At 64.4% G+C, this 56,898-nt stretch carries 51 protein-coding genes (1 of these 51 only partly in view); 32 read left to right on the top strand and 19 right to left on the bottom strand.

The features are described 5' to 3' along the window. Positions 1–30, bottom strand: the start of a protein-coding gene (locus tag AC0L2O_RS00255) for a LysR family transcriptional regulator (RefSeq protein WP_473368276.1). The gene continues 888 nt to the left of window position 1, outside the view; 30 of the gene's 918 nt are visible here — the first part of the coding sequence; the start codon lies at positions 28–30; its stop codon lies off the left edge, out of view. 120 nt (positions 31–150) lie between these two features. Between AC0L2O_RS00255 and AC0L2O_RS00250 the strand changes: the two genes are divergently transcribed. The 6 genes from AC0L2O_RS00250 to AC0L2O_RS00225 all read left to right on the top strand — a co-directional run bounded on the left by AC0L2O_RS00250 (position 151) and on the right by AC0L2O_RS00225 (position 5,734). Next, positions 151–966, top strand: coding sequence for a putative hydro-lyase (locus AC0L2O_RS00250; RefSeq protein WP_473368275.1), 816 nt, complete (start codon positions 151–153; stop codon positions 964–966). 91 nt (positions 967–1,057) lie between these two features. Then, positions 1,058–2,302: an ABC transporter substrate-binding protein gene (locus AC0L2O_RS00245; RefSeq protein WP_369725352.1), complete on the top strand. Its 1,245-nt coding sequence runs from the start codon at positions 1,058–1,060 to the stop codon at positions 2,300–2,302. 199 nt (positions 2,303–2,501) lie between these two features. Then, positions 2,502–3,335: a branched-chain amino acid ABC transporter permease gene (locus AC0L2O_RS00240; protein WP_369726478.1), complete on the top strand. Its 834-nt coding sequence runs from the start codon at positions 2,502–2,504 to the stop codon at positions 3,333–3,335. Next, positions 3,335–4,318, top strand: a complete 984-nt coding sequence (locus tag AC0L2O_RS00235; protein ID WP_473368274.1) for a branched-chain amino acid ABC transporter permease — start codon at positions 3,335–3,337, stop codon at positions 4,316–4,318. The genes AC0L2O_RS00240 and AC0L2O_RS00235 overlap by 1 nt, the downstream gene beginning before the upstream one ends. Next, the gene (locus AC0L2O_RS00230; protein ID WP_473368273.1) at positions 4,315–5,046 is read left to right on the top strand and encodes an ABC transporter ATP-binding protein; all 732 of its coding nucleotides are present in this window, start codon (positions 4,315–4,317) and stop codon (positions 5,044–5,046) included. Before AC0L2O_RS00235 ends, AC0L2O_RS00230 begins: the two co-directional genes overlap by 4 nt. Further along, positions 5,030–5,734 carry an ABC transporter ATP-binding protein gene (locus AC0L2O_RS00225; RefSeq protein WP_473368272.1) on the top strand — a complete coding sequence of 235 codons (705 nt, stop codon included), beginning with the start codon at positions 5,030–5,032 and terminating at the stop codon, positions 5,732–5,734. The genes AC0L2O_RS00230 and AC0L2O_RS00225 overlap by 17 nt, the downstream gene beginning before the upstream one ends. A gap of 177 nt (positions 5,735–5,911) precedes the next feature. On the opposite strand, the gene otnC is transcribed toward AC0L2O_RS00225, so the two are convergent. Next, complete coding sequence (gene otnC, locus AC0L2O_RS00220; protein ID WP_473368652.1) at positions 5,912–6,574, bottom strand: 3-oxo-tetronate 4-phosphate decarboxylase; 663 nt, start codon at positions 6,572–6,574, stop codon at positions 5,912–5,914. Between otnC and ltnD the strand changes: the two genes are divergently transcribed. The 6 genes from ltnD to AC0L2O_RS00190 all read left to right on the top strand — a co-directional run bounded on the left by ltnD (position 6,493) and on the right by AC0L2O_RS00190 (position 16,145). After that, positions 6,493–7,605: an L-threonate dehydrogenase gene (ltnD, locus tag AC0L2O_RS00215; protein WP_473368651.1), complete on the top strand. Its 1,113-nt coding sequence runs from the start codon at positions 6,493–6,495 to the stop codon at positions 7,603–7,605. The genes otnC and ltnD overlap by 82 nt on opposite strands. 15 nt (positions 7,606–7,620) lie before the next feature. Further along, positions 7,621–8,403, top strand: coding sequence for a 2-oxo-tetronate isomerase (gene otnI / locus AC0L2O_RS00210; RefSeq protein ID WP_473368271.1), 783 nt, complete (start codon positions 7,621–7,623; stop codon positions 8,401–8,403). Continuing rightward, positions 8,400–9,677, top strand: coding sequence for a 3-oxo-tetronate kinase (gene otnK / locus AC0L2O_RS00205; RefSeq protein WP_473368270.1), 1,278 nt, complete (start codon positions 8,400–8,402; stop codon positions 9,675–9,677). Before otnI ends, otnK begins: the two co-directional genes overlap by 4 nt. Positions 9,678–9,843: 166 nt before the next feature. After that, complete coding sequence (locus AC0L2O_RS00200; RefSeq protein ID WP_473368269.1) at positions 9,844–11,535, top strand: methyl-accepting chemotaxis protein; 1,692 nt, start codon at positions 9,844–9,846, stop codon at positions 11,533–11,535. 247 nt (positions 11,536–11,782) lie between these two features. Continuing rightward, on the top strand, positions 11,783–14,962 hold the full coding sequence (locus AC0L2O_RS00195) for an efflux RND transporter permease subunit (RefSeq protein ID WP_473368268.1): 3,180 nt from the start codon (positions 11,783–11,785) through the stop codon (positions 14,960–14,962). Further along, positions 14,949–16,145 (top strand): efflux RND transporter periplasmic adaptor subunit, encoded by a 1,197-nt coding sequence (locus AC0L2O_RS00190; RefSeq protein WP_473368267.1) that lies wholly within the window; start codon positions 14,949–14,951, stop codon positions 16,143–16,145. Before AC0L2O_RS00195 ends, AC0L2O_RS00190 begins: the two co-directional genes overlap by 14 nt. 146 nt (positions 16,146–16,291) lie before the next feature. On the opposite strand, the gene AC0L2O_RS00185 is transcribed toward AC0L2O_RS00190, so the two are convergent. Together AC0L2O_RS00185 and AC0L2O_RS00180 are read right to left on the bottom strand one after the other, a co-directional pair. Then, entirely contained in the window at positions 16,292–17,809 is a 1,518-nt protein-coding gene (locus tag AC0L2O_RS00185) for an acetyl-CoA acetyltransferase (protein WP_473368266.1), read from the bottom strand. 110 nt (positions 17,810–17,919) lie between these two features. Continuing rightward, complete coding sequence (locus AC0L2O_RS00180; protein ID WP_473368265.1) at positions 17,920–19,053, bottom strand: nitronate monooxygenase; 1,134 nt, start codon at positions 19,051–19,053, stop codon at positions 17,920–17,922. 274 nt (positions 19,054–19,327) lie between these two features. On the opposite strand from AC0L2O_RS00180, the gene yghU reads away from it, so the two are divergent. Beyond that, entirely contained in the window at positions 19,328–20,209 is an 882-nt protein-coding gene (yghU, locus tag AC0L2O_RS00175) for a glutathione-dependent disulfide-bond oxidoreductase (protein ID WP_473368264.1), read from the top strand. A 139-nt stretch (positions 20,210–20,348) separates the two neighbouring features. Here yghU and AC0L2O_RS00170 read toward each other — a convergent pair whose 3' ends face one another. From AC0L2O_RS00170 to AC0L2O_RS00160, 3 genes are all read right to left on the bottom strand, one after another. Further along, complete coding sequence (locus AC0L2O_RS00170) at positions 20,349–21,623, bottom strand: acyl-CoA dehydrogenase family protein (RefSeq protein ID WP_369725329.1); 1,275 nt, start codon at positions 21,621–21,623, stop codon at positions 20,349–20,351. A 275-nt stretch (positions 21,624–21,898) separates the two neighbouring features. Next, positions 21,899–22,279, bottom strand: coding sequence for a VOC family protein (locus AC0L2O_RS00165; protein WP_473368263.1), 381 nt, complete (start codon positions 22,277–22,279; stop codon positions 21,899–21,901). 107 nt (positions 22,280–22,386) lie between these two features. After that, positions 22,387–23,166, bottom strand: a complete 780-nt coding sequence (locus tag AC0L2O_RS00160; protein WP_473368262.1) for an SDR family NAD(P)-dependent oxidoreductase — start codon at positions 23,164–23,166, stop codon at positions 22,387–22,389. Between AC0L2O_RS00160 and AC0L2O_RS00155 the strand changes: the two genes are divergently transcribed. Genes AC0L2O_RS00155 through AC0L2O_RS00140 form a run of 4 tightly spaced genes read left to right on the top strand, consistent with a single transcriptional unit; the run spans position 23,165 to position 25,478 of the window. Further along, positions 23,165–23,305, top strand: coding sequence for a hypothetical protein (locus tag AC0L2O_RS00155; protein ID WP_473368261.1), 141 nt, complete (start codon positions 23,165–23,167; stop codon positions 23,303–23,305). The two genes, AC0L2O_RS00160 and AC0L2O_RS00155, sit on opposite strands and share 2 nt — an antisense overlap. A gap of 26 nt (positions 23,306–23,331) precedes the next feature. Further along, positions 23,332–24,120, top strand: coding sequence for an enoyl-CoA hydratase/isomerase (locus AC0L2O_RS00150; RefSeq protein ID WP_369725322.1), 789 nt, complete (start codon positions 23,332–23,334; stop codon positions 24,118–24,120). Further along, on the top strand, positions 24,117–25,103 hold the full coding sequence (locus AC0L2O_RS00145; protein WP_409189556.1) for a phosphotransferase family protein: 987 nt from the start codon (positions 24,117–24,119) through the stop codon (positions 25,101–25,103). The genes AC0L2O_RS00150 and AC0L2O_RS00145 overlap by 4 nt, the downstream gene beginning before the upstream one ends. Positions 25,104–25,106: 3 nt before the next feature. Then, entirely contained in the window at positions 25,107–25,478 is a 372-nt protein-coding gene (locus AC0L2O_RS00140; protein ID WP_473368260.1) for a DUF6285 domain-containing protein, read from the top strand. 215 nt (positions 25,479–25,693) lie between these two features. On the opposite strand, the gene AC0L2O_RS00135 is transcribed toward AC0L2O_RS00140, so the two are convergent. Then, positions 25,694–26,473 carry an enoyl-CoA hydratase-related protein gene (locus AC0L2O_RS00135; RefSeq protein ID WP_369725317.1) on the bottom strand — a complete coding sequence of 260 codons (780 nt, stop codon included), beginning with the start codon at positions 26,471–26,473 and terminating at the stop codon, positions 25,694–25,696. Positions 26,474–26,682: 209 nt separating this feature from the next. Here AC0L2O_RS00135 and AC0L2O_RS00130 point away from each other — a divergent pair, with 209 nt between their 5' ends. After that, on the top strand, positions 26,683–27,957 hold the full coding sequence (locus tag AC0L2O_RS00130; protein WP_473368259.1) for an acyl-CoA dehydrogenase family protein: 1,275 nt from the start codon (positions 26,683–26,685) through the stop codon (positions 27,955–27,957). 165 nt (positions 27,958–28,122) lie between these two features. Here the strand turns inward: AC0L2O_RS00130 and AC0L2O_RS00125 are convergent, their stop codons facing one another. Together AC0L2O_RS00125 and AC0L2O_RS00120 are read right to left on the bottom strand one after the other, a co-directional pair. Then, on the bottom strand, positions 28,123–29,703 hold the full coding sequence (locus AC0L2O_RS00125) for a fatty acid--CoA ligase (RefSeq protein ID WP_473368258.1): 1,581 nt from the start codon (positions 29,701–29,703) through the stop codon (positions 28,123–28,125). 294 nt (positions 29,704–29,997) lie between these two features. Then, positions 29,998–30,870 carry an SDR family oxidoreductase gene (locus tag AC0L2O_RS00120; RefSeq protein WP_473368257.1) on the bottom strand — a complete coding sequence of 291 codons (873 nt, stop codon included), beginning with the start codon at positions 30,868–30,870 and terminating at the stop codon, positions 29,998–30,000. A 105-nt stretch (positions 30,871–30,975) separates the two neighbouring features. Between AC0L2O_RS00120 and AC0L2O_RS00115 the strand changes: the two genes are divergently transcribed. From AC0L2O_RS00115 to ppc, 5 genes are all read left to right on the top strand, one after another. Further along, entirely contained in the window at positions 30,976–31,785 is an 810-nt protein-coding gene (locus AC0L2O_RS00115; RefSeq protein WP_473368256.1) for a crotonase/enoyl-CoA hydratase family protein, read from the top strand. Between the two features lie 120 nt (positions 31,786–31,905). Further along, positions 31,906–33,450 carry an acyl-CoA synthetase gene (locus tag AC0L2O_RS00110; protein WP_473368255.1) on the top strand — a complete coding sequence of 515 codons (1,545 nt, stop codon included), beginning with the start codon at positions 31,906–31,908 and terminating at the stop codon, positions 33,448–33,450. Between the two features lie 115 nt (positions 33,451–33,565). Next, positions 33,566–34,657, top strand: coding sequence for a rhomboid family intramembrane serine protease (locus AC0L2O_RS00105; RefSeq protein ID WP_473368254.1), 1,092 nt, complete (start codon positions 33,566–33,568; stop codon positions 34,655–34,657). 49 nt (positions 34,658–34,706) lie between these two features. Continuing rightward, on the top strand, positions 34,707–35,111 hold the full coding sequence (locus AC0L2O_RS00100) for a YccF domain-containing protein (RefSeq protein ID WP_409189550.1): 405 nt from the start codon (positions 34,707–34,709) through the stop codon (positions 35,109–35,111). A gap of 169 nt (positions 35,112–35,280) precedes the next feature. Further along, on the top strand, positions 35,281–38,079 hold the full coding sequence (gene ppc / locus AC0L2O_RS00095) for a phosphoenolpyruvate carboxylase (RefSeq protein WP_473368253.1): 2,799 nt from the start codon (positions 35,281–35,283) through the stop codon (positions 38,077–38,079). Between the two features lie 396 nt (positions 38,080–38,475). Here ppc and AC0L2O_RS00090 read toward each other — a convergent pair whose 3' ends face one another. From AC0L2O_RS00090 to AC0L2O_RS00080, 3 genes are all read right to left on the bottom strand, one after another. Beyond that, positions 38,476–39,390 (bottom strand): SDR family oxidoreductase, encoded by a 915-nt coding sequence (locus AC0L2O_RS00090; RefSeq protein ID WP_027516818.1) that lies wholly within the window; start codon positions 39,388–39,390, stop codon positions 38,476–38,478. Positions 39,391–39,495: 105 nt separating this feature from the next. Further along, complete coding sequence (locus AC0L2O_RS00085; protein ID WP_473368252.1) at positions 39,496–40,635, bottom strand: thiolase C-terminal domain-containing protein; 1,140 nt, start codon at positions 40,633–40,635, stop codon at positions 39,496–39,498. Between the two features lie 3 nt (positions 40,636–40,638). Further along, on the bottom strand, positions 40,639–41,052 hold the full coding sequence (locus AC0L2O_RS00080) for a Zn-ribbon domain-containing OB-fold protein (protein ID WP_334536548.1): 414 nt from the start codon (positions 41,050–41,052) through the stop codon (positions 40,639–40,641). Between the two features lie 173 nt (positions 41,053–41,225). Between AC0L2O_RS00080 and AC0L2O_RS00075 the strand changes: the two genes are divergently transcribed. The 4 genes from AC0L2O_RS00075 (at position 41,226) to alkB (ending at position 44,842) form a co-directional block, all read left to right on the top strand. Then, positions 41,226–42,575, top strand: coding sequence for an amidase (locus tag AC0L2O_RS00075; protein ID WP_473368251.1), 1,350 nt, complete (start codon positions 41,226–41,228; stop codon positions 42,573–42,575). Further along, the gene (locus tag AC0L2O_RS00070; protein WP_473368250.1) at positions 42,568–43,254 is read left to right on the top strand and encodes a DUF2848 domain-containing protein; all 687 of its coding nucleotides are present in this window, start codon (positions 42,568–42,570) and stop codon (positions 43,252–43,254) included. Before AC0L2O_RS00075 ends, AC0L2O_RS00070 begins: the two co-directional genes overlap by 8 nt. 178 nt (positions 43,255–43,432) lie before the next feature. Beyond that, entirely contained in the window at positions 43,433–44,179 is a 747-nt protein-coding gene (locus AC0L2O_RS00065; RefSeq protein WP_473368249.1) for a 2OG-Fe(II) oxygenase, read from the top strand. 9 nt (positions 44,180–44,188) lie between these two features. Beyond that, a complete protein-coding gene (alkB, locus tag AC0L2O_RS00060) occupies positions 44,189–44,842 on the top strand; it encodes a DNA oxidative demethylase AlkB (RefSeq protein ID WP_369725295.1) in 654 nt (217 codons plus the stop codon). 91 nt (positions 44,843–44,933) lie between these two features. Here the strand turns inward: alkB and AC0L2O_RS00055 are convergent, their stop codons facing one another. The 6 genes from AC0L2O_RS00055 to hpaH form a co-directional block, all read right to left on the bottom strand. Continuing rightward, positions 44,934–46,562: a thiamine pyrophosphate-dependent enzyme gene (locus AC0L2O_RS00055; RefSeq protein WP_473368248.1), complete on the bottom strand. Its 1,629-nt coding sequence runs from the start codon at positions 46,560–46,562 to the stop codon at positions 44,934–44,936. Between the two features lie 25 nt (positions 46,563–46,587). After that, entirely contained in the window at positions 46,588–47,457 is an 870-nt protein-coding gene (locus AC0L2O_RS00050) for a fumarylacetoacetate hydrolase family protein (RefSeq protein WP_473368247.1), read from the bottom strand. Between the two features lie 177 nt (positions 47,458–47,634). Further along, entirely contained in the window at positions 47,635–48,618 is a 984-nt protein-coding gene (gene hpaD, locus AC0L2O_RS00045) for a 3,4-dihydroxyphenylacetate 2,3-dioxygenase (RefSeq protein WP_369725290.1), read from the bottom strand. A gap of 108 nt (positions 48,619–48,726) precedes the next feature. Then, on the bottom strand, positions 48,727–50,265 hold the full coding sequence (gene hpaE, locus AC0L2O_RS00040; protein WP_473368246.1) for a 5-carboxymethyl-2-hydroxymuconate semialdehyde dehydrogenase: 1,539 nt from the start codon (positions 50,263–50,265) through the stop codon (positions 48,727–48,729). Next, complete coding sequence (locus AC0L2O_RS00035) at positions 50,258–50,656, bottom strand: 5-carboxymethyl-2-hydroxymuconate isomerase (protein ID WP_473368245.1); 399 nt, start codon at positions 50,654–50,656, stop codon at positions 50,258–50,260. The genes hpaE and AC0L2O_RS00035 overlap by 8 nt, the downstream gene beginning before the upstream one ends. A gap of 45 nt (positions 50,657–50,701) precedes the next feature. Next, entirely contained in the window at positions 50,702–51,508 is an 807-nt protein-coding gene (gene hpaH, locus AC0L2O_RS00030) for a 2-oxo-hept-4-ene-1,7-dioate hydratase (protein WP_473368244.1), read from the bottom strand. A gap of 111 nt (positions 51,509–51,619) precedes the next feature. Here hpaH and hpaR point away from each other — a divergent pair, with 111 nt between their 5' ends. The 5 genes from hpaR to AC0L2O_RS00005 all read left to right on the top strand — a co-directional run bounded on the left by hpaR (position 51,620) and on the right by AC0L2O_RS00005 (position 56,795). Beyond that, on the top strand, positions 51,620–52,135 hold the full coding sequence (gene hpaR, locus AC0L2O_RS00025; protein WP_473368243.1) for a homoprotocatechuate degradation operon regulator HpaR: 516 nt from the start codon (positions 51,620–51,622) through the stop codon (positions 52,133–52,135). Positions 52,136–52,328: 193 nt separating this feature from the next. Next, the gene (locus AC0L2O_RS00020) at positions 52,329–53,105 is read left to right on the top strand and encodes an HpcH/HpaI aldolase family protein (RefSeq protein ID WP_473368242.1); all 777 of its coding nucleotides are present in this window, start codon (positions 52,329–52,331) and stop codon (positions 53,103–53,105) included. A 176-nt stretch (positions 53,106–53,281) separates the two neighbouring features. Beyond that, positions 53,282–54,805 (top strand): UxaA family hydrolase, encoded by a 1,524-nt coding sequence (locus tag AC0L2O_RS00015; RefSeq protein WP_473368241.1) that lies wholly within the window; start codon positions 53,282–53,284, stop codon positions 54,803–54,805. A 186-nt stretch (positions 54,806–54,991) separates the two neighbouring features. Then, entirely contained in the window at positions 54,992–55,513 is a 522-nt protein-coding gene (locus AC0L2O_RS00010; protein WP_369725279.1) for a PAS domain-containing protein, read from the top strand. Beyond that, a complete protein-coding gene (locus AC0L2O_RS00005) occupies positions 55,491–56,795 on the top strand; it encodes a methyl-accepting chemotaxis protein (protein ID WP_473368240.1) in 1,305 nt (434 codons plus the stop codon). Before AC0L2O_RS00010 ends, AC0L2O_RS00005 begins: the two co-directional genes overlap by 23 nt. The last annotated feature ends 103 nt before the right edge of the window (positions 56,796–56,898 follow it).

The following is a 56,898-nucleotide window of genomic DNA, read 5'->3' as shown; positions in this document are numbered from 1 at the left end:
GAACGTCTCGATCGATCTAAAGTCCAACATCGGAAGGATTTTCCTAAGCGATAAACAATATTTATCGATCTTGATTAGAAAGGAAGATTAGACTTTATACCACGCTTGGTGTTGGCTTGTCTTTGTCGAGTTTATAGGCAGGTCGATCACATGACTGTTTTGGTGGCAGCGCAGCAAACTGAAACATCCGACACCCTCCCCAGCCTTCAGGCGCGGCTCGCCTATCGTGGCGGCCAGGTCGGCTCGACCGCGGGTGTCGCCCCCGGCTTCGTCCAGGGCAATCTGGCAATCCTGCCCGCGGACTACGCCAGCGCCTTTCACCGCTTCTGTCAGCTCAATCCGAAACCGTGCCCGATCATCGGCATGTCCGACGTCGGCAGCCCGCACATCCCGGCACTTGGCGCCGATCTCGATATCCGCACCGACGTGCCGCGCTACCGCGTCTGGCGCGACGGTGAAGTCGTGGATGAGCCGACCGACGTGACCAAATACTGGCGCGACGATCTCGTGACCTTCGTGCTCGGCTGCTCGTTCTCGTTCGAAGAGGCCTTGCTCGACGAGGGCATGCCGATCCGCCACATCGAGCAGAACGTGCGCGTGCCGATGTACCGCACCAACATCGCCTGCGGCGAGGCCGGCCCGTTCGCCGGACCGATGGTGGTGTCGATGCGTCCGTTCAAGCCGGCGGATGCGATCCGCGCGGTGCAGATCACCTCGCGCTATCCCGCCGTCCACGGCGCGCCCGTGCATCTCGGCCATCCGCATCTGATCGGCATCAAGGACATCGCCAAGCCCGACTATGGCGATCCCGTGCCTGTCGCTGATGACGAGATCCCGGTGTTCTGGGCCTGCGGGGTGACGCCGCAGTCGGTGATCAACGCCGCCAAGGTGCCGTTCGCGATCACGCATTCGCCCGGCCTGATGCTGGTGACGGATCTGAAGAACAGGACCATGGCCGTGATTTAGTGGGCAAGGTTTGCTGCTTCTTCAGGCTTTACGCTATCCACCAATCGCTTCATTCGATACGCGCAATATTCAGGAACAGGGGATTTTACCGATGACGATCACCCGCCGCGACGTTCTGCTCGGAGCCACCGCCACCGCCGCGCTGATGCCGCTTGCCGCGCGCGCACAGACCTCGGAGGTCGTGATCGGCGTCATCTATCCGTTCTCCGGCGCCAGCGCCCAGCAGGGCGTCGACGCGCAGAAAGCTTACGAGACCGCGCTCGAAGTCATCAACAAGGACATGGATTTCGACCTGCCGCTCGCCAAGGGCGAGGGCCTGCCGGGGCTCGGTGGCGCCAAGGTCCGCCTCGTCTTTGCCGATCACCAGTCAGATCCGCAGAAGGGCCGCGCCGAAGCCGAGCGCTTGATCACGCAGGAAAAGGTCTCCGCCGTCATCGGCACCTATCAGAGCGCGGTCGCCGTCACGGTCAGCCAGATCTGCGAACGCTACCAGATCCCGTTCGTCTCCGCCGACAACTCTTCGCCGAGCCTGCATCGCCGTGGCCTCAAATATTACTTCCGCGCCTCCCCGCACGATGAAATGTATTCGGCCGCGATGTTCGACTTCTTCGATGCCTTGAAGAAGAAGGGCACCAAGATCGAAACGCTGTCGCTGTTCCACGAAGACACCATCTTCGGCACCGATTCCGGCAACGCCCAGGCCAAGATCGCCGGCGAGCGCGGCTACAAGATCCTCGCCGACATCAAGTACCGCGCCAACTCGCCATCGCTGTCGGCCGAAGTGCAGCAACTCAAGAGCGCCAATGCCGACGTGCTGATGCCCTCGAGCTACACCACCGACGGCATCCTGCTGGTCAAGACCATGGCCGAGCTCGGCTACAAGCCGAACGCGATCGTGGCGCAGGACGCCGGCTTCTCCGAAAAGGCGCTCTATGACGCCGTCGGCGACAAGCTCGAAGGCGTGATCTCGCGCGGCACCTTCTCGCTCGACCTCGCGCAGAAGCGCCCGATGGTCGGCAAGATCAACGACATGTTCAAGGCGAAGTCGGGCAAGGATCTCAACGACCTCACCTCGCGCCAATTCATGGGTCTGATCGTGCTGGCTGACGCCATCAGCCGCGCCAAGTCGGCCGATGGCGAGAAGATCCGCGACGCGCTCGCCGCCACCGACATCCCGGGCGAGCAGACCATCATGCCCTGGAAGCGCATCAAGTTCGACGAGGCCGGCCAGAACAACGATGCCGACCCGGTGTTGCTGCAATATGTCGGCGGCAAGTTCGTCACCATCTTCCCGCCGCAGGCCGCGATTGCCGAAGCGATCTGGCCGATGAAATAAAGGTGCGAAGAGCGGGAGCACGGACGGCAGCTCCCGCCCTCATCCTGAGGAGCGGGCGTAGCCCGCGTCTCGAAGGACGAGGGTGGGGCCATCCTTCGAGACGCGCGCTGGGGCGCGCTCCTCAGGATGAGGACGTATTTTGGGGGACGCACTTTTGACAGCTCAAGCCATTATCCAGAGCCTCGCGAGCGGTCTCCTGATGGGGCTGCTCTACGGATTGATCGCCGTCGGGCTCGCGCTGATCTTCGGCTTGATGGACGTCGTGAACTTCGCCCATGGCGAGTTCCTGATGCTCGCGATGTATGTGAGCTTCTTCCTGTTCGCGTTCTTCGCCATCGATCCCCTGCTGTCGGCGCCGCTGGTCGCAGCCGCGCTGTTCGTGCTTGGAGCGGTGGTCTATCTCTTGATTGTCCGCTTCGCGATGCGTGCCAAGGCCAACGCCGGCATGGTGCAGATCTTCTCGACCTTTGGTCTGGCGATCGTGATGCGGGGGCTCGCGCAGTTCTTCTTCACGCCGGACTACCGCAGCATTCCGCAGTCGTGGCTCGGCGGCAAAACCATCTCGGTGGCCGGCATCTTCCTGCCGGAGCCGCAGCTTGTCGGCGCGCTGGTCTCGATCCTGGCCTTCGCCGGGCTTTATTTGTTCATCCACCGCACCGATTTCGGCCGGGCGCTGGAGGCGACCCGCGAAGATCCCGGCGCGGTGGCGCTGGTCGGCATCGACAAGAACCGCGTGTTCGCGCTCGGCTGGGGCCTTGGGGCCGCGCTGGTCGGTCTCGCCGGCGCGATCATGGCGAGCTTCTTCTACATCTATCCCGATGTCGGCGCGTCCTTTGCGCTGATCGCCTATGTCACGGTGGCGCTCGGTGGTTTCGGCAGCGTGTTCGGCGCCTTTGCCGGCGGCATCATGGTCGGCCTGGTCGAAGCCGTTACCGCCATGGTGCTGCCGCCGTCGTTGAAGTCGGTTGGCATCTACGCCGTCTATCTCCTCGTCGTTTTCATCCGGCCGCGCGGCCTGTTCGGGCAGATGTGATGGACAAGCATTTTGCCACGCGGCGCCGCCGCGACCTCATCATCGCCGCGGTGCTGGCCGCGCTCGCCGCACTGGCACCGTTGTTCGTGAAGGACGTCAACGTCCAGAACATCCTGGTCCTGACCTTGATGTATGCGGCGTTGTCGCAGAGCTGGAACATCCTGTCCGGCTATTGCGGGCAGATTTCGCTGGGACACGCGCTTTATTTCGGCATCGGTGCCTACGCCACCGAGCTCCTGTTCACCAAATTCGGTGTACTGCCCTGGTTCGGGATGCTTGCGGGCGGACTGTTCGCCGCGGTCATCGCCATGGTGCTCGGCTATCCCTTCTTCCGTCTGCGCGGCCATTATTTCGTGATCGCAACGATCGTCATCGCCGAGATCGGGCTGCTGCTGTTCCAGAATTGGGAATGGGCGGGGGCTGCGATGGGAATTACCATTCCCGTGCGCGGCGACAGCTGGCTGAAATTCCAGTTCCTGCGCAGCAAGCTGCCGTATTTCTACTTCGCGTTGGCGCTGTGCAGCCTTGCCTGGTTCGTCACCTGGTGGCTCGAAGACTCCAAATGGGGTTTTTGGTGGCGCGCGGTGAAGGACAATCCGGAAGCTGCCGAGAGCCTCGGCGTGGTCGTGTTCAATTCGAAGATGGGCGCGGCGGCGGTCTCCGCCTTCCTTGTTGCAGTCGGCGGCGGCTTCTATGCACAGTTTCTCGCCTATATCGATCCTGAAAGCGTGATGGGCTTCCAGTTCTCGCTGCTGATGGCGCTGCCGGCCGTGCTCGGCGGCATCGGCACCCTCTGGGGTCCCGTGTTGGGGGCAGCCATCCTGATCCCGATGACCGAACTGACGCGCTCCTATATCGGCGGCTCCGGCCGCGGCGTCGACCTCATCGTCTACGGCGGATTGATTGTGTTGATCTCGCTAGCTTTGCCGCAAGGCCTCGTCGGCCTGTTCGCTCACTTCAAGAAGAAAGCAGCCGCACGGTGACCGCGCTCCTTGAAACCCGCGGCGTCTGGCAGCGTTTCGGCGGCCTCGTCGCCAACTCCGACGTCTCGATCTCGGTCGGACGCGGCGAGATCGTCGGCCTGATCGGCCCCAACGGCGCTGGCAAGTCGACGCTGTTCAATCTCATCGCCGGCGTGTTGCCGCCCACGCAAGGCTCGATCTGGTTCGACGGTGTGGATGTCACGGCCATGCCGGCGGCCGAGCGCTGCCAGCGCGGCGTCGGGCGCACCTTCCAGGTCGTCAAGAGCTTCGAGACCATGACGGTCATCGACAACGTCATCGTCGGTGCACTTGTTCGCAACACGGTGATGCGCGAGGCCCGCCGCAAGGCCTATGAGGTGCTCGAATTCACCGGCCTTGCCGCCCGCGCCGATGTGCTCGCGAGCGATCTCGTGCCGGCCGAAAAGCGCCGCCTCGAAGTGGCGCGTGCGCTTGCGACCGAACCGAAACTGCTGCTGCTCGACGAGGTCCTCACCGGTCTCACGCCGACCGAGGCGCAGACCGGTGTGGCGCTGGTGCGCAAGGTGCGTGATGCCGGGATCACCGTGCTGATGGTCGAGCACGTCATGGAGATTGTGATGCCGCTGGTCGACCGCGCCATCGTGCTCGACCTCGGCAAGGTGCTGGTCGAGGGCAAACCCAACGACGTCGTCCGCGATCCCAAGGTGATCAGCGCATATCTGGGAGATCGTCATGCTATCGGTGCATGAAGTCACGACCGCCTATCAAGGCTTGGTCGCGATCTCCGCGGTCTCGATTGACGTTGCCAAGGGCGAGATCGTCTGCGTGGCCGGCGCCAACGGCGCGGGCAAGTCGACGTTGCTCAAATCCATCGCCGGCGCCGAGCGCCCGCGTTCGGGCAGCGTGACGTTCGACGGCAAGCGCCTCGACGGCATGGCGCAGCATCACGTCACGGCCACCGGCATCGCCTATGTGCCGGAAAACCGCCGCCTGTTTCCACGTCTCTCGGTGCGCGACAATCTCCGCCTCGGCAGCTATCTCTACCGCAGCGAAGCGAACCGCGACGAGCCGCTCGATCTCGTCTTCACGCTGTTCCCGCGCTTGTCCGAACGCCTGGAGCAGCGCGCCGAAACACTCTCCGGCGGCGAGCAGCAGATGCTCGCGATCGGCCGCGCCCTGATGACGCGCCCGCGGCTGTTGATGCTGGATGAGCCGTCGCAAGGCATCATGCCGAAGCTGGTCGACGAGATCTTCCAGGCGGTGAAGCGGATCCGCGATGCCGGCATGACCGTGTTGATCGTGGAGCAGCGTATGGCCGAGTGCCTCGAAATCGCCGACCGCGCCTACATCCTGCAAACCGGCCGCGTGCTGATGCAAGGCCCGGCGGCGGAGATCAGAGGCAATCCGGACGTGCGTAAGGCTTATCTGGGGCTGTAAGGCAAAGTGTTGGTCGCGTTCGCGCAACACACTCGGTGTCATCGCCCGACTTGATCGGGCGATCCAGTACTCCGAGACGTCAGCGAGATACAGAGAAGCCGCGGCGTACTGGATTCCCCGCTTTCGCGGGGAATCCAGCGGTGAGTGGGTCAGCACTGTCGCGCTCCTCACGAGGTGCTAATGCTCGTGCCCGTGCTCAGGCAACATCACCCCGAACACCTTCACCAGATCGGCCACCTGCTCCGGCGACAGATACCGTGGGTTCACCCCCCGCAGCAGCAGATACAGCTTCGCGGTCTCCTCCAGCTCCTCGGTCGCGAACACGGCTGCTTCCAGCGTATCGCCGGCGACCACCGGGCCGTGATTGGCGAGCAGCACGGATGAGTATTTCCCCGCGAGTCCCTTGATGGCATCCGCGACAGCGGGATCGCCCGGGCGGTAGTAGGGCACGAGCGCGGTGGCGCCGCATTTCATCAGATAATAGGCTGTCATCGGCGGCAACGCGGCGCGCGGATCGATCTCGGGCAGCATCGAGAGCGCGACGGAATGGGTGGAATGCAGATGCACGATCGCCCGCGCGCTTCCGCGCGTGTCGTAAAGTGCGCTATGCAGCGGAACTTCCTTGGTCGGGGCATCGCCCGAGATCAGCCGGCCCTGATCGTCCAGCCGTGACAGCTTTGCCGGATCGAGGAAGCCGAGCGAGGCGTTGGTCGGCGTCACCAGCCAGCCGCCGCCGTCCAGCCTGACGCTGATATTGCCTGAGGAGCCCGGCGTCAGCCCGCGCTCGAACAGGGACCGTCCGAAGCGGCAGATATCCTCGCGAAGCCGTATCTCGCTCATGGCCGTCATGCCCGCTTGTCTCACGCTTTGGCAGCGCGGCCAAGCCGTGTTATTCGAGTGCCGAGCCGCCGCAAAGGGCGGCCGTCCAGGAAACGTTCGCAAGGGTCAATCGCATGTCCGCCTCCACGTTACAAAATCAGCGCATCGCTGTCATCGGGCTCGGCTCGATGGGCTTTGGCATGGCGACTTCGCTGAAGCGTGCGGGCCATGCCGTCACCGGCTGCGACGTGTCGGGCGATGCCGTGGCGCGCTTCGTGAACGATGGTGGCATGGGCGCCAAGACGCCGTCTGAGGCCGCCAAGGGCGCCGATGTCGTGGTCAGCGTCGTGGTCAATGCCGCGCAGACCGAGACCATCCTGTTCGGCAAGGACGGCGCAGCCGAGACCATGCCGAAGGACAGCGTCTTCATATCCTCCGCCACGATGGACCCGGATGTGGCGCGCCGCCTCGCAAAGCAGCTCGAGGAGACCGGCCGGCATTATCTCGATGCGCCGATTTCCGGCGGCGCGCAGCGCGCGGCGCAAGGCGAGCTGACGATCCTCGCCTCCGGCAGTCCCGCCGCGTTCGCAAAGGCGCGACCCGCGCTCGACGCCATGGCGGCGAAGCTCTACGAGCTGGGTGATGCCGCGGGGCAGGGCGCCGCCTTCAAGATGATCAATCAGCTGCTCGCCGGCGTGCACATCGCAGCGGCCTCGGAAGCCATCGCGTTCGCGGCCAAGCAGGGTCTCGACATCCGCAAGGTCTATGAGGTGATCACGGCGTCCGCCGGCAATTCCTGGATGTTCGAGAACCGTATGCCGCACGTGCTCGACGGCGACTACACGCCGCGTAGCGCAGTCGAAATCTTCGTCAAGGATCTCGGCATCATCCAGGACATGGCGCGCACCGCCAGATTTCCGGTGCCGGTCTCGGCTGCGGCCCTCCAGATGTTCCTGATGACGTCTGCCGCCGGCATGGGCCGCGACGACGACGCGTCGGTGGCGCGGATGTATGCGCAAGTCACCGGCGTCAAGCTGCCAGGCGACAAATAGAAGAGAGGATTTTCAATGCCCCGTTTCGCCGCCAACCTCTCGATGATGTTCACCGAGGTGCCGTTCCTCGACCGCTTCGATGCCGCAGCGAACGCCGGCTTCACCGCCGTCGAATTCCTGTTTCCTTACGAGCACCCGGTTGAGGCGGTCGGCGAGCGGCTGAAGCGCAACGGCCTGACGCAAGCGCTGTTCAACCTGCCGCCCGGCGACTGGAACGCGGGAGAGAAGGGATTGGCGGCGTTGCCGGCGCGCTTTGCCGACCTCAAGGCGAGCCTGGAGACAGCGCTGCCTTATGCCAAGGCCACCGGCGCCAAGCGCCTGCACCTGATGGCGGGCATTGCCAACCGCGGCGAGCGCGTCGCGATTGAGGCCTTCTACAAATCGGTGGCGTGGGCCGCCGAATTCTTCGCGCCGCACGGCATCGACATCGTGCTCGAGCCGATCAACGCCCGCAACGTCCCCGGCTACTTCCTCAACGATTTCGGCTTTGCGCGCGACCTGATCCAGGAGCTGAGGCTTCCGAATCTGAAGCTGCAGTTCGACATCTATCATTGCCAGATCATTCATGGCGACGTGACCATGCGGTTGCGCGAGATGATGCCGATCATCGGCCACGTCCAGATCGCCAGCATCCCGTCGCGCAACGAGCCCGACGGCGAGGAGCTGAACTATCCATTCCTGTTCGCCGAGCTCGACCGGCTCGGCTATGCCGGCTTCGTCGGATGCGAATACAATCCGCGCGGCAAGACCAATGATGGGCTCGCCTGGTTCAAGCCCTATGCAGGAGTGAAACCGTGACACTCGCATTGGGCTGCATTGCCGACGACTATACCGGCGCCTCCGATCTCGCCAACACGCTGACGCGCGCGGGCCTGCGTACCGTGCAGACTATCGGCGTTCCCGCGGATGATCTCGCGCTGCCCGAGGTCGACGCCGTCGTGGTGTCGCTCAAGAGCCGCTCGATCGAGGCGGGGCTTGCCGTGGCGCGCTCGCGGGCGGCGGAGAAATGGCTGCGCGGGCGCGGCGCGAGCCACGTGCTTTTCAAGATCTGCTCGACCTTCGATTCCACCGATGCCGGCAATATCGGCCCGGTGATGGACGCGTTGCGCGCCGATTGCGGCGAGGCCATCGTGCTGGTCACGCCGGCATTCCCGGAGACCGGCCGCACCGTCTACCAGGGCAATCTGTTCGTCGGCGCCGTGCCGCTGAACGAAAGCCCCTTGAAGGATCATCCGCTCAACCCGATGCACGACTCCAATCTGATGCGCGTGCTGGGGCGCCAGAGCAAGACGCAGATCGCTCTCGTCGATCTCGCGACGGTGACGCGCGGTGAGGAGGCCGTTCGAGCGCGTTTGGCCGAGCTCGCGGGCAAGGGTGTCGGTGCCGCGATCATCGACGCGGTCTTCGACCGCGACCTCGAGACCATCGGTCGGGTCGCCGTAGACCATCGGCTGTCGGTCGGTGCTTCCGGCATCGGCCTTGGACTGGCGCGCGCGCTGGCGTCGACCGGCAAGGTCCGGTCCACTGCGGCGAGCAGCGAGACGGGCGCTGCGGTCGGCGGGGCGGCGGCGTGCCTGGCCGGAAGCTGCTCGCAGGCCACGCTTCAGCAGATCGCGAACGCGGAACGTGTCATGCCGGTGCTCCATCTCGATGCGGAGCGTATAATTACGGGTGCGAACGAGGCCCAGCGCGCGCTGGACTGGGCGAGACCGTTGCTGGCCGAAGGTCCCGTTCTGATCGCGTCGGGCGCGACGCCGGATCAGGTTGCAGCGTTGCAGCTGCGTCACGGCCGCGACGCAGCCGGTCATGCCATCGAGCACGCCCTGGCTGATATCGCCGAGGGCCTGGTGCAGGCGGGCGTACGGCGATTGATCGTCGCGGGTGGCGAGACATCCGGTGCCGTTGTCGATCGCTTGAAGATTCCCGGATTTCTCGTTGGCGCGGAGATCGCCGCCGGCGTGCCGGTGCTGCGCGCTGTCGGTGCTGAAAAAGGCGGCATGTTGCTTGCCCTGAAATCCGGCAATTTCGGTGGAGCGCAGTTTTTTTCGGATGCGCTTGGGCTCATGCGCTGAGCGCAGAGCATTCTTATCCCCCTGTTCATCTCTTTCGGGTTCCTTACCCCTGAGGAGTCGGAGTTCACATCTGCTCAGATGCTCTGTTGTGTGATGTCGGCGCTGCTCCCCTTGGTTGATTCGTAAATTCCGGACGCGCAACTGCGCCCAGCAAAGAGACCCGATTATGTTCGCCTCCCTCTCCATCCGCGCCAAGATCATCAGTGTCGTGGCGTTCCTGCTGGTCGCGATGACCGGCATGGGCCTGCTCGCCGTCATGAAGATGCGGTCGATGAACGCCAATACGACGGAGATCACCAAAAATTGGATGCCGAGTGTCCGGGTTCTGGGCGAGATCCGGGCGGGTGTCATTACCTACCGCAATGTGGTTCGTCAGCACATGCTGTCCGAAACCCTCGAAGACAAGCTCGCCAACGAGAAGACTGCCGGCACCGTGATCGAGGCGCTCGCCAAGGCTCGCAAGAGCTACGAGCCGATGGTCACCTCCGCCGAGGAGCGGGCGCTGTACAACGAATGGGCCAAGCTCTGGGACCAGTACAAGCAGGGCACGGACGAGGTCTTTGCGCTGTCGCGCAAGGAGGCCGGCAAGGTCCCGCATGACGCGCAGGAGCTGAACACCAAGACGGTCAACAAGATCGGCCTTGCGTCGGATGAGGTCCTGACCAAGGACATCGATCTCAACACCAGAGGCGGCGATCAGGCCGCTCAGGACGCCGCCGACAGTTACTTCTACGCCTTCATGCTGGTTTTGGTCATCCTTGGTGCCGCCGTCGTCATCGGCATGGCCGTCAGCTTCTACGTGGTCCAGGCCGTCTCCAGCGGCATCGATTCGATCATCCAGCCGATGCAGGCGCTCGGACGGGGCGACCTGAGCGCCGAAGTCCTGCACCGCGGCGAGAAGACCGAGATTGGCGCGATGGCCGATGTGCTCCAGGTCTTCAAGGAGGCGCTGATCGCCAAGAAGGCGGCGGACGAAGCCGCCGCGCACGACGCCGAAGCCAAGATCGAACGCGGCCGCCGCGTCGACAACGTCACCCGCGAATTCGAGACGATGATCGGCGAGATCGTCCAGACCGTGTCGTCGGCCTCGACCCAGCTCGAATCCTCCGCCTCGACCCTGACCTCGACCGCCGATCGCTCGCAGCGGCTGGCGACCACGGTTGCCGCGGCCTCGGAAGAGGCCTCGACCAACGTGCAGTCGGTGGCCTCAGCCACCGAAGAGATGGCCTCCTCGGTCGGCGAGATCAGCCGTCAGGTGCAGGAATCGGCACGGATGGCGGGCGAGGCCGTCGGCCAGGCCCGCGCCACCACCGAACGGGTCAGCGAGTTGTCGAAGGCCGCCTCGCGCATCGGCGACGTCGTCGAACTGATCAACACCATCGCCGGCCAGACTAACCTGCTGGCGCTGAACGCAACCATCGAGGCGGCGCGCGCCGGTGAAGCCGGCCGCGGCTTCGCGGTGGTTGCCTCCGAAGTGAAGGCGCTTGCCGAACAGACGGCGAAGGCGACCGGCGAGATCGGCCAGCAGATCTCCGGGATCCAGGCGGCGACCAACGATTCGGTCGGCGCGATCAAGGAGATCTCTTCGACCATCGAGCGCCTGTCGGAAATCTCCTCGGCCATCGCGGCCGCGGTGGAAGAGCAGGGTGCAGCGACCCAGGAAATCGCACGCAACGTGCAGCAGGCGGCGCAGGGCACTCAGCAGGTGTCCTCCAACATCACCGACGTGCAGCGCGGTGCGACCGAGACCGGCACGGCGTCCTCGCAGGTGCTCTCGGCGGCGCAGATGCTGTCCAACGACAGCACGCGACTGAAGACCGAGGTCAGCAAGTTCCTGACCAACGTCCGCGCGGCGTAGGACGGCCGAAAACGCAAAAACCGCAACGAGCGGTGCTCTTGGGCACCGCTCGTTTGCGTTGGCGGCAGCCCCGTAATGTTGCGGGGGCGGCTGCATGGCTGCGATGCCACTTTCGCAGTGCGGTAGCAGGGAATTGAAGTCAGTTAAGCAGCTGGAGATTGGCGTTTCGGTCGCTGCTCCGGTAAACGGAAGGGGGATCCCCGCGGGGGCGGATTCCCTATCCTCGCTTGACCCGGTTACCTGACGAATGATTGCTCTGGTCCGTATTGCCCTGAGCCGGCCCTATACGTTTGTCGTGCTCGCGCTCCTGCTCCTGATCATCGGGCCGCTGGCGGCGCTGCGGACGCCGACCGACATTTTCCCGGACATCCGCATCCCCGTGATCGGCGTGGTTTGGCAGTATACTGGTCTGCCACCGGACCAGATGTCCGGCCGCATCACCACGCCGTTCCAGCGGGCGTTGACGACCACGGTCAACGACATCGAGCACATCACCGCCAATTCCTATAACGGCTTTGGCATCATCAAGATCTTCTTCCAGCCCAATGTCGACATCCGTACCGCCAACGCGCAGGTCACCGCGATCTCGCAGACGCTGATCAAGCAGATGCCGCCCGGCGCGACGCCGCCGCTGATCTTGAACTACTCTGCCTCCACCGTGCCGATCGTCCAGGTGGCGCTGTCGGGCGATGGCCTGACGGAGCAAAACCTCGCCGACATCGGCATCAACCAGCTCCGCACCCCGCTCGTCACCGTGCCGGGTGCTGCTATCCCGTATCCATTCGGCGGCAAGCAGCGTCAGATCCAGATCGACCTCGATCCGACCGCGCTCCAGGCCCGCGGGCTGTCCGGCCAGGACGTCGCCAATGCGCTTGCCGCGCAGAACCTGATCACGCCGGTCGGCACCCAGAAGATCGGCACCTTCGAGTACAGCATCCAGCTCAACAATTCGCCGCTCAAGATCGACGAGCTCGGTGATCTGCCGATCAAGACCGTCAACGGCGCGATGGTCTATGTGCGCGACGTCGCGACCGTGCGCGACGGCAATCCGCCGCAGACCAACATCGTCCATGTCGACGGCAACCGCTCGGTGCTGATGATGGTGCTGAAGGCGGGCGCGACCTCGACCCTCGATATCATCGCTGGCATCAAGCAGAAGGTGATCGACGTCAAGGACCAGCTCCCGGATGCGTTGAAGATCGGCTTCATCGGCGACCAGTCGGTGTTCGTGCGCGGCGCGATCGAGGGTGTCGCGTTCGAGGGCGTGATCGCCGCGCTGCTCACCAGCGTCATGATCCTGCTGTTCCTCGGCAGCTGGCGCTCGACCGTCATCATCGCGGTCTCGATCCCGCTTTCCGTGCTCGGCGCCATCATCATGCTGTCGGCGATCGGCGAGACGCTGAACATCATGACGCTCGGCGGCCTCGCGCTTGCCGTCGGCATTCTCGTCGATGACGCCACCGTCACCATCGAGAACATCAATTACCATCTGGAGCAGGGCAAACCGGTCGAGCAATCGATCCTCGACGGCGCCAACCAGATCGTGACGCCGGCTTTCGTCTCGCTGTTGTGTATCTGCATCGTGTTCGTGCCGATGTTCTTCCTCACCGGCGTCGCGCGCTTCCTGTTCGTGCCGATGGCCGAAGCCGTGATGTTCGCGATGATCTGGTCGTTCCTGCTGTCGCGCACGCTGGTGCCGACCATGGCCAATTATCTGTTGCAGCCGCATCTGCACCACGAGGGCGCGCCGCCGAAGTCGCGCAATCCTTTGGTCTGGTTCCAGCGCGGCTTCGAAGCACGCTTCGAACGCATTCGCGGCGGTTACCACAATTTTCTCGGGCTGGCGCTGGCGCACCGCGCGGTGTTCGTGATCGGCTTTCTCTGCGTGGTCGGCGCGTCCTTCGCGCTGGTGCCGTATCTCGGCCGCAACTTCTTTCCCGCGGTCGATGCCGGCAACATCCTGATGCATGTCCGCACCCAGGTCGGCACCCGCGTCGAGGAGACCGCGAACCAGCTCGCCGACGTGCAGAAGGCGATCCGCAAGCTGATCCCCGGCGAGATCGACACGCTGACCGACAACATCGGCATGCCGATCTCCGGCATCAATATGACTTACAACAACACCGGCGTGATCGGCCCCCAGGACGGCGACATCCAGATCAAGCTCAGGGAAGGCCACAAGCCGACCGAGGAGCACGTGCGGGTTCTGCGTGAGCAGTTGCCGCGGCTGTTTCCGGGCGTCAGCTTCGCCTTCCTGCCGGCCGACATCGTCAGCCAGATCCTGAATTTTGGTGCGCCGGCGCCGATCGACCTGCAAATCCGTGGCGCCAATGCGGAAGCCAACTTTGCTTACGCCAACAAGCTGCTCGCGAAGGTCCGGCGCATTCGAGGCGTCGCCGACGCGCGCATCCAGCAGTCGCCGAACAATCCGACCTTCAACATCGATGTCGACCGTACCCGTGCGCAATATGTCGGCCTGACCGAGCGCGACGTCACCAACAGTCTCGTGGTGAATCTCGCGGGCTCCTCGCAGGTGGCGCCGACCTACTACCTCAATCCGGACAATGGCGTGTCCTACTCGATCGTGATGCAGACGCCGCAATACCAGATCGACTCGCTCAGCGCGCTCCAGACTCTGCCGATCACGGCAGCCGGCAATCCGCAGTCACCGATCCTTGGCGGTATCGCCGACATCAAGCGTTCGAGATCGAGCGCCGTGGTGTCGCAATACGACATCCAGACGCTGGTGCAGATTTTCGCGACGACACAGGGCCGCGATCTCGGTGCGGTCGCAACCGAGATCCGCCAGGTAATCGCAGACAGCGCCAAGAAGGTGCCGAAGGGATCTTCGGTGGTGCTGCTCGGCCAGGTGCAGACCATGAACAGCGCCTTCACTGGCCTGCTGTTCGGCCTGCTGGGCGCCGTCGTGCTGATCTACTTTCTGATCGTCGTGAACTTCCAGTCCTGGTCCGATCCGTTCGTGATCATCACGGCGCTGCCGGCCGCGCTCGCCGGCATCGTCTGGATGCTGTTCACGACCCAGACCACGCTGTCGGTGCCGGCGCTCACCGGCGCCATCATGTGCATGGGGGTCGCCACCGCCAACAGCGTGCTCGTAATCTCGTTCGCCCGCGAGCGCTACGAGGAGCTCGGCGATCCCGTCGCCGCGGCGCTTGAAGCTGGCTTCGTCCGGTTCCGTCCCGTGCTGATGACAGCGCTCGCCATGATCATCGGCATGGCGCCGATGGCCCTGGGCCTCGGCGAAGGCGGCGAGCAGAACGCGCCGCTTGGCCGGGCCGTGATCGGCGGCCTGATCTTTGCGACTTTCGCCACGCTGATGTTTGTTCCCGTCGTGTTCAGCATGGTACACAAGAAGGTAGGCGCCAAAGCCGCCGCCCCAACGGAGACCGCGCATGTCGCCCAGTGAATCCCGCCCGCCGATGTCGCGACGGAAACTGAGCATTTTCGGCGTGGTGGCGCTCATTGCGGCAGGCCTCGTGGTCGGCACCGGCATCCGTGCTCGCGAGGAGCAGGGCTCCAAGCTGAAGGAATGGACCGACGACCAGGCCGTTCCGAGCGTCGCGGTGACCCTGCCGAAGGCCAAGGCTCTCAATTCCACCATCGACCTGCCGGGTCGGCTCGAGGCTTATTACCGCGCCCCCATCTTCGCGCGCGTCTCCGGCTACCTCAAAAGGTGGAGCGTCGACATCGGCGCCCGCGTCAAGGCCGGCCAGGTGATTGCCGAGATCGAGGCGCCCGATCTCGACCAGCAACTCTTGCAGGCCCGCGCCGATCTCGCCAGCCAGCAGGCCAGCGCAAGGCTGTCGGAGGCAACGCTGAACCGCCGCAAGACGCTGGTCGCCTCCAACTTCGTCTCGGCGCAGGAGATCGACGAGCGCACCGCCGATCTCTCCAACAAGAACGCCGCCGTGCATTCGGGGCAGGCCAACGTCGAGCGGCTGGAGGCGCTGGCCGGTTACAAGAAGATCACCGTGCCGTTCGACGGCGTCGTCACCGCGCGCGACACCGACGTCGGCGCGTTGATCAACGCCGGCGGCGGCTCGGGCCCGGCGATGTTCGTGGTCTCCGACATCACCAAGCTGCGCGTCTACGTCAACGTTCCCCAGAACTACGTGCCGGCGATCAAGATCGGCGCCAAGGCCACGATGGTGATGCCGGAATATCCGAACCGCACCTTCCAGGCGACGGTGGAAGCCTCGTCCCAGGCGGTCGACGTCGCCTCCGGCACCACGCGCATGCAGCTCGGGCTGGACAATTCCAGCGGCGAGTTGATGCCCGGCGGCTATGCCAGCGTGAAGCTCAATTTGCAGCGCGACACCGCGCCGCTGAGCATTCCCGCGAGCGCCCTGATCTTCAACGGCAGCGGCCTGCGCGTCGCGACCGTCGGCGCGGACGACAAGGTGCAGTTCAAAACCGTGACCATCGCGCGCGATCTCGGTAAGGAGATCGAGCTTGCCTCGGGGATTACGGCTGACGACCGCGTCGTTACCGCCCCGCCTGACGGCCTCTCCGCTGGGGACCAGGTCCGTGTGGTCGGCGCCGGTGCCAAGCCGGCAACGGCGTCGGAGAAGCAGGCGCCGAAGGGCTAGGTTTTCTTCACCTCGCCCCGCTTGCGGGGAGAGGTCGATCGCGAAGCGATCGGGTGAGGGGGCTCTCCGCGAGTCCCACTCCTACGGTATTTGAGGAGGCAGCCCCTCACCCCAACCCTCTCCCCGTAAGAACGGCGAGAGGGGGATCAAGCCACTCGCCACTCGGGTACGGCGTCGTCGGCCATCATGATCTCGCCGAGCGAGCCCACCGGCGTTCGCTCCATGTTCAGCAGATGCCCCAGCGTTGCCGTATCGCTCGCCGGGATCCGCGCCAGCGTGCGGCGGTCATCCGCGGTGTGCAGCATGACCACGCCGTGCTCGACATCGCCGCTGCGGCCATAGAGCACCGTGAAGCTCTCCACCTTGCCCTTGCCACTTGCGTCCGTGACGAACTCCGGCACCGCGCGCTTGTTGCTATCGGCCTGCGCCTGCACGCTCGTCTCCTGCGCCAGCGCCTCGCGCGGCGGCAGCTTCGATAGCACCAGCGCGTGATGCTTGGTGACGAAGCCGCCCTGGCCGTAGAGCAGGCCGAGCTTTGCCCCCTCGCGAAGCCTGCGCACCATCGCGCAAGCCGCATGCGTCATATAGGTGTTGAGCGGCGCGCCGAAGAAGGTGAGCCCACCGGTCACCGTCGGCTGCACCTCGGCGCCGAAACCCAGCGTCCGCCGCGCCATCTTGGGCACGCAGGGGAAGCAGCTATAGAGCTCGATCGCGTCGAATTTGTTGCCGTCGCCGCCGGCCAGGTCCATCACGGCTTTCAGCACCGCGTTCTGCGGATGGCTTTCGTAAAACTGGTCGCGCAGCAAATAGTCGCGTGGCTCCTCTGCCGCGGCGCCTCCGAGCGGATAGACCAGCTTGTCTTCCGCAATGCCGGCTGCGCGCGCCCTGGCAAGGCTAGTGAGCAACAGCGCGCCGCCCATGTTGACCATGGGGTTGGCCACCATCAGCTTGGTATAGGGCCACGCGATCAAGCGATTGTCGGCGGTCGCCGTCGTGATCTCGTCGGGCGCAAAGCGCCGTTGCAGCCAGGCATTGGGATTTTGCGCCGCGGCCTCGGAGTAGCGCGACCACAGCGTCCCCGATTCCGCCATGGCCTCGCGCGGGGTCTGCCCCCAATGCGCCGAGGATGCGGCTTCGTAGAACGGATAGACGGTGACGGGCCGGAACACCCCAAGCTTCACAGCCAGCGGTTTCTGGAATGCCGCGCCGCGCTTCGGCTCCTCGACGTCATGAGCGAACGGCGTCCATGGCAGCTTTGCCCCGGCGCGCTCCGCCTTGGTCGCGGTCGATTGGGCCTCCGCGCCGCACACCGCGGCCACGCTGCATTCGCCGCGCGCGATGCGCTGCGCCGCCTCGTGGATGTAGCGGATCGGGCTCTCGCCGCCGACCGGGCCGTAATAACAATATGAAGGCGCGACGCCGAGACGCTGCGCCAACAGCTTCTCGGGGTCGCGATAGCGCCAGCTCAGGAAGTTGACGACGTCGAGCGACTGAACCTCGTCGAGCAGCTTTACCCCGGCATCGGCTTCGGCGCGCCGCAATGCTCGTTCGAGCAGATCGAGCGGCTCGAGGCCTGCGGTGATTTCCTTGGGGCGGTCGACGATCTCGCCGATGCCGACGATGACGGGAATGCGGTGTTCGGGGATAGTGGTCTTGTCGCTCATGGCCTCAATTCACGTTGTTTCGTCATTGCGAGCGTAGCGAAGCAATCCAGACTGTCTCCGCGGAAAGAGTCTGGATTGCTTCGCTTTGCTCGCAATGATGGCGTAAGCGCCTAATCCGCCACCAGCGCATTCATGTGCTCGACGGCTTCGGCAAAATCTTCCTTGAACTCCTGCACCACGGCGCCGGCCGATTTCACGCTGTCGATCAGGCCAACGCCCTGGCCGACGAAATAGCTGACGAGATCGCGCGCCCTCGCATTGCCGCTCGCCGCCGCGCGGTCGATCGAGATGAAGGCATCGCGGCTGATGATGCTCTGTAGCGGCATCGGCAGCGCGCCCGGGCTTTCCGGCGCGCGGTCCCAGGCGTCGGTCCAGACCGAGCGGAGCTGACGGGCCGGCTTTCCGGTGCGGCCCTTCGAGCGGATCGCGTCGCGTGAGGATGCCGCGATCATCTTCTCGCGAAAAACCTCGGTGGTCTCGGCCTCGACGGTGGCGAGCCACACCGAGCCGGTCCAGGCGCCGGCCGCACCCATCGCCATGCAGGCCGCCATCTGCCGTCCCGTCATGATGCCGCCGGCCGCCAGTACCGGCACGTCACGGATCGGCTTGATTGCCTTGATCACCTCCGGCACCAGCACCATGGTCGAGACTTCGCCGCAATGGCCGCCGGCTTCGGTGCCCTGCACGACGAGGATGTCGACGCCGGCCGCGACCTGGCGCAGCGCATGCTCCTTGGCGCCGACGAGCGCCGCCACCGGCACGCCGTGTTTCTTGCCCATGTCGATCATCGCCTTCGGCGGCACGCCGAGCGCATTCGCGATCAGCCGGATCGGATGACGGAACGAGACTTCCAGAAGCTCCAGCGCGGTTTTCCCATCAAACGGCTGCGGCTGGTTATCGGGAACGCTCGTCGTCGTCAGCTCGATATCGTACTTCTTCAGGATGCTGCGCGTGTAGTCGCGATGCGCCTGCGGCACGCGCGACTCGAGGCTCTTCCAGGTGACGTCCTTCTCGCCGGCGGTCGAGATGTTTTCGGGGATCAGCACGTCGATGCCGTAGGGCTTGCCGTCGACGTGCTCGTCGATCCATTTCAGCTCATGCTCGAGAGTCTCCGGCGTGTGCACGGTGGCACCTAACACGCCAAAGCCGCCGGCGCGGCTGACCGCGGCAACGACATCGCGACAATGGCTGAAGGCGAGCAGCGGGAACTCGATACCCAGCATGTCGCAGATCGGCGATTTCATGGCTCTCTCCCGGCGGCCTTCGCTCTCTTTGCTCTCGCGGGCGAAGCGGCGGCGACGCTAACTGATCATCCCCGGCGATGCCATGCCGGATTCCCCTGCTGTTCTTGCGTGCAGGCGTCGTCAACGGGAAGCCATTCCGTCGTGCCGCGCGGGCTCTAGGCGGATCGCATGACGCCGGCCTGAGGCCCGCGCCGGACGCAGAGCCGCCAGGGCTTGCCATTGGCGGTTCGCGGGCTAATTAATGCAGACGCATCTTTCCGCCGGAGCCCTTCGCATGACCGACGCCCCCGCCTACGTGCCGCCCAAGGTCTGGACCTGGAACAAGGAGAATGGCGGACAGTTCGCCAGCATCAACCGGCCGATCGCCGGCCCCACCCACGACAAGGAGTTGCCGGTCGGCAAGCATCCCTTCCAGCTCTATTCGCTGGCGACGCCGAACGGGGTGAAGGTCACGGTGATGCTGGAGGAGCTTTTGGCGCTCGGCCACAAGGGTGCCGAATACGATGCCTGGCTGATCAGGATCGGCAATGGCGATCAGTTCGGCAGCGGCTTTGTCGACATCAACCCGAACTCGAAGATTCCCGCGCTGGTGGACCGCTCGGGTCCGGAGCCTATCCGGGTGTTCGAATCCGGCTCGATCCTGTTCTACCTCGCGGAAAAGTTCGGCGCCTTCCTGCCGAAGGAGGTCAAGACCCGCGCCGAGGCGATGTCCTGGCTGTTCTGGCAGATGGGCAGCGCGCCCTATCTCGGCGGCGGCTTCGGCCATTTCTACGCCTATGCCCCGACCAAGATCGAATACGCCATCGACCGCTTCGCGATGGAGACCAAGCGCCAGCTCGATGTGCTCGACCGGCGCCTCGCGGACAACGAGTATCTCGCGGGCAAGGAGTACACGATTGCCGATATGGCGGTGTGGCCGTGGTACGGCGCGCTCGCCAAGGGGTTGGTCTACGGCGCCGGCGAATTTTTGTCGGTGCAGGACTATAAGAACGTGCAGCGCTGGACCGATGAGATCGCCAAGCGTCCGGCCGTGAAGCGCGGTCGCATGGTCAACCGCGTCTCCGGCGATCCCGCAAGCCAGCTCCACGAGCGGCATGATGCAAGCGATTTCGAGACCAAGACACAGGACAAGATCGAAGCAGCGAAGACGGCGTGAGCCTATTCGCTGATGTCGTAGGGTGGGCAAAGCGAAGCGTGCCCACTACTTCTTGCGATACTGCGATGGTGGGCACGGCGCGCGAAGAGCGCGCCTTTGCCCACCCTACGGCTCTTCCCGAGCGGGAAGAGGCGAGACCCTACGCCATGCTCAGTTCGTGGCGTCCCACCACCATCCAGTGCACTTCATCCGGACCATCCGCAAAGCGCAGATGGCGAACGTCCTGGTACATCTCGGCGAGCGGGGTCCAGTGCGAGATGCCGGTGGCGCCGTGCATCTGGATCGCCTGGTCGATGATCTTGCAGGCGCGCTCCGGCACCATCGCCTTGACCATCGAAACCCAGACGCGGGCCTCCTTGTTGCCGAGCACGTCCATTGCCTTGGCCGCCTTCAACACCATCAGCCGCATCGCCTCGATCTCGCAGCGCGCCTGCGCGATGATCTGCATGTTGCCGCCGAGATGGGCGATCTTCTTGCCGAAGGCTTCGCGGGTGAGGCCACGCTGCACCATCAAGTCGAGCGCCTTCTCGGCCTTGCCGATGGTGCGCATGCAGTGATGGATGCGGCCGGGTCCTAGCCGAAGCTGTGAGATCTCGAAGCCGCGGCCTTCGCCGAGCAGCATATTCTCCTTCGGCACCCGCACATTGTTGAAGCGCATATGCATATGCCCGCGCGGCGCGTGATCCTGCCCGAACACGTACATCGGGCCGAGCACTTCCACGCCTGGAGTGTCGCGCGGCACCAGGATCTGCGATTGCTGCTTGCTGGGCGCTGCGTCCGGATTGGTCTTCACCATCACGATAAGGATCTTGCAGCGTGGGTCGCCAACGCCCGAGATGTAATATTTCTCGCCGTTGATGACCCATTCGTCGCCGACGAGCTTCGCGCTCGTCGAGATGTTCTTGGCGTCGGAGGAGGCGACGTTCGGCTCGGTCATGACATAGGCCGAACGAATCTCGCCGTTGAGCAGCGGCTTCAGCCACTTCTCCTTCTGCTCCTTGGTGCCGACACGCTCGAGCACCTCCATGTTGCCGGTGTCGGGCGCCGAGCAGTTCATGCTCTCGGACGCCAGCGGGCTCTTGCCGAGCTCGGAGGCGATATAGGCGTAATCGAGATTTTTGAGGCCCTGTCCGGTCTCGTCGTCGGGCAGGAAGAAGTTCCAAAGGCCCTCCTGCTTGGCCTTGTTCTTGGCCTTTTCCAGCACCTCGAGCTGTTTCGGCGTAAAGCTCCAGCGGTCCTCTTTGGTCTCCCCCGCCTTGGCGAACTCGATCGACATCGGCTCGACCGTATCGCGGATGAACTTCTTCACATGATCGTACAGCGGCCGGACCTGGTCCGACATGCGGAGGTCATTGAGCTCGTCGCCCGGATTGAGGGTGTAGTTGGTGGTGCGGGGTATGTAGGTGTGTTTCATTGTTGTTCCTCCCGGGGTCGCTGAGACGGTGTTGGCCGAGAGAATAGTCGCAGCGCGGCCAAAGCGCGAGCATGCTTTTTTCCAACGCGAGCCATGCCATCTCATGGAATATCGCGGGCGTTTGAAATGTTGTTTGAATGGTGCCGCATTTTCACTGTCATCGCCCGACTTGATCGGGCGATCCAGTACTCCGAGGCGTTTGTAATCTAGTGAGAAGCCGCGGAGTACTGGATGCCCGGTCAAGCCGGGGCATGACAGCGGTGGTTGTGGCTAGCCTAGCTCGCCATCCGATGCATTGCGCAGATCTTGTTGCCGTCGAGGTCGCGCAGGTAAGCAAGGTAGAGCTTGTTCCCTGCGCCCTCGCGGATGCCGGGCGGATTCTCGATCGGCACTCCGCCAGCGGCGACGCCGGCGGCGTGCCACTTGTCGACCTGCTCAGGCGAGTTGGCGGCAAAGCCGATCGTGCCGCCATTTGCGCACGTCGCCGGCTCGCCATTGATCGGCTTCGTCACCGAGAATATGCCGGTCTTGGTGATGTAGAAGATGCGATGGCCGTCGACCCTGGCGGGCCGCACCTCGAGCGTGCTCAGCAAATTGTCGTAAAATGCCTTGGCCTTGTCGAGATCGTTGGTGCCGATCATCACGTGTGAAAACATCTGCCCTGTCCCCTCATCTTGTAGCCCGGATGGAGCGCAGCGTAATCCGGGTCTTGTTTGCTGTTGGCGGTCCCGGATTGCGCTGCGCTCCATCCGGGCTACGAGAATCAAAACGCGGCATAGCCGCCATCGATCACAAACGTATCAGCCGTGTGATACGACGACGCCTTGCTCATCAGGTACACCGCGATGCCGCCGAAATCGCTGGCCTCGCCGAAGCGCCGCGCCGGAATCCGTGGCATCACGTTGGCGACGAATTTGTCGTTGGCCATGAGACCTGATGTCATGTCGCTCCTGATCCAGCCGGGCAGGATCGCGTTCGCGGTAACGCCGTGGCGTGCCAGCTCGACGCCGAGCGCACGCACCAGCGCGTTGATGGCGGCTTTGGTCGCCGCATAATGTTCGTTTCGTGCGGTGCCGAAGATCGACGCCAGGCTCGAGGTCGCGACCAGCCGGCCGAAGGGATCGCCGGCATTGGCGCGTTCGGTCATGTGCCTTGCGGCGGCCTGGAAGGCGTGGAACACGCCGTCGAGATTGGTGGCAAACATCGTGCGCCATTCTTCCTCGGTGCGCTCGATGAAGGAACGCCGTCCGCCGCCGCCGATGCCGGCATTGGCGAAGCATCCATCGACCCGGCCGAACGTATCGAGCGTCGCCTTCATGGCCGCGTCGACGGAAGCGGGATCGGCCACGTCACAGAGGCGGCTGTCGGCCTTGCCGGGTAGGCCCGCCATGCTCGCGACTGCGGCCTTGGTCTTCTCCGCGTTGCGGCCCCAGATCGAGACATTGCAGCCCTGGCCCGCGAGCGCTTGCGCAATGCCGAGCCCGATACCGCCGTTGCCTCCGGTGATCACGGCAACGCGGCCGGTGAGATCGAAAATGGACATGGCGCGTTTCCTGCTTTTCGTGTGCGTCGCATCAGCCGCTGCGCGCAAGATTGCTTGCTATGCTCTGATCACCATGGACAAGACCGCGCCAAAAATCAAATATGCGCCCCGGCAAACAAATTCCGGTCTGCGAAACTGACGCAGGCTGCAACTGACGAGGAAACGATGCAGTTCAAACACGTCACGCTCGAATTCGACGGACCGGTGGCCGTGCTCAAGCTCGATCATCAGGAGGTCATGAATGCGGTTTCGATGGACATGCTGGGCGGACTGTCCGATGCGCTCGACGCGATCGAAGAGAAGAAAGAGGAGGTGCGCTGCGTCCTGCTGACCGGGGCCGGGCGCGCGTTCTGCACCGGCGCGAATCTCCAGGGCCGCAACAACCAGTCGAAGAAGACCAAGGCCGGGTTGGCGCTGGAGACCGGCTTTCACCCGTTTCTGCGGCGCATCCGCAACCTGCATTGTCCGATCGTCACCGCAGTCAACGGCCCGGCCGCAGGCGCCGGCATGAGCTTCGCGCTGCTTGGTGACATGATCCTGTGCGCGCGCTCGTCCTATTTCCTGCAAGCCTTCCGCCGCATCGGCCTGGTGCCGGATTGCGGTTCGACCTGGCTGTTGCCGCGGATGATCGGCAAGGCGCGCTCGATCGAATTGTCGCTGATGGGCGAGCGCCTGCCGGCCGAAAAGGCGCTGGAATGGGGGCTCGTCAACCGCGTCTATGATGACGCTGCGCTGATGGAGGAGGCCATGAAGCTCGCGCATGATCTTGCCAACGGCCCGACGGTCGCGCTGTCCCTGATCCGGAAGCTTTACTGGGACAGTCCGGAAAACTCCTTCGAAGATCAGCTGAATCTGGAATTCCAGTCTCAGCTGCGTGCCGGCGACACACAGGACTTTCGTGAAGGCGTCGGTGCGTTTCTGGAGAAGCGCCCGGCGCAGTTCAAAGGCAAATGATCGAGGCGGCGCTTTCCCGCAGTGTTGCTCGCTGGTGCCCGGGCGCGACGGGCGTCGCGGCTACCGCAAGACTGTCGGGCGGTGCCAGCCAGGAAACCTGGCGTTTCGACATCATGCATCCCGATGGGCCGATCGGTGCGATCCTGCGCCGCTCGCCCAAAGGCTACGGCGCGGCGCCGACGCGAGCAGCGGGCCTGGCTGCCGAAGCTGCTCTGATGCAGCTCGCCTATGATGCCGGCGTTCCGTCGCCGCGCGTCATGCAGGTGTTGACGGCCGAAGATGATCTCGGCACCGGCTTCATCATGCAGCGGGTCGAGGGCGAGACCATCGCGCGCAAGATCCTGCGCGATGACGAGTTCGCCGCGGCGCGGCCGCTTTTGGCCCGGCAGATCGGCGGCGTGCTCGCGGGCGTGCACACGCTGCCGCTGACGAAACTGCCCGAGCTGCGGCGCATGACCGCGGCGAAGGAGATCGCTGAGTTCGAGCGCGACTATCGCAGCTTGAATTGGCCCAAGCCGGTGTTCGAGCTGGCGCTGCGCTGGCTGCGCGATCACGATCCCGGTCCGGCTGCCGAGGAGACGCTGGTCCACGGCGATTTCCGCAACGGCAACCTCATCATTGGCGCGGACGGCGTTCGTGCGGTGCTGGACTGGGAGCTCGCCCATCTCGGCGACCCCATGGAGGATCTCGGCTGGGTTTGTGTCAACTCCTGGCGGTTCGGCGAGATCGACAAGCCCGTCGGCGGCTTTGGCTCACGCGAGGATATGTTCGCCGGCTACGAGGCCGCCGGCCGCAAGGTCGATCCGTCGCGCGTAAGATTCTGGGAAGTGATGGGGACGTTGCGCTGGGGCATCATGTGTGGCGGCATGATGCAGCGGTTTCGCGAGGGCCCCGACCATTCCATGGAGCGCGCGATGATCGGCCGCCGCGCGTCCGAAACCGAGATCGATCTGTTGCGACTGCTCGCGCCGCGCGGAGGGTGAAACATGCAGGACGAACCGACACCTCGCGAGCTGACCAAAACGGTTGCGGATTTTCTCCGCAACGACATCACGCCGCTGATCTCCGGCCACCAGGCCTTCAAGCTGCGCGTCGCCATCAACATCCTGGACCTCGTGACGCGGCAATTGACCCTGGAGGAGGGCAGCGATGCGAGGGAGGTGGCGCGGCTGCGTGCGCTGCTGGGGACGGGCGGTACGGTGGCCGAGCTGAACCGCGCACTTGCCGAGCGCATCGCCAAGGGCGAGGTCGATCTCGCAATGCCAGGCCTTGCCGAGCATCTGTGGGCGACCACGATGGACAAGCTCGCGGTCGACCAGCCGAACTACGCCTCGTACAAGCGCGAGCTCGGGCGGTAGGCGGCTTTGTAGCCCGGATGGAGCGAAGCGTAATCCGGGACGATCGCGCGAAAGATGCAGTTGCCCCGGATTGCGCTTCGCTCCATCCGGGCTACACGTCAGTCCCTCGCAACTGTCATTGCGAGGAGCCCTTGCGACGAAGCAATCCAGGCTGTTGCCGCGGAGACAGTCTGGATTGCTTCGCTGCGCTCGCAATGACGAGGGGAGACACCTTCTCACTTCCCCGCCCAGTTCGGCGGCCGCTTCTCCGAAAACGCCTTTGGGCCCTCGATGTAATCCTGCGAGGCCACCATCGCCTTCACCGCCGGATAGTCCCGCTGCTCCGCGATCGCCTGCTCGAGCGACACGCCGAGCCCCTTCTGGATGGTCTGCTTCGACGCGCGGATCGACATCGGCGAGTTCTTGGTGATCATCTCGGCCCAGCGCAATGCGCCCGTGAGCGCTTCGCCCTGCGGCACCACTTCGTTGACGAAGCCGAGCTCAAAACCTTCCTTGGCGCTGACATGACGCGCGGTGAGGATCATGCCCATGGCGCGCTTCAAACCAATCTGCCGCGGCAGGCGGTGCAGACCGCCGGCGAGCGCGGCAAGACCGACGCGCGGCTCGGGCAGCGCGAAGGTCGCATTCTCGGACGCAATGATCAGGTCGCAGGCGAGCGCAATCTCGAAGCCGCCGCCCATCGCGACGCCGTTGACGGCGGCGATGATCGGCTTGTCGCAGTCGAAGCGCGCGGTGAGGCCGGCAAAGCCGCCCTTGTCCCAGCCGCGTTTTCCCCCGGCCGCCTGCCACTTCAAATCGTTGCCGGCGCAGAACGCCTTGTCGCCGGCGCCGGTGACGACCGCGACCCATTGCGCAGGGTCCGCGGAGAAATCGTCAAACACTCTTTGGAGCTCGAAATGCGCATCGGTGTGCAGCGCGTTGTACACCTCGGGCCGCGACAGCGTGACGATCGTGATCGGCCCCTTGCGGTCCACCTTCGAAAATTTCAGCTCCATGGTCGCTCCCGCATTTTCTCGTGAAGGCATATTGACGCCATACTAGCGCGCGTCGGCGCTGCAACACCATCGAGTTGCGCAACGCGCCTTGCGTGCTCTGCGCGCCTCGGCTTGCTTGACTTGCGCACGCTCTTCTCGCCTAAATTGATCGAAGCAAAGCGCTGCTTAGCGCCTTAACGCAAAACGATAAACTACGCCGGGAGAGACTCGTGGATTTCTCATTGCCTGCCGATCTCGTCGCCTATCTCGGGGAGCTCGACCATTTCATCGACCGCGAGATCAAGCCGCTGGAACAGGCCGACGACAATATCCGTTTCTTCGACCATCGCCGCGAATGGGCGCGCACCGATTTCGAGAACGGCGGCTTGCCGCGCCACGAATGGGAAGCGCTGCTGCGCAGGGCCAAGGATCTCGCGGACGCTGCCGGGCACCTGCGCTTTCCCGTGCCGAAGCAATATGGCGGCAAGGACGGCTCCAACCTCTGGATGGCCGTGATCCGCGAGCATTTTGCCGCAAAAGGCCTCGGCCTGCACAACGATCTCCAGAACGAGCACTCCATCGTCGGCAATTTCCCGGTCGTCACCATGCTCGACCGCTACGGGCGTGACGACCAGAAGGCGATGATCGACGGCTCCATCAAAGGCAAGTACCGCATCACGTTTGGATTGACCGAACCCAATCACGGCTCGGACGCCACCCACATGGAGACGCGCGCGGTGCCGGCGACCCGCGACAACGTCAAGGGCTGGGTCATCAACGGTGAGAAGATGTGGACCACCGGCATGCACGTCGCCACGCATTGCGCGCTGTTCGCGCGCACCAGCGGCAATGACGGCGATGCCCGCGGCATTACCTGTTTCCTGGTGCCGGCCAAGAGTCACGGCGTGAAGATCGAAGAGTATATGTGGACCTTCAACATGCCGACCGATCATCCCCGCGTCAGTTTTACCGACGTGTTCGTGCCGGAGGATGCGCTGTTCGGCGAGGTCGGCCGTGGCCTGTCGCTGGCGCAATGTTTCGTCCACCAGAACCGCATCCGCCAGGCGGCGAGCTCGCTCGGCGCCGCCGTCTACTGCATCGACGAAAGCGTCAAATACGCCCGCGCGCGAAAGCCGTTCGGCAAGGCGCTCGCCGAGAACCAGGCGATCCAGTTCCCGCTGGTGGAGCTTGCGACGCAGGCCGAGATGCTGCGGCTCCTGATCCGCAAGACCGCCTGGGAAATGGACAAGCTCAACGAGGAGCAGATCGAGCGCACGCTCTCCGACCGCGTCTCGATGTGCAACTACTGGGCAAACCGCCTCGCTTGCGAATCCGCCGACCGCGCCATGCAGGTCCATGGCGGCATGGGCTACTCACGCCACAAGCCGTTCGAGCACATCTACCGCCATCACCGCCGCTATCGCATCACGGAGGGCAGCGAGGAAATCCAGATGCGGAAGGTGGCGGGATTCTTGTTTGGGTATATGGGGCCGGGGAAGCATTAGGGTGTTACGCGCGGTCTCTCCCCCGGGGTCGTCCCGGCGAAGGCCGGGACCCATAACCCCAGGGAGGGGTTTGGGCTGAGCTGGTAGTTGCCAGCCTTCGCCAAACTGCGTTCGGTGGTTATGGGTCCCGGCCTTCGCCGGGACGACGATGTGGCTGGAGTGGCGCTAATTCACCCTTCGGTCCTTCCCCACCCAATACGGCTCGCGCAACTGCCGCCGCAAAATCTTGCCTGACGGATTGCGCGGCAGGGCCGGCAGGAACTCCACGCTCTTCGGCGTCTTGAAGCCGGCGATGCGCTCGCGGGTGAAGTTGATGATGTCGGTTGCGGTTGCCTGCTTGCCGGGCTTCATCACCACGACGGCCTTCACCGCCTCGCCCCACTTGTCGTCGGGCACGCCGATCACGGCGGCCTCCGCCACGTCAGGATGATCGCACAGCGCGCTCTCGACCTCGGCCGGGTAGATGTTCTCGCCGCCGGAGATGATCATGTCCTTGATGCGGTCGTGGATGTAGAGGTAGCCGTCCTCGTCCAGGTAACCGGCATCGCCGGTGCGCAGCCAGCCGTCGGCGCGCAGCGTCGCGGCGGTCGCCTCCGGCAGGTTCCAGTATCCGGCCATGTTCGAGCCCGAGCGCGTCGCGATCTCCCCGACCTGACGCGGCGGCAGCGGTGTGCCGTCGACATCGAGGATCGCGATCTCGATGCCCGGCAGCGCCTTGCCGGCCGAGCGCATCCGCTCCAGCCCTTCGACGTGATCCTCCGGCGGCAGCGCGACGATGGTGCCGGTGGTCTCGGTCATGCCGTACATCTGCACGAAGCCGCATTTGAAGACATCGATGCATTCCTTCAGCAGCGCGGCGGGAATGGGCGAGGCGCCGTACAGCATGTATTTCAGCCGCGAGAAATCGACCGTCTTGGCGCGCGGCTGCCGCACCACGAACTGCATCGCCGCCGGCACCATGAACAGTTTTGTGATGCCGGACTGCTCGAAGAAATCGAGCACCCTGGTCGGATCGAACTCGCGCGCGATTACGCCGCGGGCGCCGTGATAGAGCCCCATGACGCCCCAGCCGGAGCCGCCGATGTGGAAGATCGGCATCGCCACCAGCGAGACGTCGTCGGTCGACCACCGGTTCCACTCCGGCTTGTCCTCGGCGTTGCCGGTCTGCACCAGATTGAGGAAGTTCGCATGCGACAGCATCGCGCCTTTCGGCTTGCCGGTGGTGCCGGATGTATAGAGCTGGATCGCGATGTCCCGGGTCGCGATCGGTACTTTCGGGTCGTCGCCGCTTTGCGCGTCGCGCCAGGCGGCGAAATCTTGCCATTCCGGAGCGCCGCCTTCGGTGGTGATGACCGTGCGAACGCTCGGCAGCTTGTCCTTGATCTGACGGACGAGTGCGATGAACTCCGGTCCCACGAACAGCACCGGTGCCTTGCAGTCGCTGACGATGAAGGCGACCTCGGGCCCGGCGAGCCGCCAGTTCACCGGCGCCATCACCGCGCCGGCCTTCATCGCGCCCATCAGCAGCTCGAAATAGATGTCGCTGTTCTTGCCGAGATAGGCGATGCGTTCGCCCTTCGTTACACCCATCGCGATCAGTGCGCTGGCGACCTTGTTGGTGTTGACGTGGAATTCGGCAAAGCTGGTGATGCGGCCCTCGAACTCAAAGGCAATGGCGTTGCCGCGGCTGTTCGCGCGCTCGCGCACCATCTCGGCGAGGTCAGCCAATGGCTGTGAGCTGGACATGTCTCTCCCGTGACGTCTGTTGTTATGCCGCAGAGTGTGGCGTCATCCGCGGGTGAAGACAAGATGGTGGAGGGGGCGTCTCTCTCACGGGTCGTCCCGGCCTAGTGCGCAATTGCGCACGGGGGCCGGGACCCATAGCCACAAGACGCAATTTGGCGAAGACCGGTCACGGCCGATCTTCGCCAAACCACATTCGGTGGGTATGGGTCCCGGCCCCCGTGCGCAATTGCGCACTAGGGCCGGGACGACGACGAAGGGTGGTGCGACGCCTTCACGCCTTACGTTGCAAAGAGACTATCCCCGCTTCGCCCTGTCCTTCTCGTTCTGGGCCATGATGCTCTCGCGGGCGGTCTTCCAATCGTCGTCGCTCCAGTCGCGGAGCTGGTAGAAATTGCCGCCCATGGCCAGCGCCTGGGCGCCGTCCATGGCGATGGTCTCGCCGGAGATCCAGTCGCAGCCGCCGGAAATCAGGAACACGGCAACGTTCTGCAACTCCTCCATCGTCCCGACGCGGCCCATCGGGTTCATCGCCTTGGTGCGCGCGCCGGCCTCGTCGCCCGGCTTGATGCGCTTGCTCATGCCCTCGGTTGGGATCTCGCCGGGCGCGATCGTGTTCAGCCGGATGCCGTAGCGGCCCCATTCGGTCGCGAGCGACATCGTCATGGCGTGGATCGCGGACTTGCTCATCGCCGACGGCACCACATAGGGCGAGCCGTTGCGCACCCAGGTCGTGGTGATCGAGACGACGTTGCCGGGCTGCTTCGCTGCGATCCAGCGCTTGCCCACTGCGTGGGTCACATAAAAAGTGCCGTGCATGACGATGTTGGCCACCGCATCGAAACCTCGCGGCGAGAGCTCTTCGCTGCGCGAGATGAAATTACCGGCGGCATTGTTGATCAGGTCGGTCAGCGGCGCGTCGCGAAAAATGTTGTCGATCATCTCATCGACCGCGAGTGCGTTGCGGATGTCGACGCCATAGCTGGTGACCCGGCCGCCATACTCATCCATCAGCTCGGTCGCGGTCTCGTCGCAGACGATCTTGCGCCGGCCGCAGATGTGCACCCCGGCGCCGAGCTGAAGAAAGCGCGCCGCCATCGCCTTGCCGAGCCCGGTGCCGCCGCCGGTGACCAGGATGTTGCGGCCGGCCAGAAGATTATCCTTGAACATGGCTGTTTCCTCCGCAGGCATTGTCAGTTAATTGGTCGATTGACTAAATCCGGCCGCCGTCTTTCTGTAAAGCGGCACTGAACAAGAACAGGGGAGAATTCATCCATGGAAGAGCGCGTCGCGATCTCGATCTCGGAAGGCGTCGCCGATGTTCGCCTGGTGCGGGCAGACAAGATGAATGCGCTCGATCAAGCGATGTTTGAGGCCCTGGTCGCCGCAACCGAGCGGCTTTCGAAGGAAAAAGGCGTGCGCGCCGTCGTGCTGTCCGGCGAGGGCCGCGCCTTCTGCGCCGGTCTCGACATGGGACGCTTTGCCGCGATGAAGGAGAAGGGCGGTAACGGAATTCCGGGTGGCGAAAATCGCGACCTCACCAAGCGCACCCACGGCCATGCGAATTTTGCGCAAGCCGCGGTGTGGGGCTGGCGGCAGCTCCCGGTGCCTGTCATCGCGGCGATCCAGGGCGTCGCCTTCGGCGGTGGCTTTCAGCTCGCGCTCGGCGCCGACATGCGCTTTCTCGCACCGGATGCGCGGATGTCGGTGATGGAGATCAAATGGGGCCTCGTGCCCGATATGGCGGGCACGCCGATCCTGGCTTCCTTGGTGCGCGACGACATCCTGCGCGATCTCACTTACACCGGCCGCATCTTCTCCGCGCAGGAGGCGATGACTTACGGCCTCGCCACGCGCATCTGCGACGATCCGCGCGCCGCCGCGCTCGAAGCCGCGCGCGACATCGCCGGAAAAAGCCCCGATGCGATCCGCGCCGCCAAGCGGATGCTGAACAATCTCTCGGTCGATCCGGGCCCGGCGCTGCTCGCCGAATCTGTCGAGCAGCAGAAGCTGATCGGCAGCGCGAACCAGACCGAAGCGGTGCGTGCCAATCTCGAAAAGCGCGCGCCGAGGTTTGCGGATTAGTCCCTCCGTCATTCCGGGGCGCCCGAAGGGCGAACCCGGAATCTCGAGATTCCGGGTCTGGTCCTGCGGACCATCCCGGAATGACGGCGACATCAACCGACAGAAGATCGGATCATAACGATGAGCGAAACGTCGCAATTCCTCGGCATCGTCTCCGGAGATCGCCGTCGCAACCATACCGAGGTCGCCAACCGCGCCGACCGCATCGCGAGCGGCCTCGCCCGGATCGGCGTCAAGCAAGGCGACTGCGTCTGCATGCTGATGCGCAACGACATCGCCTTCCTGGAGGCCGCCTACGCCGCGATGCGGCTCGGGGCCTATGGCGTGCCGATCAACTGGCACTTCAAGCCGGAGGAGATCGACTACATCCTCAAGGACACCGGCACGTCCGTTCTGATCGGTCACGCCGACATGCTGCATGGCTTGCGTGATGCGATCCCCAAGGGCGTCACGGTGCTCAGCGTGCCGACGCCTCCGGAGATCCTCTCCAACTACAAGATCGATCCGGATCATCTGGCGACGCCGGACTTCGCGATCGAATTCGAGTCCTGGCTCGCGCAACACCAGCCCTATCACGGCCCGGTGGTGCCGCAGCCGATGAACATGATCTACACCTCCGGCACGACCGGCCACCCCAAAGGCGTGCGGCGCAACGCGCCGACGCCGGAACAGGCGGCAGCCGGCGAGCGCATGCGCGCGATGATCTACGGGCTGAAGCCCGGCGCCCGCACGATCCTGCCGGGGCCGCTCTATCATTCCGCGCCGAATTCGTTCGGCATCCGCGCGGGCAAGCTTGACGGCGCGCTGGTGCTGATGCCGCGTTTCGAGCCCGAGGAGTTTCTGGAGCTCATCGAGCGCTACAGGATCGACACCATCTTCATGGTGCCGACCATGTTCATCCGTCTGATGAAGCTGCCGGAGAACATTCGCAAGAAATACGACGTCTCCTCGCTCCGCCATATCATCCACGCCGCGGCGCCGTGTCCGGCCGACGTCAAGCGCGCGATGATCGAATGGTGGGGGCCGGTGATCTACGAGTTCTACGGCTCGACCGAATCCAGCGCCGTCACCTTCGCGACTTCGGAAGATGCTCTGCGGAAGCCAGGTACGGTCGGCAGGATCTCGCCCGGCGCCGAGTTGCGATTCATTGGCGAGGATGGCCGCGTTCTGCCGGCGGGCGAAATCGGCGAGATCTATTCCCGCATGCCCGCCATGGCCGATTTCACCTACCACAACAAGCCGGAGAAGCGCGCCGAGATCGATCGGGACGGCTTCATCACCTCCGGCGATGTCGGCTACATCGACGAAGACGGCTACGTCTTCATCTGCGATCGCAAGCGCGACATGGTGATCTCGGGCGGGGTCAACATCTATCCGGCCGAGATCGAGGCCGTGCTGCACGCCGTCCCCGGGGTGCAGGATTGCGCGGTGTTCGGCATCCCCGATGCCGAGTTCGGCGAGGCGCTGTTGGCCGTGGTCGAGCCGCAGCCAGGCGTCACGTTGGAGGCCGCAGGCATCCGTGCGCGGTTGAAGGCCTCGCTCGCCGACTACAAGGTGCCGAAGCACATCGAGATCCGAACGGGGCTGCCGCGCGAAGATTCCGGAAAAATCTTCAAGCGCCGCCTGCGGGATCCCTATTGGGAGCAGGCGGGACGGAAAATCTGACACAACGCAAGGCCGGCCTTGCCGCGCGCAGAGCACGTTTATTGCACGCAAGAGTAGCAATTTTCGAACGGCTCCGCTAGGTTGTGGTGCTCACCACGCTCCTTTGCGATGACCCATGGCCCTCTACCGCACCAGCCCCGGCTTTTTCGAAGCCCCTCATGCCGCACTCTACGTCGTGATGACGGCGACGGTTCTGGTCTCCGGCCTCTGCCTCTTGCAATCGGGCGGCGGCTCGTCGGCGCCGGCCGAGCTGCTGTTTCGCTACGGCGGAATGTATTCGGGCGCACTGCCGCAGCATGAGTATTGGCGGCTGTTCGCCTATGGCTTCCTTCACGTCAACTTCATTCACCTCACCACCAACATGTTGTGTCTCGTTCTGTGGGGCGGGCATCTCGAGAGGCGGGTCGGACCGGCCTATTTTCTGATCATCTATGTCTGCGCAATGGTGTTCGGCGCCGTGGTCGGGAATGCCATCCATGCAAGCCCGTACCTGACGGTGGGCGCGTCCGGTGCCACCTCAGGCATTCTTGGCGCGCTGCTCTGCCTGTGGATCTTGGGCAAGCTCAACCTCAGGTTCGACTTCTTCGCCATCAATATCGGATTGAACGTGGCGTTTGCGATCAGCAATTCACGGATCGATTGGGGCGTGCATCTCGGTGGCTTTGCCGCCGGCCTGATCGCCTGCGCACTGCTCGACCTCATCGAGAAGGCGAATGCCTATGCGCTTCGCTGCAAGTTTCCGGAAGCGGTGAAAGTCAACCTTGCTCTGCTTTTCTGCGCCGCCGGCCTCTGGATTTGGGCAGGTCAGGCGCAGCTCCTGGGGAACTCGGGATGGCGCACGGCCATGATTGTTGCCGTTACATGCGGCGCAATCGTCAAGCTGGTCGATGTCGTGCTCTCGATGAAGAAGGGGCTCGCGACGGTCGTGACTGCGCTGGCTGGCGCGAACGCAGTCGGTGTATTGCTCGGCGGGTGGGCTGTCGCGTCCGCGCAATGCGAAACGCGTTGGCCGAGTGGGCTCCCGCTGCTGGATAGTCTTCTTGACACGTTCTGTTCGAGCCCGGTCCTCGTGACCGGATTGAGCTCGATTGCCGCCGTCGCACTCACGCTCTGGATTTTCTCAGCTGAGATCCACCGCGGGATCGAAGATGTTGGATTCGTCGGTGCCACGCTCCGCGCCGAGCGGAGCCGGCGGCACGGACTATGATCTCGCAGCACCTGTGATACAAACGGGATCATCGACCTTCGGATATGCCATGGCTCCCGTTTCCATCCTGCTCAACCTGCTCTGGATTCTCATCGGCGGCGCCTGGATGGCCTTTGGTTGGCTGATTGCGTCCGTCATCATGGCCATCACCATCGTTGGCCTGCCCTGGGCGCGGGCAGCGTTCAACATCGCGGTCTACACGCTGCTGCCGTTCGGCTCGCGGGCGGTCAGCCGCTATGAGGTCACCGGCATGAGCGATGTCGGCACAGGCCCGCTCGGGGTGATCGGCAACATCATCTGGTTCGTGCTGGCCGGCTGGTGGCTGGCGCTCGGCCATTTGGTGACCGCTGTGGTCCTTGCGATCACCATCATCGGCATTCCCTTCGCCTGGGCCCACCTGAAGCTCGCAGGCATCGCGCTCTGGCCGATCGGCAAGGTGATCGTGCCGGCGTAGCGCCGGAAAGAAGCGATAGTCGAGGCTCTTGCCAGTGCGACGGCTGAGGAATTGGTCCAAGCCGGCCCATGTGTGCGCCGCCACCAAGTTCATCTTGCGCTGCGGTAGAAAAATATCGCACACTCGGTTGAGCCGGGCAGCCAAGCGAGCTCGAACAGGGGAGCGAGCCATGTCCCTCCAGACACTACCATCCGACGCTACTGAGCATCGCCCCAACCGCCCTGAGGACGTTCAGGCACTGGAGGCCGATGCGCGGCTGCGGGACGACATCCGCCTGCTCGGGCGCATCCTCGGCGACACCGTGCGCGACCAGGAGGGCGCCGAATTGTTCGACCTGGTCGAGCGCATCCGGCAAACCTCGATCCGCTTCCACCGCGACGAGGACCGGCTCGCCCGCCGCGAGCTCGAGCAGATCCTCGACGGCATGTCGACCTCCGAGACGGTGCGGATCGTCCGCGCCTTCAGCTATTTCTCCCACCTCGCCAACATCGCCGAGGACCAGAACAACATTCGCCAAATGCGCGCCCGCAGCGCCGCCAAAACCGGCAGCTCCGGCGTGCTGGCGGAAACGCTGACCCATGCCAAGGCGGCGGGCTTCACGGCCGACCAGCTGCGCCGCTTCTTCAGGGACGCCCAGGTCAGCCCGGTCTTGACCGCGCACCCGACCGAGGTCCGCCGCAAGAGCACCATGGATCGCGAGATGGAGATCGCGGCGCTGCTCGACCGCCGCGAGCGGGTCGCGCTGACGGAGGACGAAGCCACCGCCAGCGACGAGCAGCTCCGCCGCGAGGTGCTGACGCTGTGGCAGACCAACCTGTTGCGCCGGACCAAGCTCACCGTGCTCGACGAGGTTGCCAACGGCCTGTCGTTCTACGATTACACTTTCCTCCGCGAGGTGCCGCGGCTGGTCAATGCGCTGGAGGATCGGCTGGAGGAGGGCGGCGCGCAGGCGGCCAGCGAACTCGCTTCGTTCCTGCGCATGGGAAGCTGGATCGGCGGCGACCGCGACGGCAACCCCTTCGTCACCGCCGACGTCATGCGCGGCACGCTGCGGCTCCAGTCCAGCCGGGTGATGCAGTTCTATCTGAACGAGCTGCACGTGCTCGGCTCGGAATTGTCGATCGCGGCACATCTCGCCGACGTCTCCGAGGAGCTGCGCACGCTCGCCGAGCGCTCGCCCGACACCTCGCCGCACCGGAGCGGCGAGCCTTATCGTCTCGCCGTGTCCGGCATCTATGCGCGTCTGACCGCCACGGCTGAAAAGCTCGAGGTCGAGATCACGCGCCGGCCGGTCGGCAAGGGCGCTCCCTACGACAGCGTCAAGGAGCTGCAAGCCGATCTCGACGTGCTGCACCGCTCGCTGATCTCCAACAATGCCGGTGTCATCGCCCGCGGCCGACTGCGGCTGCTGCGACGTGCGGTGGATTGCTTCGGTTTCCATCTGGCGCGGCTCGACATTCGCCAGAACTCCGCGGTGCACGAGCGCACCATCGCCGAGCTGATGGACGCGGCCAATCCCGGCACTTCCTATCTCGCGCTCGGCGAGGAGGCCCGCATTTCACTGCTGACCAGCGAATTGCGCAGCGCGCGCTCGCTGGTCTCGCAGTTCGTCAAGTACAGCGACGAGACCATGGGCGAGCTCAACGTGTTCCATGCCGCCGCGGAGGCCCATGCCAAGTTTGGCTCGGATGCCATCCAGCAGTGCATCATCTCGATGTGCAAGGGCATGTCCGACATGCTCGAGGTCGCGGTGCTGCTGAAGGAGGTCGGTCTCGTCCATCCTTCGGGGCGCAGCGCCATCAACATCGTGCCGCTGTTCGAGACCATCGAAGACTTGCAGGCATCGTCGGCCATCATGGACCGCATGCTGTCGCTGCACGACTACCGCCGCCTGGTCGACAGCCGCGGCAGCGTGCAGGAGGTCATGCTCGGCTACTCCGACAGCAACAAGGATGGCGGCTTCGTCACCTCGGGCTGGGAGCTCTACAAGGCCGAGATTGGACTCGTCGAGGTGTTCGAGCGCCACCACGTGCGCCTGCGGCTATTCCATGGCCGCGGCGGCTCGGTCGGCCGCGGCGGCGGGCCCAGCTATGACGCCATCATCGCGCAGCCCGGCGGCGCCGTGAACGGCCAGATCCGCATCACCGAGCAGGGCGAGATCATCTCGTCGAAGTATTCCAACGCCGAAGTCGGCCGCAACAATCTGGAGATCCTTGCGGCGGCGACGCTGGAGGCGAGCCTGTTGCATCCGCGCCAGAGCGCGCCACGGCGCGAATATCTGACCGCGATGGACGAGCTGTCGAACCTCGCCTTCAAGGCCTATCGCGGCCTCGTCTACGAGACCGAGGGTTTTGTCGATTATTTCTGGGCCTCGACCGTCATCAACGAAATCGCCACGCTGAACATCGGCAGCCGCCCGGCCTCGCGCAAGAAGACCCGCGCGATCGAGGATCTCCGGGCGATTCCCTGGGTGTTCTCCTGGGCGCAATGCCGTCTGATGCTGCCGGGCTGGTACGGCTTCGGCAGCGCGGTCGAGCAGTGGATCGCGCAGCATCCCGACAAGGGCATGCCGTTCCTGAAGGAGCTCTACAAGGAGTGGCCGTTCTTCCGGATGCTCTTGTCGAACATGGATATGGTGCTGGCGAAAAGCTCGATCGCGATCGCGTCGCGCTATGCCGAGCTGGTGCCGGACGAGGCACTGCGCGAAAAAATCTTCGGCCGCATCCGTCGCGAATGGCATTCCTGCATCGAGACATTGCTCGACATCATGGGGCAGGACCGGTTGCTGCAAGGCAATCCGCTGCTGGAGCGCTCGGTACGCCACCGCTTTCCTTATCTCGATCCGCTCAATCACGTGCAGGTCGAACTGTTGAGGGAGCATCGCGCGCAGAACCCGGACGAGCAGGTGCTGCGCGGGATTCAGCTCACGATCAACGGCATCTCGGCGGGCCTGCGGAATACGGGGTAGGGATGTCCCTCGCAAGCGCGGTGTGCTCCCTCACCCCGCCTGCGGCAGGGCAGTCGCATATGGCATTTTAGGCGGTGTGAGCGCGCGCCTCGTCCTTCGAGACGACCGCTTCGCGGTCTCCTCAGGATGAGGCTAAGCGGCAATCGGAGCCCGTTGAAACTGCTGCCGCACAGTCGGTCCTCATCCTGAGGGCCCGCCAAAGGCGGGCGTTTCGAAGGATGGCCATGGAGAAATTTGCCTCATATGCGATGGCCCTGCCGCCTGCGGGGAGAGGGTTGGGGTGAGGGGGAGTCTCCGCAAGGACGGTGACATCGAGACTCGCGGAGAGTCCCCTCACCCGGATTGCATCTTCGATGCAATCCGACCTCTCCCCACAAGCGGGGCGAGGTGAAGAGGCTACACGGGATCCCAGGGGAAGATGTCGGCGGAGCGATCGAGCTTGTAGAACGAGCCCTTCAGCGCCGGCATGCCGTGCTCCGCGATCGATTGCGGCGTCCAACCTTCGCTTCGATGCACCGAGCGCAGCGGCCGGTTCTGGCTGAACAGAAACAGCTCGTTCATGCGCGCGCCAAAAATCTGTCCGGACACGTCCTTGGCCGCATCCGAGAGCAGATAGGCGCAGACCGGCGCGATCTTCTCCGGTCCCATCTGCTTGATCTTCTCGACTCGCGCCTTCTCGGCTTCGGTTTCGGTCGGGATGGTGCCGATCATGCGGGTCCAGGCGAACGGCGACACGCAGTTGGAGCGGACGTTGAAGCGGCCCATGTCGAGCGCGATCGATTTCGACAGGCCGACGATGCCGAGCTTGGCGGCGGCGTAATTGGCCTGGCCGAAATTGCCGATCAGGCCCGAGGTCGAGGTGAAGTGCACGAACGAGCCCGACTCCTGCTCGCGGAAGATCCGCGCCGCCGCATGTGAAACGTAGAACGAGCCCATCAAATGCACCTTGATGACGGCCTCGAACGCTTCCACGCTCATCTTGTGGAAGATCATGTCGCGCAGGATACCGGCATTGTTGACGACGCCGTCGAGCCGGCCGAAATGATCGGTCGCGGTCTTGACGATCTTGCTCGCCGGGATTGCTTCCGCGACCGACTCGAAGTTGGCGACCGCAGTGCCGCCGCGCTTCTTGATTTCCTCGACCACCTCCTCGGCGGGCGTGGCGCTGGTGCCGGCACCATCGGCGGCGACGCCGGGATCGTTGACGACGACCTTGGCGCCTTCCCCGGCGCAGAGCAGCGCAATCTCTCGCCCGATGCCGCGGCCTGCGCCGGTGACGATGATGACCTTGTCTTGCAGTGATTTTGTCATGTGGGTTCTCCTGTTTTGCCCGTCATTCCGGGATGGTGCGAAGCACCAGACCCGGAATCTCGAGATTCCGGGTTCGCGCTGCGCGCGCCCCGGAATGACGGTGCGTTATTTCTCGTTCGTAAACACGATCGTGCCACTTGCCGCGAACATGCCGCCGACGCCGTGGCACACCGAAATCTTCGCGTTCGGCACCTGCGCCGGCGCAATCCCGCGCATCTGCCGCACGCTCTCTTGCAGCGCGTACATGCCGTACATGCCCGAATGCATGTAGCTCAAGCCGCCACCATTGGTGTTGAGCGGCAGCTTGCCGCCGGGCCGCGTGTTGCCGTCGGCGATGAACTTGCCGGTTTCCTCGTGCGGCATGAAGCCGAGGTCGCCGAGCCCGAACAGTGGCAGATGCGCAAAGGCGTCGTAGATCATGAGATGATCGACGTCCTTGTGCGCGATGCCGGCTTCCCTAAAGGCCAGCGGACCGGCGGTCTTGAAGGCGCGCGAGGAGTTGAATGTCTCCATCTGGCTGACCATCGGCGTTTCCACGCTCTCGCCGGTGCCCATGATGTAGACGGGCTTGCGCGGAAAATCCTTGGCGCGATCAGCCGAGGTCAGGATCAGCGCGCCGCCGCCGTCGGTGACGAGGCAGCATTGCAGCAGCCGGAACGGATAGGCGATCATGCGCGAATTGAGCACGTCGGCGACCATGATCGGGTCCTTCATCATGGCGCGTGGATTCTTCGCCGCCCATTCCCGCTGCACAACGGCCACCGAGGCCAACTGCTCATGGGTGATGCCGTAGGTCTTCATGAAGCGCAGCACCGGAATCGGAAACATGCTGGGCGGGCCGTAGACGCCGAACGGCGCCTCGAACTGGCCCTGCAGGCTGTCGGCCGGGATCGAGCGCGGTGCCTTGCCGATCATCGACTTGCCGCTCTCGGCATGGGTGATGAGCACGGTCTTGCACAGGCCGGCCTCGATCGCCGCGACGGCATGGCGGACATGCAGCATGAACGAGCAGCCGCCGACCGAGGTACCATCCACCCAGGTCGGCTTGATGCCGAGATAGTGGCAGACCTGCTGCGGCGTTTCGACCGCTGTGGCGAAGCCGTCGATGTCGGACAGCTTCAGTCCGGCGTCGGCGATGGCATTGAGCGCCGCATCCGCGTGAAGCTGGAGCTGCGAAGCGTTGGGGATGATTCCGAGCTCGGTGGTCTCGGCCGCGCCGACGACGGCAACCTGGTTGCTGCGCATGGCTTACCCCTTCGCCGGACGGAACACGGGAAGAGTGATCTTGTCGTCGAGCGTCTCGAAGGCGACCTCGAGCTTCATGTCGAGCTCGAGCGCTTCCGGCGTCTGCGGGCAATCGATGATGTTGCTCATCATCCGCGGTCCCTCGGCAAGCTCGACGACCGCGATGGCGTAAGGCGGCGTGAAACCGGGCGCGGCAGGGCGGTGGTTGATCACGTAGCTGTAGAGGAAACCCTTGCCACTCGCTTTGAAGATGCTGACCTTGCGCGAGGCGCAGGACGGACAGAACGGCCGTGGCGGAAAGTAGACATGCGCGCAGGCGTCGCAGCGCTGCAGGCGTAATTCGCCGGCCTTGGTGCCGTCCCAGAAGTGCTGGGTCTCCGGCGTCGGTTTCGGTCGCGCGCGCTGCGGTTCGGCCATGTCGGCAAGTCCTCCAAGCTTAGGCCTTACGCCCGCCGGTTTCGATCTTGATGCGACAATTGACTATGGCGCGTCAACGGTCCAGCAGTCAGCATGCATGCCATCATGCGCACAATGCTTGTGTCGAACTGAGGCGGCGCTGTAGATTGCGCGAAATATTCCGTGAGACAGACATGCCCGATTTTCCGACATTGGCGAAGCTCGCCGAAGACCTCGAGAGCGGCCGCACCACCTCCCGCAAGCTGGTCGAGGCTTGCCTCGCCAAAATCGCCGACCCGGCTGGCGAGGGACAGCGCGCCTTCATCCATGTCGACAAGGACGCGGCGTTTGCCGCCGCGGATGCGATGGACGCTCTCCGCAGGGTGAAGGCGGCGCCGTCGCGCTATGCCGGTATCCCGATCTCGATCAAGGACCTGTTCGACATCAGGGGGCAGGTGACTCGCGCCGGCTCCCGCGCGCTCGACGATTCCCCGCCGGCCGAGCATGACGCTGCGGCCGTGGCGCGGCTGCGCAAGGCTGGCTTTGTCGTGATCGGGCGGACCAACATGACCGAGTTCGCCTATTCCGGCATCGGCATCAATCCGCATTATGGCACACCGAAGGGCGCCTGGAACCGGACCGCGGGACATGTGCCCGGCGGGTCGTCCTCGGGCGCTGCGGTCTCCGTGCTCGACGGCATGGCGCATGGCGCGCTCGGCACCGACACTGGCGGCTCCTGTCGCATTCCGGCGGCTTATAACGGCATCGTCGGCTACAAGCCGACGCAGCGGCGCGTGCCGCTGGATGGGGCGGTGCCGCTGTCGTTCTCGCTCGACAGTATCGGACCGTTGGCAAGATCGGTCAGGTGCTGTGCCATACTGGACGCGGTGCTGGCGAACGAGCCAATCACAGCGCTGAAGCCGCGCCCGGTGAAGGGTATGCGCCTGGCAGTGCCGACCACGATTGCGCTCGACGACGTCGATGCCGAAGTCGCCGTGACGTTCGAGCGGGCGCTGAGGACGCTTTCCGATCACGGCGCCATCGTCGAGCGCATCGAGATGGCGGAATTCCACGACATCGGTCCGATGAACGCCAAGGGTGGCTTTGCGGCAGCCGAGAGCTTCGCCTGGCACCGCTATCTCATCACGTCCAAGGGCGACGTCTACGATCCCCGCGTCTCGGTGCGCATCATGCGCGGCGAGGCGCAGAGCGCGGCGGACTATATCGATCTCCTCAACGAGCGCCGTTCGCTGATCGCGCGCGTCAATGCCCGCATCGCGCCCTATGACGCCTTGGTGCTGCCGACCACCGCCAACACGCCGCCGAGGATTTCCGATCTCGCCGACGACAAGGCGTTCACGAAAGAGAACCTGCGCGCGCTGCGCAATTGCACCCTGATCAACATGATCGACGGCTGCGCCATCTCGCTGCCCGCCCATCGCGAGGGGGAAATTCCCGTCGGCCTGATGCTGGCGGGGAGCGGCGGGTCCGACCGCGGTATTTTCGAACTAGCTGCCGGCATGGAGGCCGTTATGCGTGTTTGACCTGACTTTCACCGTCGACGCCCAAGACACCACGACGCCGCTGACCTTGCCGATCGACCAGCTGGTCATCGCCGGCTGGACCGGCCGCGACGCGGTCGCGCGCGACAAGCACATCGCCGAGCTCGAGGCCATGGGCATCGCCCGGCCGGCCTCGACGCCGATCTATTATCGCGCCTCGGCGCGGCGGCTCATCATGGAAGACAGCATCGAATGCTGCGGCGGCGAGTCCTCCGGCGAGGTCGAATTCGTGCTGATCGGCTGGCAGGGCCGTATCTTCGTCGGCTGCGGCTCCGACCATACCGACCGCAAGGTCGAGGCCTACAACATCACCGTCTCCAAGCAGATGTGCGACAAACCGATCGCATCGACGCTATGGGAGCTCGAGGACGTGATCGGCCACTGGGACAAGATGGTTTTGCGCTCGTACGCCACCATCAAGGGCGAGCGCGTGCTCTACCAGGAGGGCACGCTGGACGCGATGCTGCCCGTCCACGATCTCATCGCGCGCGGGTTCGAGACTGGGAAGCTGCCCGACGGCTGCGTCATGTTCGGCGGCACCTTCGCCGCGAAGGGCGGCATCCGCCCCGCCGACCGGTTCGAGTTCGAGCTTGAGGATCCGGTGCTGAAACGGACGATCAAGCATGGATATGACGTGGTGACGCTGCCGGTGTTGGGCTGAAGTCTCTCCGCGTCATTCTCGAAGCTCTCTCCGCCGTCATTGCGAGGAGCCCTTGCGACGAAGCAATCCAGACTGGTTCGGCGGAGGGATTCTGGATTGCTTCGCTGCGCTCGCAATGACGGAGAGACAGTCGGAAATCGGGTGGCGGGGCGAACGTCGGGTTGCGAGAATCGGTGCCATGACAGCAACAGCACGTAAATCGTCTCAATCCCTATCGGCGGATATTGCCGCCCACGTCGATGCCCTCGACTGGCCCCAGATCACCGGCGAACTCGACACCCAGGGCTGCGCCGTCCTGCGAGGCCTGCTCACGCCGGGCCAATGCCGCGCCGTCGCCGCGCTCTATCCCGACGACGTGCATTTCCGCAGCCGCATCGTCATGGGCCGCCACGGCTTTGGCCGCGGCGAATACAAATACTTCTCCTATCCGCTCCCCGACCTGATCGCGCAGTTGCGGCCCGCGCTGTACGTCCACCTGCAAGGCGTTGCCAATCGCTGGAACGAGGCGATGGGCATCGATATTCGCTATCCCGCGGCCCATATGGCATTCCTGAAGCGCTGCCACGAGGCGGGGCAGACCCGGCCGACGCCGTTACTGCTGCAATACGAAGCCGGCGATTTCAACTGCCTGCATCAGGACCTCTATGGCGAGCACGTGTTCCCGCTCCAGGTTGCGATCCTGTTGTCCGAGCCGGGACGCGATTTCACCGGCGGCGAATTCGTGCTGACCGAGCAGCGCCCGCGCATGCAGTCCCGCGCCGAGGTGGTGCCGCTCGCGCAAGGCGATGCGGTGGCCTTTGCCGTGCATCACCGCCCGGTCCAGGGGACACGCGGCAGCTACCGGGTTAATCTGCGCCATGGTGTCAGCCGGGTCAGGTCCGGCCAGCGCCACACGCTGGGTGTGATCTTTCATGATGCCAAGTAAACGCTGCGGTTGATGGCGGATCTGTTCGACAGCGTTGCCGAGGCGCAGCCGTCGCGCGAGGAGATCGCCGAGGGCGCGGTGCTGCTGCGCGGCTTCGTCAAGCCGGTCGAGAACGAGCTGATCGAAGCGGTGCGCGCCATCGTGGCGCAGTCGCCGTTCCGCCGCATGACCACGCCGGGCGGCTACCAAATGTCGGTCGCGATGACGAACTGCGGCGAGCGCGGCTGGATCACCGATCACACCGGCTATCGCTACGACCCGATCGACCCGCGCACCGGCGCGGCATGGCCGCAGATGCCGCCGGTGCTCCGCGATCTGGCCCGCCGCGCGGCCGAGCAGGGCGGCTTTGCCGGCTTCGCGCCCGATGCGTGCCTGGTCAATCGCTACGAGCCCGGCACGCGGCTGTCGCTGCACCAGGACAAGGACGAGCTGGATCTGTCCGCGCCGATCGTCTCGGTCTCGCTCGGGTTGCCTGCGACGTTTCTGTTCGGCGGCATGGCGCGCACCGACAAGCCGCGCCGCTTCCGCCTCGTCCATGGCGACGTCGTGGTGTGGGGCGGCCCGAACCGGCTCGCCTATCATGGCGTAGCCCCACTCGCCGACGGCGAGCACGCGCTGCTCGGCCGGAAGCGGATCAATTTGACCTTCCGCAGGACGCGGTGACGTTCGCGTTCGTCATTCCGGGACGCGCGTTGGCGCGTACCCGGAATCTCGAGGTTCCGGGTTCGATGCTGCGCATCGCCCCGGAACGACATCAGGGCCTTGCCGGGTGAATAAACGCCCAGGGGCTCACCTCGGAGTCCCGCGGCACCTCGACCGAGATCAGGTACGGCCCGCCATGCGCGAGCGCCTTCTCCATCGCCGCCTTGAACTGCTCCGGCGCGGTCACGCGTGCCGCGGCCACACCAAACGATTCCGCGAGCTTGACGAAATCCGGATTGACCAGATCGGACGCCACCACGCGGCCGTCGAAACGCTCGCGCTGGTCGCGGCGGACATTGCCGTAGGCGTTGTTGTTGAACACCAGCGTGACCACGCCGATGTTGAACTGCACGGCGGTGGCGAGCTCTTGCACGCCGAACATGAAGCCGCCGTCGCCGGTGATCGCCACCACCGGCTTGTCGGGATTGGCGACCTTGGCGCCAAGCGCGGTCGGGAAGCCCGAGCCGAGCGTGCCCTGATAGCCCGAGGTGATGAAGGTGCGCGGCTGGTAGATCGGAAACCCGTACCAGGAGGCGAAGCCGAACTGGGACAATTCGTCGGTGACGATCGCGTTCGCGGGCAACACCTCGCGCAGGATGTTGAGATAGGCCATCTGCGGCTGGATGCGCTGGATCTCGGCTTGCGCCGTCGCCGCCGCCTCGCGGATTTCACCTCGCCGGCTAGCCGTCCTTGCATAGCCGGCCTTGGTCACGGCGGCGACGAGATCGGCCGTGCCGGCCTTCGCATCGGCGACGATGGCGACATCGGAGGCGAGCCGGCGCATCTCGACGGGATCGATATCGACACGAATGGATTTCAGCCCCTGCGGCTGATATGGCCAGCGGAAGCCCGATGCCGGCAGCTCCGCGCGGGTGCCGATTGCGATCATCAAATCGGTCTTCGGCCAAAGCTTGTAGGCTGCCGCCATGGTCAGCCCAAGCTCGTGCGCGTTGGACACGATGCCGCGGCCGCTGCGGAAGGCGACCACGGGCGCATCGATCGCCTCGGCGAGCTCGAGGATCTCCTCGCGCGCCTCGATCGCGCCGCTGCCGACGAAGATCATCGGCGCCTTGCTGGTCCTGATGAGCGCGGCCGCCTGCCTGATCAAATCAGGATCGGGCCGCGGCGCGGGCAACGGTTCCAGCACGTTTGCGGCGGCGGTGTCGGCGCGCTGGGTGAAGATGTCCCACGGCATTTCCACCGACGCGGGGCCGCGCCGTCCGGACATCATTTCCTGGAATGCGCGCGCGACCGTGGTCGGTGCGTTGCCGGGCGTTTCGATCCGGTCTGCCCATTTCACATAGGTGCGCAGGGTCGCGAGCTGGTCCGGCATCTCGTGCAGATGACCGCGGCCCTTGCCCAGAAACTGCGTCGGCACCTGCCCCGTCACGCACAGCACCGGCTCGTTGCATCCATAGGCGGTGAGCAGCGCCGCGCTGGCGTTGAGCACGCCCGGGCCAGGCACCACGCTGAACACGCCGGGCCTGCCGCTGGAGCGCGCATAACCGAACGCCATGTAGCCGCAAGCCTGCTCGTGCCGCGCGCCGATCACCTTGAGCTGGGCCTGGTGGAAGGCGTCGAACAGGCCGTAGACCTGCGCGCCGGGCAGGCCGAACACGGTGTCGACGCCATGGGCAACGAGGCCGCTTACAATCGCTTCGCCGCCGGTGAGGGTGGTCATTGCATTATTCCATTTCAGTGATCGTTCAGGCTTCGTCGATGACGCCGTTGCGCAAGGTACCGATGCCTTCGGCCGCGACCTCGATGACGTCGCCGGGCTTCAAGTAGCGCGGCGGATCGAACCGCGCACCGGCGCCGGTCGGCGTGCCCGTGACGATGATGTCGCCGGGAACGAGCGTCGCGAAGGTCGAGATATAGCTGATGAGGTAGCGGAACGGAAACATCAGCCGGCTGGTACGATCGTCCTGCCGCAGCTCGCCATTGACATGTGTGGTCAGGCGAATGTCGGCGATCTGCGTTTCCCTGATGTAGGGCACGAGCCATGGGCCGAGGCTGCCGCTGGAGTCAAAGTTCTTGCCCTGCGTGACGTTGAACTTGGCGTGGCGCAGCCAGTCGCGCACCGAGCCTTCGTTGCACAGCGTCAGGGCTGCGACGTGGTCGAGCGCGGCGCTCTCGGTAATGTGCCGGCCGGCCTTGCCGATCACCAGCACGATCTCGCCCTCATAGTCGAGCTGCGCCGAGGCACGCGGGCGCACCAGCGGCGTCTCATGGCCGACGAAGGAGCGTGGGCTCCGCATGAACATGCTCGGATATTTCGGCGCGTCCTGGCCGTCCTTGTACTCGGCATTGCGGTCGGGATAGTTGACGCCGATGCAGATGATCTTTTCCGGTGCGGGCACCGGCGGCAGCCAGGTGATGTCTGCGAACGCGTGATCCGGCGTCAGGCCAGCGGCTTCCTCAGCAAACCTCGCAAGCTTTCCAGCGGCGATGACCTCGCGCAGGGTCGGATAGTCCTTGGCGTGTCGCGGGGAGAGATCGACGATGCCGCCCTCCAGGACAGCGCCGTAGCGGGTTGAACCGTTGACGGAATAGGTCGCGAGGCGAGGGAGCTTCATTGGCAACTCTTCATTTCTTGTCGTCCCGGCGAAGGCCGGGACCCATACCGCGCGCTCCATCGTAGGGGCGCGATGACAATCCCGAACGACCAATCTTCGTCAAGCGTCTTTCTGTGGCTATGGGTCCCGGCCTTCGCCGGGACGACGGCGGGAGAGAGTCTGTGCCGGTCACCAGCGTTAATCCGCCACCAGCACATCGGCCACGAACTTTGGCTCCCGCACGGCTTGCCCGCTGAACGCCGAGCCCTGCTCGAACCAGGAGCGCGGGGCAGGGGCGCCCCACAGCGTCTGGCGACGCGGATCGCGCAGCGACCAGCGCAGCGGCTCATGGTCGTGATCGCCGGTGAAATAATCGCTGGTGTAGAGCTCCAGGCGGTGGCCGTCCGGGTCGCGCACATAAAGGAAGAACGCATTCGAAATGCCGTGACGCCCCGGGCCGCGCTCGATGTTCTTGACGAAACCCTGCGACGCCATCACGTCGCAGAGATGGATGATGTTCATCGCCGTCGGCGTCCAATAGGCGAAGTGATGCAGCCGCGGGCCTTTGCCGTTGGTGATGGCGAAATCGTGGACGTTACCCTTGCGGTGCATCCAGGCGGCTGCGATGCGACCCTGCGGCCCGTCTTCCTCGGCGTATTCGGTGAGGCGGAAGCCGAGCCGGGCATAGAACTCGACGGTGTCCTGCACCTCGGCGGCGAAGACGTTGAAATGGTCGAGCCGTTGCGGATGGCATCCCCGGTAGAGATCGTAGCGGCGCAAGAGATGCGGCCGCCGGTCCATCGCGGCATAGAGCTCGATCTGGAAGCCGAAGGGATCGGTAAACTGAAGGGTGCGGCCCTGGAAGGCTTGGTCGACAAAGGCGTAACCAAGACCGTTCTCGGACACGAACTTTGCGGCCTTGTCGAGATCGCCGTCATTGCCGACCTTGAAGCCGAGTCGGGCGCAGGCGGGTACTGCCGCTTTGCGCAACACCAGCGAATGATGCTGATGCTCCTCGGATGCGCGCAGGTAAACCACGTTGTCGTCAGCGTCCTCGACATGCAGCCCGACGGTGGTCTCGTAGAACGCGCGGCTCAGCTTCAGATCGGTCACGTCGAGCACGACGTGGCTGGAGCGGATGATGTTGAATGGCGGCTCAAAGACGTGTTGCGGTACGGGCATGGTGTTCCCCCTCTCTAGACGCCGTCATTCCGGGGCGGGCCGTCAGGACCGAACCCGGAATCTCGAGGTTCCGGGTTCGTGCTGCGCACGCCCCGGAATGACGAAGCGTTAAATCCCCAGCTTTTGAATCTTGTGCGTGCCCCGCGCCAGCGAGACGTGCTTGGTTTCCATGTAGAAGTCGAACGAATAGTCGCCGCCATCGCGGCCGATGCCGCTCGCCTTCATGCCGCCGAACGGGGTGGGCAGATGGCGGACGTTTTCCGAGTTCAGCCAGATCATGCCGGCTTCCAGCGCGTCGGCAACGCGCAGTGCCCGGCCCAAATCATTGGTCCAGACATAGCCGGTCAGGCCATAGCGGATGTCGTTGGCGATCTCGATCGCGTCCGCCTCGTCGCGGAAGGGCAGCACGGTGAGGAAGGGGCCGAACACCTCTTCCTGTGCCACGCGCATCTTGCCGTGCGCGCCAGTGACCAGCGTCGGCTCGACGTAATGTCCGCCGCCCGGGCCGTCGAAGGTTTTGCCGCCGACCGCGATGGTCGCACCGTCCTGGCGCGCGACGTCGAAATAGGAGCAGACCTTTGCCAGATGCCGCTCATGAATCAGCGGCCCGATCTCGGTTGCGGGATCAAGGGGGTGGCCGACCTTCAGCGCCTTCACCCGCGCGGTCAGCTTCTCGATGAATTTTTCCGCAATGTTTTGCTGGATCAGCAGGCGGCTGGATGACGTGCAACGCTCGCCGTTGAGCGAATAGATCATGAACACGACCGCATCGAGCGCGCGGTCGAGATCGGCGTCGTCGAACACGATTACGGGGTTCTTGCCGCCGAGCTCGAAATGCACGCGCTTCAGCGTGGGCGCGCCCTGAACCATGATCGCCGAGCCGGTCGAGCTTTCGCCCACGAAGCCAATCGCCTTGATGGCGGGGTGTTCGGTCAGCGCCTTGCCGGCCTCTTCGCCAAAGCCGTGCACGGTGTTGAGCACGCCGTCGGGCACACCGGCTTCCTTGACGAGCTTTGCCAGAACAGAAGCCGTCACCGGCGACCACTCCGCCGGCTTGTGCACGACGGTGCAGCCGGCGGCCAGCGCCGGCGCGATCTTCCAGGTCGAGAGCATGAAGGGCGTGTTCCACGGCGTGATGACACCGACGGGGCCGATCGGCACGCGGGTGGAGACGTTCCAATGCTCGTCGCTCGGCGTGTTCTGGCCGTCGCGGGCCTCCGCGCATCTATCGGCGAAGAAGCGGAAATTCTCGGCGGCGCGGATCGCGGCCTTGGCCATGAAGCGGTAGGCTTGCCCGGTGTCGATGCATTCGAGCACCGCGATCTCCTCGGCATTGTCCTCAATGGCATCGGCGACCCGGTGCAGCAGCTTCTTGCGCATCGCGGGTCCCATGTCGCGCCAGGACTTGAACGCGAGCGCAGCGGCGGTGGCGGCACGATCGACGTCCTCGACATTGCCGCGGGCGACGCTTGCCAGCGTCGCACCGTCGACCGGCGACTTGGTTTCAAACGTCTCGCCGGAAATCGATGCGACGATCTTGCCATCGATCATGTGGCCGATGCCGTCCGCGCGCAGCTTCTCAAGTAGCGGCGCGACACGTTCGCGGTTGGCCTGAAACACGTCGGCTTTGGGCGATGGCTTATCCATGGGCGGCTTCCACTTTCAGGGCATCGTGGATGTTGTTGCGCTTCCAGCTCGTGTCCTTGTCGTTGATCTGCATGTCGAACGACAAGGCGAACTTGCTGGCGGCGAAGACAGGATCGAGATACCGGGACAGCGCCTGGAACACGTGCTCGCCGACGTTCTTGCGGGTCGGCAGATCGCGGCCCTCGCCGAGGCGCAGCACCATATCGAGAAAGCCGTAGTCCTGCCGGGCATCGGCGATCGCATAGTGCTCGCATCTGATCGCGCGAACGCGGATGCCGCCGAGCGGGAAGACGCCGGTCTCGACCGCAGCCTTGCGCACGACCTCGCACACCAAAGTCATATCGAGGCGGCCGTCGAGATTGGCCGAATATTCAATCGTGAAATGCGGCATCGCGGTTTCACTCCCTGTGTCGTCTTGCAGCGTGTTCTTGTTCGCTTAGGCGAAGTAGCAGCTCACCGAGCCATAGGCGCCATAATCGGCCTGAATTGTGTCGCCCTTGCGGGTCTCGATGGGGCGGACGAAGGAGCCGGCGAGCACGATTTGACCGGGCTCCAGCGCAAGGCCGAGCGGCGCGATCTTATTGGCAAGCCAGGCCACGGCCGTCGCGGGATGATTGAGCACGCCGGCGGCTAGTCCCGTCTCTTCGAGCTGGCCATTCCTGAAACACAGCGCGCCGATCCAGCGAAGATCGGCTTCGAGCGGGCGGATCGGCCGCCCGCCGAGCACGATGCCGGCATTCGCGGCGTTGTCGGCAATGGTGTCGAAGATTTTTCGCGTCGCCTTGGTCCTGGGATCGACGCGCTCGATCCGCGTGTCCAGGATCTCCAGCGCCGGCACCACGAAATCGGTGGTGTTGAGCACGTCGAACATGGTGCAGTCGGGACCTGCGAGCCGCTTGCTCATGACGAAGGCCAGTTCTGCTTCGACGCGTGTGGCGATGAAACGCTCGGTCGGGATCAGCCCGCCGTCGGCAAAGAACATGTCGTCGAGCAGCACGCCGGAATCCGGCTCGTTGATGTCAAGCGCGCTCTGCATCGCCTTCGAGGTCAGGCCGATCTTGTGGCCCTTGACGGTGCGTCCTTCGGCAATCTTGACCTCGACCCACGCCTTCTGAATGGCGTAGGCGTCTGCGATGGTGATGCCGGGAAAATCCTGCGAGAGCTGCCGGATCTGCGTGCGGGTCTTCTCCGCCTGGTGCAGACGCCTCGCGCAAGCTTGGATATCGTCGTTGGAAAGCGCCATCTGTGATCTTACAAATCGTGGTGCCGGAAGATACTTAACATGTTAAGTGAATGCGTCAAACAGAATTTGAGCTTGTTGCACTGCAAACGTTTTGCGGCTTGAAAGAGCGTCATGTCGAAGAGACCGGCCGATCCGAACCCAAGCGCGCCTGCCGCCCGGCAGGTGCCGATGCGTGATTTCTCGCGCTCGCTGCCGATGTCGCTGCTCAGGGCGCGGGAAGCGGTGATGCGGCAGTTTCGCCCCTCGCTGCGCCAGCACGGTCTCACCGAGCAGCAATGGCGCATTCTCCGCGCGCTTGCGTCGATCGAGGCCGCCGAGGTCACGGAACTGGCGCGCACCGCGTTTCTGCTCGGGCCGAGCCTGTCGCGCATCCTGCGCGATCTCGAGGCGCGCAATCTGATCGAGCGCAAGACCGCGAAAGCCGACCAACGCCGCAGCGTGGTCTCGATCTCCAGAGAGGGCGTGAAGCTGATGGCAGCCGTTGCGCCGACGTCGGAAGCGATCTATGCCGAGATCACGCGACGCTATGGCGCACGCAGGCTGGCCGAGTTGCAGGAGATGCTGGGCCACCTCGAACAAAGTCTCGCGGAACTTGGCGTCTCCGAACAGGCAATAGCCGAGGAGTGACAGCAGATATGCGCGTGCGCGAAGCGTCAGCCGTGGACATTCGCGCTTTTTTTCGCTCAAAGTGCCCGCAAGCCGAGCCGGTGCAAACCAGCGCCGGGGCGGATGACGCCACCCTTGCGGGATGATATTTCGGCGGCGATAGTGAACCCCGCCCGCGAGGTCGAAGGGTCCAAACAACAAGAAGGAAGGCGACGTGGCGAACAAGGTCAAGGAAATCTGGAAGTCGGGCAAGGCCGTGGTCAACGCGTGGCTCGCGATTCCCTCCGGCTTCTCGGCCGAGATGATCGCGCAATGCGGCTTCGACAGCGTCACCGTCGACATGCAGCATGGCGTGCAGGACTATCTCTCGATGGTGCAGTGCTTCCAGGCCATGGACAAGCACCCGATCACGCCGATGGTGCGCGTGCCCTGGAACGAGCCCGGCATCGTCGGCAAGGTGCTCGACGGCGGCGCCTATGGCGTGATCTGCCCGATGGTCAACACGCCGCAGGAAGCCAGGAACCTCGTCTCCTACGCCAAATATCCGCCGAAGGGCGTCCGCTCCAACGGTCCGATCCGGGCCGGCATGTACGGCACCGCGGGCTCCTATCAGAAGACGGCGAACGACGACATCGTGCTGCTGCCGATGATGGAAACCAAGACCGCCGTCGAGAACATGGAGGCGATCTTCGACGTCGAGGGCATCGACGGCGTCTATGTCGGCCCCTCCGATCTCGGCTTCTCCTACGGCCTCGAGCCGAAGCTCGATCGCACCGAGCCGGAGATCCTCGCGATCTACGACAAGATCATCAAGGAGTGCGGCAAGCGCGGCCTCAACCCGGGCATTCATTGCAGCGGCGCCGAAGGCGCGGCGCGCGCCATCAACATGGGCTTCAAGCTGGTGACGCTGTCGAACGAGGTCGGCCTGATGACGACCTACGCCAAGATGCAGGTCAACGCGACCCGCAAGGAGTCTGCCGGCAAGGCGTGATCTCGCGTCTCTTTCCGTCTCCCCGTTCTTACGGGGAGAGGGTGAGGGGCCTCGCTCAACACGAACTCATCTAGCGATCGCGCGCGCGGCTTGCCCCTCACCCGGATCGCGTGCCGCGATCCGACCTCTCCCCGCAAGAACGGGGAGAGGTGAAGCAAGACCCAAGGAGACCTGCCATGACCATCAGCCCCGTCATCCGCCTGCATCCCGATGATGGCGTGCTGATCGCGCGCGCCAGCCTGCCACCGGGAACGATGGTGGCCGACGGCGTGACGACGGTCGAGCGCATTCCCTCCGGCCACAAGGTCGCGATCCAGCCGATCGCGGTGGGTGAGCCCGTCATCCGCTACGGCCAGATCATCGGCTTTGCGACCATTCCGATCGCGCCGGGCCAGCACGTGCACGTGCAGAACTGCGGCATGGGCGATTTCGCCAAGGACTATGCCTATTGCGCCGACGTCAAGCCGACGCCGAATTTCGATTTGCCGGCGACCTTCGAAGGCATTCGCCGCCCGGACGGCCGCGTCGCCACCCGCAATTATATCGGCATCCTCACATCGGTGAATTGCAGCGCGCATGTCGCGGGCCTCGTCGCCGACGTCTTCAAGAAGAATCCGTTCAGCGGCGACAATCCGCTGGCCGACTTTCCCAACGTCGACGGCGTGGTCGCGCTGACCCACAAGACCGGCTGCGGTATGACGCAGCACGAGCCGCTGGCGCTGCTCCGCCGCACGCTCGGCGGCTATGCGCGGCACGTCAACTTCTCGCATGTCATCGTGCTCGGCCTCGGCTGCGAGGTGAACCAGATCGGCGGCCTGATGGAAGAGCAGAAGCTCGCGGGACGTCTGCGTGCGATGGACATCCAGGAGGTCGGCGGCACCCGCAAAACGGTCGAAGCCGGCATCGCCTTCGTGCGCGAGGCGCTCGCGGAGTCCAACAAGGTCAAGCGAGAGTCTGTGCCGGTCAGCGAATTGACCGTGGCGCTGCAATGTGGCGGCTCCGACGGCTATTCCGGCGTGTCGGCCAATCCGGCGCTGGGCGCGGCCAGCGATCTCATCGTGCGCCACGGCGGCACCGTCATCCTGTCGGAGACGCCGGAGACCTATGGTGCGGAGCATCTGCTGACGCGCCGCGCCGTCAGCCGCGAGATCGGCGAGAAGCTGGTCGGCCTCATGCGCTGGTGGGACGAATACACGACGCGCGAAGGCGCCGAGATGAACGCCAATCCGAGCCCCGGCAACAAGGCCGGCGGTCTCACCACCATTCTCGAGAAGTCGCTCGGTGCGATGGCCAAGGCCGGCACCACCAATCTCGTCGACGTGCTGCGCTACGCCGAGCCGGTGACGAAGAAGGGTTTCGTGTTCATGGACACCCCCGGCTACGATCCGGTCGCGGCGACCGGGCAGGTCGCGGGCGGCGCCAATCTGGTCTGCTTCACCACCGGCCGCGGCAGCGTGTTCGGCTGCAAGCCGGCGCCCTCAATCAAGCTTGCCACCAACACGCCCATGTACAAGCGCATGGAAGAGGACATGGACATCAATTGCGGCACCATCCTTGAAGGCGGGGAGACGGTCCAGCAATGCGGTCAGCGGATTTTCGAAATTATCCTGAAGACCGCCTCCGGCCAGCCGACCAAGAGCGAGAGCTTCGATTTCGGCGGCGCCGAGTTCGCGCCATGGGTGCTAGGGGCGACGATGTGATCGCGCGCGTGTATTGCTGCGGTATTTGAGCACAGCAAGCCACGCTCCTAAGTAATGGTACGGAGGCGTCGATTGACGGCTCCGGTTCCGGCGGTCACAGCTGATTAAGATTTGTTGCCGTAATCCTGAGGGCGATGCGGGCTCCACTCACTCGGGGCGTTCGCCCTTCGAGAGGATACGTCAACGATGACGCGTGCCATTCAACCGACCGGCGTGGAAACTCTCCTCGGCGAGGAGGAGCTGATCGTGTCGAAGACCGATCTGAAGGGGCGCATCACCTACGCCAACGACGTCTTCATCCGCATGGCGAAGTACTCCTACGCCGAGTTGATGGGCGCGCCCCACAGCATCATCCGCCATCCCGACATGCCGCGCTGCGTCTTCAAGCTGCTGTGGGACACGCTTCAGTCCAAGCAGGAAGTGTTCGCCTATGTCGTCAACCTGGCGAAGGACGGCAGTCATTACTGGGTGTTCGCCCACGTCACGCCGACTTTCGACGAGCGCGGCAGCGTGATCGGCTATCACTCCAATCGCCGCAAGCCCGATCCTGCGCAGATCGAACGCATCAAACCGGTCTACCAGACGCTGTGCGTGGAAGAGGCGCGGCACGCCAATGCCAAGGATGGCATGCACGCGAGCTTCGACGCAATGGTCGGGCTGCTCAAGCAACAGGGTGTCGGTTACGATGAATTTGTGCTCTCTCTCTAAGGCGCAGGGAGCGACGGCGCTCGGCTGTGTCCTCGCTGGCCTCGCGTTGTTTTTCTTGCTGATCGGCTCGACCGGAATGCCTGCCACGGCGTTGCTTGGCGCGGCGATCCTGCTGCTCGGTTATGCCCTCTGGTGCCAGCGGCGGACGGCAGTGACCATCGATGAGGTGGCTGAGGTGTGCCGCAAGGCGGCCCAAGGCGATCTCGAAGCGCGCATCCTGAGCGAGCGGCAGGCCGGGAGGATCGGGACGACCCAGAAGTCGGTCAACGACATGCTCGACATCACCGACGCTTTCGTCCGCGAGGCTTCGGCGTCGATGGACTATGCCAGCCGCGGCAAGTATTTCCGCAAGATCCTGGCGCGCGGTCTGCCCGGCTCGTTCCGCCGTTCCGCCACCATCATCAATTCCGGCACTGAAAGTCTCGGTCGTCGCGTGGTCGAGCTCGGCGAGCTGGCCAAGGCCTTCGGCACGCATCTGGACGAGGTTGCGGGAGGCCTCATGAGTGCGGCGACCGATCTCGAGTCCGATGCCGGGCAGATGGCCGCGGCAGCCGAGAAGACCAGCCGTCAGACGTCGGGCGTGCGCAGTGCATCCGACCAGGCCTCGAGCAACGTTGCGACGGTCGCGAGTGCCGCGGACGAACTCGCATCCTCGATCGCGGAGATCAATCGCCAGGTCGCGAGCTCGACCGAACGCACCGGCCGCGCGGTCAACGAGGCCAGTCGCGCCGGCACCGAGATCCGCACGCTTGCGGACGCCGCGCTGCGGATCGGCGACGTCGTCAAGCTGATCAGCGAAATCGCCGAACAGACCAACCTGCTTGCACTGAACGCCACCATCGAGGCGGCGCGCGCGGGCGAGGCCGGTCGCGGCTTTGCGGTCGTGGCCTCCGAGGTCAAGAGCCTCGCCAACCAGACTGCGAAGGCGACCGAGGAGATCAGCGCCAAGGTCGGCGAGATGCAGCAATCGACCACCAACTCGGTCGCGGCGGTCGAGGCGATCGCGCAGACCATCACCGAGATCAACGGCATCACCGCCTCGATCGCGACATCGATCGAGCAGCAGGGGCTCGCCACCCGCGAGATCGCCCGCAACGTCCAGGAGGCTTCGGCCGGCACCTCGCAGGTGTCCTCCAATGTCACCGGCATCAGCGAAGCCGCCGCCGATACCGGGCGCGTCGCGAGCCGCGTCAACAGCGCCTCCGAGCGCGTCCATGGCGAGGTCGAAACGCTCAGGCGCGAGGTGACGCAGTTCCTTCAGCGGCTGACCTCGGCCGCGTAAGGGGCTCTATCCGCTGGGCTCGGAATCGTAGCAACCATTAGGTTGGCGTCCGATTTCCGCGAGCATGACGCCGCGCTTGCGGCCGTCAAGGCGTGGCCTGGCA

It is taken from the genome of Bradyrhizobium sp. Kon10 (genome assembly GCF_055807395.1).
This window is presented reverse-complemented; position numbering and strand designations above follow the sequence as displayed.

What these genes read in the sequence shown, in the direction of transcription:
- AC0L2O_RS00140 (WP_473368260.1), top strand. Translation starts at nt 25,107, where the DNA reads ATGCAGGACGAACCGACACCTCGCGAGCTGACCAAAACGGTTGCGGAT.
- AC0L2O_RS00035 (WP_473368245.1), bottom strand. Translation starts at nt 50,656, where the DNA reads ATGCCGCATTTCACGATTGAATATTCGGCCAATCTCGACGGCCGCCTC.
- AC0L2O_RS00080 (WP_334536548.1), bottom strand. Translation starts at nt 41,052, where the DNA reads ATGGCCGAACCGCAGCGCGCGCGACCGAAACCGACGCCGGAGACCCAG.
- AC0L2O_RS00135 (WP_369725317.1), bottom strand. Translation starts at nt 26,473, where the DNA reads ATGGAGCTGAAATTTTCGAAGGTGGACCGCAAGGGGCCGATCACGATC.
- AC0L2O_RS00245 (WP_369725352.1), top strand. Translation starts at nt 1,058, where the DNA reads ATGACGATCACCCGCCGCGACGTTCTGCTCGGAGCCACCGCCACCGCC.
- AC0L2O_RS00105 (WP_473368254.1), top strand. Translation starts at nt 33,566, where the DNA reads ATGGCCCTCTACCGCACCAGCCCCGGCTTTTTCGAAGCCCCTCATGCC.
- AC0L2O_RS00110 (WP_473368255.1), top strand. Translation starts at nt 31,906, where the DNA reads ATGAGCGAAACGTCGCAATTCCTCGGCATCGTCTCCGGAGATCGCCGT.
- hpaR (WP_473368243.1), top strand. Translation starts at nt 51,620, where the DNA reads ATGTCGAAGAGACCGGCCGATCCGAACCCAAGCGCGCCTGCCGCCCGG.
- AC0L2O_RS00005 (WP_473368240.1), top strand. Translation starts at nt 55,491, where the DNA reads ATGAATTTGTGCTCTCTCTCTAAGGCGCAGGGAGCGACGGCGCTCGGC.
- AC0L2O_RS00015 (WP_473368241.1), top strand. Translation starts at nt 53,282, where the DNA reads ATGACCATCAGCCCCGTCATCCGCCTGCATCCCGATGATGGCGTGCTG.
- AC0L2O_RS00065 (WP_473368249.1), top strand. Translation starts at nt 43,433, where the DNA reads ATGACAGCAACAGCACGTAAATCGTCTCAATCCCTATCGGCGGATATT.
- AC0L2O_RS00225 (WP_473368272.1), top strand. Translation starts at nt 5,030, where the DNA reads ATGCTATCGGTGCATGAAGTCACGACCGCCTATCAAGGCTTGGTCGCG.
- ppc (WP_473368253.1), top strand. Translation starts at nt 35,281, where the DNA reads ATGTCCCTCCAGACACTACCATCCGACGCTACTGAGCATCGCCCCAAC.
- AC0L2O_RS00195 (WP_473368268.1), top strand. Translation starts at nt 11,783, where the DNA reads ATGATTGCTCTGGTCCGTATTGCCCTGAGCCGGCCCTATACGTTTGTC.
- AC0L2O_RS00190 (WP_473368267.1), top strand. Translation starts at nt 14,949, where the DNA reads ATGTCGCCCAGTGAATCCCGCCCGCCGATGTCGCGACGGAAACTGAGC.
- otnI (WP_473368271.1), top strand. Translation starts at nt 7,621, where the DNA reads ATGCCCCGTTTCGCCGCCAACCTCTCGATGATGTTCACCGAGGTGCCG.
- AC0L2O_RS00165 (WP_473368263.1), bottom strand. Translation starts at nt 22,279, where the DNA reads ATGTTTTCACACGTGATGATCGGCACCAACGATCTCGACAAGGCCAAG.
- AC0L2O_RS00100 (WP_409189550.1), top strand. Translation starts at nt 34,707, where the DNA reads ATGGCTCCCGTTTCCATCCTGCTCAACCTGCTCTGGATTCTCATCGGC.
- otnC (WP_473368652.1), bottom strand. Translation starts at nt 6,574, where the DNA reads ATGAGCGAGATACGGCTTCGCGAGGATATCTGCCGCTTCGGACGGTCC.
- AC0L2O_RS00250 (WP_473368275.1), top strand. Translation starts at nt 151, where the DNA reads ATGACTGTTTTGGTGGCAGCGCAGCAAACTGAAACATCCGACACCCTC.
- yghU (WP_473368264.1), top strand. Translation starts at nt 19,328, where the DNA reads ATGACCGACGCCCCCGCCTACGTGCCGCCCAAGGTCTGGACCTGGAAC.
- AC0L2O_RS00180 (WP_473368265.1), bottom strand. Translation starts at nt 19,053, where the DNA reads ATGAAATCGCCGATCTGCGACATGCTGGGTATCGAGTTCCCGCTGCTC.
- AC0L2O_RS00150 (WP_369725322.1), top strand. Translation starts at nt 23,332, where the DNA reads ATGCAGTTCAAACACGTCACGCTCGAATTCGACGGACCGGTGGCCGTG.
- AC0L2O_RS00170 (WP_369725329.1), bottom strand. Translation starts at nt 21,623, where the DNA reads ATGAAACACACCTACATACCCCGCACCACCAACTACACCCTCAATCCG.
- AC0L2O_RS00090 (WP_027516818.1), bottom strand. Translation starts at nt 39,390, where the DNA reads ATGACAAAATCACTGCAAGACAAGGTCATCATCGTCACCGGCGCAGGC.
- AC0L2O_RS00085 (WP_473368252.1), bottom strand. Translation starts at nt 40,635, where the DNA reads ATGCGCAGCAACCAGGTTGCCGTCGTCGGCGCGGCCGAGACCACCGAG.
- AC0L2O_RS00240 (WP_369726478.1), top strand. Translation starts at nt 2,502, where the DNA reads ATGGGGCTGCTCTACGGATTGATCGCCGTCGGGCTCGCGCTGATCTTC.
- hpaH (WP_473368244.1), bottom strand. Translation starts at nt 51,508, where the DNA reads ATGGCGCTTTCCAACGACGATATCCAAGCTTGCGCGAGGCGTCTGCAC.
- AC0L2O_RS00055 (WP_473368248.1), bottom strand. Translation starts at nt 46,562, where the DNA reads ATGACCACCCTCACCGGCGGCGAAGCGATTGTAAGCGGCCTCGTTGCC.
- AC0L2O_RS00075 (WP_473368251.1), top strand. Translation starts at nt 41,226, where the DNA reads ATGCCCGATTTTCCGACATTGGCGAAGCTCGCCGAAGACCTCGAGAGC.
- AC0L2O_RS00160 (WP_473368262.1), bottom strand. Translation starts at nt 23,166, where the DNA reads ATGTCCATTTTCGATCTCACCGGCCGCGTTGCCGTGATCACCGGAGGC.
- hpaD (WP_369725290.1), bottom strand. Translation starts at nt 48,618, where the DNA reads ATGCCCGTACCGCAACACGTCTTTGAGCCGCCATTCAACATCATCCGC.
- AC0L2O_RS00120 (WP_473368257.1), bottom strand. Translation starts at nt 30,870, where the DNA reads ATGTTCAAGGATAATCTTCTGGCCGGCCGCAACATCCTGGTCACCGGC.
- AC0L2O_RS00185 (WP_473368266.1), bottom strand. Translation starts at nt 17,809, where the DNA reads ATGAGCGACAAGACCACTATCCCCGAACACCGCATTCCCGTCATCGTC.
- AC0L2O_RS00010 (WP_369725279.1), top strand. Translation starts at nt 54,992, where the DNA reads ATGACGCGTGCCATTCAACCGACCGGCGTGGAAACTCTCCTCGGCGAG.
- AC0L2O_RS00235 (WP_473368274.1), top strand. Translation starts at nt 3,335, where the DNA reads ATGGACAAGCATTTTGCCACGCGGCGCCGCCGCGACCTCATCATCGCC.
- AC0L2O_RS00050 (WP_473368247.1), bottom strand. Translation starts at nt 47,457, where the DNA reads ATGAAGCTCCCTCGCCTCGCGACCTATTCCGTCAACGGTTCAACCCGC.
- hpaE (WP_473368246.1), bottom strand. Translation starts at nt 50,265, where the DNA reads ATGGATAAGCCATCGCCCAAAGCCGACGTGTTTCAGGCCAACCGCGAA.
- AC0L2O_RS00155 (WP_473368261.1), top strand. Translation starts at nt 23,165, where the DNA reads ATGGCGCGTTTCCTGCTTTTCGTGTGCGTCGCATCAGCCGCTGCGCGC.
- AC0L2O_RS00145 (WP_409189556.1), top strand. Translation starts at nt 24,117, where the DNA reads ATGATCGAGGCGGCGCTTTCCCGCAGTGTTGCTCGCTGGTGCCCGGGC.
- AC0L2O_RS00200 (WP_473368269.1), top strand. Translation starts at nt 9,844, where the DNA reads ATGTTCGCCTCCCTCTCCATCCGCGCCAAGATCATCAGTGTCGTGGCG.
- AC0L2O_RS00115 (WP_473368256.1), top strand. Translation starts at nt 30,976, where the DNA reads ATGGAAGAGCGCGTCGCGATCTCGATCTCGGAAGGCGTCGCCGATGTT.
- AC0L2O_RS00125 (WP_473368258.1), bottom strand. Translation starts at nt 29,703, where the DNA reads ATGTCCAGCTCACAGCCATTGGCTGACCTCGCCGAGATGGTGCGCGAG.